The 57,671-nt window shown below is 45.7% G+C and carries 53 protein-coding genes (1 of these 53 running past the window's edge); 24 read left to right on the forward strand and 29 right to left on the reverse strand.

The annotated features are described in order from the left end of the window. The first annotated feature begins 295 nt into the window (after positions 1-295). A complete protein-coding gene (locus tag ACFPIB_RS07555; RefSeq protein ID WP_378016830.1) occupies positions 296-850 on the forward strand; it encodes a YceI family protein in 555 nt (184 codons plus the stop codon). 47 nt (positions 851-897) lie between these two features. On the opposite strand, the gene ACFPIB_RS07560 is transcribed toward ACFPIB_RS07555, so the two are convergent. Beyond that, positions 898-1,659, reverse strand: a complete 762-nt coding sequence (locus ACFPIB_RS07560; RefSeq protein ID WP_378016831.1) for a biotin--[acetyl-CoA-carboxylase] ligase — start codon at positions 1,657-1,659, stop codon at positions 898-900. A 40-nt stretch (positions 1,660-1,699) separates the two neighbouring features. Between ACFPIB_RS07560 and rsfS the strand changes: the two genes are divergently transcribed. The 11 genes from rsfS to ACFPIB_RS07615 all read left to right on the forward strand — a co-directional run bounded on the left by rsfS (position 1,700) and on the right by ACFPIB_RS07615 (position 12,441). Then, complete coding sequence (gene rsfS / locus ACFPIB_RS07565; RefSeq protein WP_378016832.1) at positions 1,700-2,074, forward strand: ribosome silencing factor; 375 nt, start codon at positions 1,700-1,702, stop codon at positions 2,072-2,074. A gap of 81 nt (positions 2,075-2,155) precedes the next feature. Then, positions 2,156-4,339 (forward strand): ATP-dependent zinc metalloprotease FtsH, encoded by a 2,184-nt coding sequence (gene ftsH, locus ACFPIB_RS07570; protein ID WP_378016833.1) that lies wholly within the window; start codon positions 2,156-2,158, stop codon positions 4,337-4,339. Positions 4,340-4,372: 33 nt separating this feature from the next. After that, on the forward strand, positions 4,373-5,029 hold the full coding sequence (locus ACFPIB_RS07575; protein ID WP_378016834.1) for a LutC/YkgG family protein: 657 nt from the start codon (positions 4,373-4,375) through the stop codon (positions 5,027-5,029). Next, the gene (locus ACFPIB_RS07580) at positions 5,010-5,795 is read left to right on the forward strand and encodes a UDP-2,3-diacylglucosamine diphosphatase (RefSeq protein WP_378016835.1); all 786 of its coding nucleotides are present in this window, start codon (positions 5,010-5,012) and stop codon (positions 5,793-5,795) included. Before ACFPIB_RS07575 ends, ACFPIB_RS07580 begins: the two co-directional genes overlap by 20 nt. Beyond that, entirely contained in the window at positions 5,743-6,606 is an 864-nt protein-coding gene (locus ACFPIB_RS07585; RefSeq protein WP_378016836.1) for a hypothetical protein, read from the forward strand. Before ACFPIB_RS07580 ends, ACFPIB_RS07585 begins: the two co-directional genes overlap by 53 nt. 105 nt (positions 6,607-6,711) lie before the next feature. After that, positions 6,712-7,155: a toxin-antitoxin system YwqK family antitoxin gene (locus tag ACFPIB_RS07590; RefSeq protein WP_378016837.1), complete on the forward strand. Its 444-nt coding sequence runs from the start codon at positions 6,712-6,714 to the stop codon at positions 7,153-7,155. A 111-nt stretch (positions 7,156-7,266) separates the two neighbouring features. Continuing rightward, a complete protein-coding gene (locus ACFPIB_RS07595; protein WP_378016838.1) occupies positions 7,267-7,710 on the forward strand; it encodes a lysozyme inhibitor LprI family protein in 444 nt (147 codons plus the stop codon). A 100-nt stretch (positions 7,711-7,810) separates the two neighbouring features. Continuing rightward, the gene (locus tag ACFPIB_RS07600) at positions 7,811-8,668 is read left to right on the forward strand and encodes a hypothetical protein (RefSeq protein WP_378016839.1); all 858 of its coding nucleotides are present in this window, start codon (positions 7,811-7,813) and stop codon (positions 8,666-8,668) included. A 518-nt stretch (positions 8,669-9,186) separates the two neighbouring features. Next, on the forward strand, positions 9,187-10,701 hold the full coding sequence (locus ACFPIB_RS07605; RefSeq protein WP_378016840.1) for a regulatory iron-sulfur-containing complex subunit RicT: 1,515 nt from the start codon (positions 9,187-9,189) through the stop codon (positions 10,699-10,701). A 3-nt stretch (positions 10,702-10,704) separates the two neighbouring features. Next, positions 10,705-11,178, forward strand: a complete 474-nt coding sequence (locus ACFPIB_RS07610) for a gliding motility lipoprotein GldH (RefSeq protein ID WP_378016841.1) — start codon at positions 10,705-10,707, stop codon at positions 11,176-11,178. A gap of 165 nt (positions 11,179-11,343) precedes the next feature. Further along, positions 11,344-12,441, forward strand: coding sequence for an endonuclease/exonuclease/phosphatase family protein (locus tag ACFPIB_RS07615; RefSeq protein WP_378016842.1), 1,098 nt, complete (start codon positions 11,344-11,346; stop codon positions 12,439-12,441). 73 nt (positions 12,442-12,514) lie between these two features. Here ACFPIB_RS07615 and ACFPIB_RS07620 read toward each other — a convergent pair whose 3' ends face one another. Further along, a complete protein-coding gene (locus tag ACFPIB_RS07620) occupies positions 12,515-12,706 on the reverse strand; it encodes a cold-shock protein (protein WP_200507379.1) in 192 nt (63 codons plus the stop codon). A 617-nt stretch (positions 12,707-13,323) separates the two neighbouring features. Between ACFPIB_RS07620 and ACFPIB_RS07625 the strand changes: the two genes are divergently transcribed. Then, the gene (locus ACFPIB_RS07625) at positions 13,324-14,946 is read left to right on the forward strand and encodes a hypothetical protein (RefSeq protein WP_378016843.1); all 1,623 of its coding nucleotides are present in this window, start codon (positions 13,324-13,326) and stop codon (positions 14,944-14,946) included. Between the two features lie 344 nt (positions 14,947-15,290). Here the strand turns inward: ACFPIB_RS07625 and ACFPIB_RS07630 are convergent, their stop codons facing one another. The 6 genes from ACFPIB_RS07630 to ACFPIB_RS07655 form a co-directional block, all read right to left on the reverse strand. Then, the gene (locus ACFPIB_RS07630) at positions 15,291-16,154 is read right to left on the reverse strand and encodes an SDR family oxidoreductase (RefSeq protein ID WP_378016844.1); all 864 of its coding nucleotides are present in this window, start codon (positions 16,152-16,154) and stop codon (positions 15,291-15,293) included. 274 nt (positions 16,155-16,428) lie between these two features. Then, a complete protein-coding gene (locus ACFPIB_RS07635; protein ID WP_378016845.1) occupies positions 16,429-17,280 on the reverse strand; it encodes an SdiA-regulated domain-containing protein in 852 nt (283 codons plus the stop codon). Continuing rightward, on the reverse strand, positions 17,274-21,203 hold the full coding sequence (locus ACFPIB_RS07640) for an AAA domain-containing protein (protein WP_378016846.1): 3,930 nt from the start codon (positions 21,201-21,203) through the stop codon (positions 17,274-17,276). Before ACFPIB_RS07640 ends, ACFPIB_RS07635 begins: the two co-directional genes overlap by 7 nt. A gap of 26 nt (positions 21,204-21,229) precedes the next feature. Then, entirely contained in the window at positions 21,230-22,156 is a 927-nt protein-coding gene (locus tag ACFPIB_RS07645) for a ComEA family DNA-binding protein (protein ID WP_378016847.1), read from the reverse strand. Positions 22,157-22,232: 76 nt separating this feature from the next. Beyond that, positions 22,233-23,696 carry an APC family permease gene (locus tag ACFPIB_RS07650; protein ID WP_378016848.1) on the reverse strand — a complete coding sequence of 488 codons (1,464 nt, stop codon included), beginning with the start codon at positions 23,694-23,696 and terminating at the stop codon, positions 22,233-22,235. A gap of 280 nt (positions 23,697-23,976) precedes the next feature. Then, on the reverse strand, positions 23,977-24,396 hold the full coding sequence (locus ACFPIB_RS07655; protein WP_378016849.1) for a nucleoside-diphosphate kinase: 420 nt from the start codon (positions 24,394-24,396) through the stop codon (positions 23,977-23,979). Between the two features lie 466 nt (positions 24,397-24,862). On the opposite strand from ACFPIB_RS07655, the gene ACFPIB_RS07660 reads away from it, so the two are divergent. The 4 genes from ACFPIB_RS07660 (at position 24,863) to ACFPIB_RS07675 (ending at position 27,949) form a co-directional block, all read left to right on the forward strand. Beyond that, entirely contained in the window at positions 24,863-25,879 is a 1,017-nt protein-coding gene (locus tag ACFPIB_RS07660) for a DHH family phosphoesterase (protein WP_378017207.1), read from the forward strand. A gap of 24 nt (positions 25,880-25,903) precedes the next feature. Continuing rightward, positions 25,904-26,842, forward strand: coding sequence for an FKBP-type peptidyl-prolyl cis-trans isomerase (locus tag ACFPIB_RS07665; protein WP_378016850.1), 939 nt, complete (start codon positions 25,904-25,906; stop codon positions 26,840-26,842). Between the two features lie 167 nt (positions 26,843-27,009). Then, positions 27,010-27,504, forward strand: coding sequence for an FKBP-type peptidyl-prolyl cis-trans isomerase (locus tag ACFPIB_RS07670; RefSeq protein ID WP_378016851.1), 495 nt, complete (start codon positions 27,010-27,012; stop codon positions 27,502-27,504). A 19-nt stretch (positions 27,505-27,523) separates the two neighbouring features. Then, on the forward strand, positions 27,524-27,949 hold the full coding sequence (locus ACFPIB_RS07675) for an FKBP-type peptidyl-prolyl cis-trans isomerase (protein WP_378016852.1): 426 nt from the start codon (positions 27,524-27,526) through the stop codon (positions 27,947-27,949). An 84-nt stretch (positions 27,950-28,033) separates the two neighbouring features. Here the strand turns inward: ACFPIB_RS07675 and recO are convergent, their stop codons facing one another. Then, on the reverse strand, positions 28,034-28,744 hold the full coding sequence (gene recO, locus ACFPIB_RS07680) for a DNA repair protein RecO (RefSeq protein WP_378016853.1): 711 nt from the start codon (positions 28,742-28,744) through the stop codon (positions 28,034-28,036). Beyond that, positions 28,745-31,090 (reverse strand): type IX secretion system anionic LPS delivery protein PorZ, encoded by a 2,346-nt coding sequence (gene porZ, locus ACFPIB_RS07685; RefSeq protein WP_378016854.1) that lies wholly within the window; start codon positions 31,088-31,090, stop codon positions 28,745-28,747. A gap of 325 nt (positions 31,091-31,415) precedes the next feature. On the opposite strand from porZ, the gene ACFPIB_RS07690 reads away from it, so the two are divergent. Beyond that, positions 31,416-31,562 (forward strand): hypothetical protein, encoded by a 147-nt coding sequence (locus ACFPIB_RS07690; RefSeq protein WP_378016855.1) that lies wholly within the window; start codon positions 31,416-31,418, stop codon positions 31,560-31,562. Between the two features lie 342 nt (positions 31,563-31,904). On the opposite strand, the gene ACFPIB_RS07695 is transcribed toward ACFPIB_RS07690, so the two are convergent. The 3 genes from ACFPIB_RS07695 to ACFPIB_RS07705 all read right to left on the reverse strand — a co-directional run bounded on the left by ACFPIB_RS07695 (position 31,905) and on the right by ACFPIB_RS07705 (position 35,201). Further along, positions 31,905-33,869 (reverse strand): T9SS type B sorting domain-containing protein, encoded by a 1,965-nt coding sequence (locus ACFPIB_RS07695; RefSeq protein WP_378016856.1) that lies wholly within the window; start codon positions 33,867-33,869, stop codon positions 31,905-31,907. Positions 33,870-34,086: 217 nt separating this feature from the next. Further along, positions 34,087-34,680 (reverse strand): thymidine kinase, encoded by a 594-nt coding sequence (locus ACFPIB_RS07700; RefSeq protein ID WP_378016857.1) that lies wholly within the window; start codon positions 34,678-34,680, stop codon positions 34,087-34,089. 197 nt (positions 34,681-34,877) lie between these two features. Beyond that, a complete protein-coding gene (locus tag ACFPIB_RS07705) occupies positions 34,878-35,201 on the reverse strand; it encodes a 2Fe-2S iron-sulfur cluster-binding protein (RefSeq protein WP_378016858.1) in 324 nt (107 codons plus the stop codon). A 33-nt stretch (positions 35,202-35,234) separates the two neighbouring features. Here ACFPIB_RS07705 and ACFPIB_RS07710 point away from each other — a divergent pair, with 33 nt between their 5' ends. Together ACFPIB_RS07710 and ACFPIB_RS07715 are read left to right on the forward strand one after the other, a co-directional pair. After that, positions 35,235-36,464 carry a hypothetical protein gene (locus ACFPIB_RS07710; RefSeq protein WP_378016859.1) on the forward strand — a complete coding sequence of 410 codons (1,230 nt, stop codon included), beginning with the start codon at positions 35,235-35,237 and terminating at the stop codon, positions 36,462-36,464. A 249-nt stretch (positions 36,465-36,713) separates the two neighbouring features. Next, the gene (locus tag ACFPIB_RS07715) at positions 36,714-36,956 is read left to right on the forward strand and encodes a hypothetical protein (protein ID WP_378016860.1); all 243 of its coding nucleotides are present in this window, start codon (positions 36,714-36,716) and stop codon (positions 36,954-36,956) included. Positions 36,957-37,771: 815 nt separating this feature from the next. Here ACFPIB_RS07715 and ACFPIB_RS07720 read toward each other — a convergent pair. From ACFPIB_RS07720 to ACFPIB_RS07790, 15 genes are all read right to left on the reverse strand, one after another. Then, on the reverse strand, positions 37,772-37,972 hold the full coding sequence (locus ACFPIB_RS07720; protein ID WP_378016861.1) for a hypothetical protein: 201 nt from the start codon (positions 37,970-37,972) through the stop codon (positions 37,772-37,774). Positions 37,973-37,976: 4 nt separating this feature from the next. Continuing rightward, positions 37,977-39,248, reverse strand: coding sequence for a rod shape-determining protein RodA (gene rodA, locus ACFPIB_RS07725; RefSeq protein WP_417281657.1), 1,272 nt, complete (start codon positions 39,246-39,248; stop codon positions 37,977-37,979). Positions 39,249-39,253: 5 nt separating this feature from the next. Beyond that, a complete protein-coding gene (gene mrdA / locus ACFPIB_RS07730) occupies positions 39,254-41,089 on the reverse strand; it encodes a penicillin-binding protein 2 (RefSeq protein WP_378016863.1) in 1,836 nt (611 codons plus the stop codon). After that, positions 41,086-41,607 (reverse strand): hypothetical protein, encoded by a 522-nt coding sequence (locus ACFPIB_RS07735; protein WP_378016864.1) that lies wholly within the window; start codon positions 41,605-41,607, stop codon positions 41,086-41,088. The genes mrdA and ACFPIB_RS07735 overlap by 4 nt, the downstream gene beginning before the upstream one ends. Then, positions 41,600-42,478 carry a rod shape-determining protein MreC gene (gene mreC / locus ACFPIB_RS07740; protein ID WP_378016865.1) on the reverse strand — a complete coding sequence of 293 codons (879 nt, stop codon included), beginning with the start codon at positions 42,476-42,478 and terminating at the stop codon, positions 41,600-41,602. The genes ACFPIB_RS07735 and mreC overlap by 8 nt, the downstream gene beginning before the upstream one ends. 10 nt (positions 42,479-42,488) lie before the next feature. Continuing rightward, positions 42,489-43,514: a rod shape-determining protein gene (locus ACFPIB_RS07745; protein WP_378016866.1), complete on the reverse strand. Its 1,026-nt coding sequence runs from the start codon at positions 43,512-43,514 to the stop codon at positions 42,489-42,491. A 396-nt stretch (positions 43,515-43,910) separates the two neighbouring features. After that, positions 43,911-45,443, reverse strand: coding sequence for a bifunctional phosphoribosylaminoimidazolecarboxamide formyltransferase/IMP cyclohydrolase (purH, locus tag ACFPIB_RS07750; RefSeq protein WP_378016867.1), 1,533 nt, complete (start codon positions 45,441-45,443; stop codon positions 43,911-43,913). A 308-nt stretch (positions 45,444-45,751) separates the two neighbouring features. After that, complete coding sequence (purN, locus tag ACFPIB_RS07755) at positions 45,752-46,330, reverse strand: phosphoribosylglycinamide formyltransferase (protein WP_378016868.1); 579 nt, start codon at positions 46,328-46,330, stop codon at positions 45,752-45,754. A 97-nt stretch (positions 46,331-46,427) separates the two neighbouring features. Further along, the gene (locus ACFPIB_RS07760) at positions 46,428-47,558 is read right to left on the reverse strand and encodes a BamA/TamA family outer membrane protein (protein WP_378016869.1); all 1,131 of its coding nucleotides are present in this window, start codon (positions 47,556-47,558) and stop codon (positions 46,428-46,430) included. Between the two features lie 237 nt (positions 47,559-47,795). Next, complete coding sequence (locus ACFPIB_RS07765; protein WP_378016870.1) at positions 47,796-48,644, reverse strand: geranylgeranylglycerol-phosphate geranylgeranyltransferase; 849 nt, start codon at positions 48,642-48,644, stop codon at positions 47,796-47,798. Positions 48,645-48,867: 223 nt separating this feature from the next. Next, a complete protein-coding gene (locus ACFPIB_RS07770) occupies positions 48,868-49,062 on the reverse strand; it encodes a cold-shock protein (protein WP_378016871.1) in 195 nt (64 codons plus the stop codon). 169 nt (positions 49,063-49,231) lie between these two features. Beyond that, positions 49,232-49,735, reverse strand: a complete 504-nt coding sequence (locus ACFPIB_RS07775; RefSeq protein ID WP_378016872.1) for a KdsC family phosphatase — start codon at positions 49,733-49,735, stop codon at positions 49,232-49,234. 140 nt (positions 49,736-49,875) lie between these two features. Next, positions 49,876-50,118 carry a Fe-S cluster assembly protein IscX gene (iscX, locus tag ACFPIB_RS07780; RefSeq protein ID WP_378016873.1) on the reverse strand — a complete coding sequence of 81 codons (243 nt, stop codon included), beginning with the start codon at positions 50,116-50,118 and terminating at the stop codon, positions 49,876-49,878. Between the two features lie 96 nt (positions 50,119-50,214). Continuing rightward, a complete protein-coding gene (locus ACFPIB_RS07785; protein WP_378016874.1) occupies positions 50,215-50,544 on the reverse strand; it encodes a 2Fe-2S iron-sulfur cluster-binding protein in 330 nt (109 codons plus the stop codon). A 110-nt stretch (positions 50,545-50,654) separates the two neighbouring features. Next, positions 50,655-51,440, reverse strand: a complete 786-nt coding sequence (locus ACFPIB_RS07790; protein ID WP_378016875.1) for a Rossmann-like and DUF2520 domain-containing protein — start codon at positions 51,438-51,440, stop codon at positions 50,655-50,657. 149 nt (positions 51,441-51,589) lie between these two features. On the opposite strand from ACFPIB_RS07790, the gene ACFPIB_RS07795 reads away from it, so the two are divergent. The 4 genes from ACFPIB_RS07795 (at position 51,590) to ACFPIB_RS07810 (ending at position 55,459) form a co-directional block, all read left to right on the forward strand. After that, positions 51,590-52,240: a T9SS type A sorting domain-containing protein gene (locus tag ACFPIB_RS07795; RefSeq protein WP_378016876.1), complete on the forward strand. Its 651-nt coding sequence runs from the start codon at positions 51,590-51,592 to the stop codon at positions 52,238-52,240. A gap of 202 nt (positions 52,241-52,442) precedes the next feature. Beyond that, positions 52,443-52,898 carry a cold-shock protein gene (locus tag ACFPIB_RS07800; RefSeq protein WP_378016877.1) on the forward strand — a complete coding sequence of 152 codons (456 nt, stop codon included), beginning with the start codon at positions 52,443-52,445 and terminating at the stop codon, positions 52,896-52,898. 144 nt (positions 52,899-53,042) lie between these two features. Beyond that, a complete protein-coding gene (locus tag ACFPIB_RS07805) occupies positions 53,043-54,641 on the forward strand; it encodes a MutS-related protein (RefSeq protein WP_378016878.1) in 1,599 nt (532 codons plus the stop codon). Between the two features lie 176 nt (positions 54,642-54,817). After that, complete coding sequence (locus ACFPIB_RS07810) at positions 54,818-55,459, forward strand: T9SS type A sorting domain-containing protein (RefSeq protein WP_378016879.1); 642 nt, start codon at positions 54,818-54,820, stop codon at positions 55,457-55,459. Between the two features lie 73 nt (positions 55,460-55,532). Here the strand turns inward: ACFPIB_RS07810 and ccsA are convergent, their stop codons facing one another. Beyond that, positions 55,533-57,671, reverse strand: partial view of a cytochrome c biogenesis protein CcsA gene (gene ccsA / locus ACFPIB_RS07815; RefSeq protein WP_378016880.1) — the 3' portion only. The gene runs 471 nt beyond the window's last position; only the last 2,139 of its 2,610 coding nucleotides appear in the window; its start codon lies off the right edge, out of view — the gene reads right to left on this strand; it ends in the stop codon at positions 55,533-55,535.

Raw genomic sequence — 57,671 nt, forward strand, 5'->3', positions numbered from 1 at the left:
ACCTGAAACAGCATAACTTAAAGCCAGGCATTTACCTGATCTCCCTGCAAAACGGCGCTGCCACTACCCACCAGAAAATTGTGGTGCAGTAAGCTTGAATAGCCTAGTAATTAAAACAACCCCTTAACAGTATCATCTTCCGGGTTATTAACTGCGGACTGGATTAAACCAGCCCGCAGTTTTTTTTATTGCCAGACAGTTCAATAAAGTGCTTTCACCAAGTGGTTTAGGTTATCCGTAGTAATTCTTCTATAATTGTAGTATCTACAACCCGAAAGCCTGGCCACTAACTTATATGCATACTTTTTGGCGTATTTTCTATACCGTTTTCTTATTGATAATAACTTTTCAGGCAGCGGCGCAGACTTATACTGCCAATAACGGGCACGTTTATTTTCTTTCCGAAGCACCTATCCAGAATATAGAAGCGCATTCAACCCAATTGGGCGGCGCTTTAAGATTGAATGATCGTTCTTTTGCGTTCAGTATTCCCATAGAAAGTTTTGAATTTGAACGCTCACTCATGCAGCAGCATTTCAACGAAAGTTACCTGGAAAGTGAAAAATACCCGCGCGCTACTTTTGTAGGCAAATTACTGGATAGCACCAATTTTGCAATTCCCGGAACGTACGCCGTAACGGCCGTTGGCAAACTTACCATACACGGCATAACCCAGGAAAGAACCATTGGGGGCGTAATTATTTCCGACAAAAACCGACTAACGCTGGAAGCTATTTTTCCGGTAAAGATCTCCGACCACAACATTAAAATTCCGCGCCTGCTTTTCGAAACCATTGCCGAAACTGTGAACGTGAAAGTAAATATGGTCTTGCGGCCGGTGAAAACATAAAGCTTTGCCAGACTTTTTGCCGGCAAAACCATAGCGTTTTATAAACTTTAGGAAAACAGGAATTTAATTTCTTTCAGATCGAAAGTCTGCATTCCTTTTTCGGTTTCCAGCTGCAGTCTTCCATATTCATCGGTACCTACAATTTTGCCCTGCATAATTTTATCGCCGGCTTCAAACAACCGAAATTCACCGAAGCCTAAAAGCTGCCCCCAGTATTCCTGCTGCATTTGGAGCCGTGAGTTTTTCTGCAATTCCAGATACCGTTTTTCCAGGCATTCGAGCAATATTGCGGTCAGTTTTTTCAGATCGAAAGTTTGCCCGGAGATCTGCTTTAAGGAAACCGCATTCGGATTTTCAAAAGTTGCCTGGTTTACATTCAGGCCGATGCCAATCACAGAACTTTGCAAAGTTGAACCACTTATGCTATTTTCGATGAGAATGCCGCCAAGCTTTTTTTCAAGAAAATAAAGATCGTTGGGCCATTTTAACAGAACCCCGGCGGGCAAAAAACGTTTCAGAAAATCGGCTACTCCCAACGAAACGGCAATATTCAAAAAGAACTGATCGGAAGCGGCTAAAAAAACGGGTTTGTAAATTACCGAAAGCGTCAGGTTTTGTCCGGCGCCGGCTTCCCAGTTGTTTCCGCGCTGTCCGCGGCCGGCCGTCTGGTTTTCCGTAAGGATGACACAACCCTCCGTGGCTTCATTTTTGATTAATAATTGTTGTGCTACCGTATTGGTAGAGGTACATTCGGGCAGAAAAACGAATTGATGGCCCGTAAAGCGCGTTTGAGGCGAAATATTCTCCAAAGAATTTGCTAATTTTACAGAACAAATTTAATAACCAGAAATGACACAACCGAAAGTTAAGGATGAATCGGACATCTTGGCAGACCTTATTGTAAAAGGTATGCAGGAAAAAAAAGCTACTGACATAACAGTACTGAATCTGAAATCCTTAAAAAACGCCGTTTCCGATTACTTCGTGATCTGTTCGGCCAACTCCGATAGCCAACTCGATGCCATTGCCAAATCAGTGGAAGAAGAAGTTTATAAAATTGCCAAGGAAGATCCGTGGCAAAGTGAAGGTCGCCTGAACCGCGAATGGATCCTGCTCGATTACGTAAGTGTGGTAGCCCACATTTTCCTGAAAGACAAACGTCAGTTCTACGCACTGGAAGAACTCTGGGGCGACGCGCAGATCAAACAGATCGCAGACCAATAATCGGCGGCTTTTTGCGTTATTAGCTGAATAAAACGCAACCATACCTGTTACCATTTAGTTTTTAGAACTGATTTAATTCCAATGGCAGATAAAACCCCGAATAACAAAAAGAAAAAAATAAACCTTCCTACCACACCTCCAAAACCTACCATGCAAATGTGGGTTTTAGCGGCGTTAACCCTGCTCATATTCAGCATTCTATATTTTAACCGTAGCAACACCACCGTCGAGATCGATCAGCGCCGGTTCGAAGACATGGTTAAAAGTCGCGATGTGCAGCGAATTAACATCGTGAACGACAAAGTGGTGGAAGTTACGCTGAAAGATGAAGCGCTTAAAAACGAAAAGTATAAGAACGACCTGGCTAACCGCGGAGCTTTTGCTTTAGAGCAGGGTGCGCAGTTCCATTTCACCATTATTTCGCCGGAAATTTTTAAAGAAGACCTCGAGAAATTTCAGGAGAAAGAAAAGATACCGCGTGAAGAATGGCTCAGCTTGAACATGGAAAAACGGACCGGTTTTGGCGATTTCCTGACCAGCTGGGGCTTTTTGATCTTGCTTATGGTTGGTTTCTGGTTCATGATGCGTCGCGTTTCCAGCGGCGGACCGGGTGGCCAGATCTTCAACATCGGCAAATCTAAAGCCGCTTTATTCGATGCTGAAAACAAGGTTAAGATCACGTTTAAAGACGTAGCCGGCCTGGAAGAAGCGAAAGAAGAGATCCAGGAAATTGTAGAATTTCTGAAGAACCCGACCAAATTCACGATCTTGGGTGGTAAAATCCCTAAAGGTGCGTTACTGGTAGGTCCTCCGGGAACGGGTAAAACGTTATTAGCCAAAGCTGTAGCCGGTGAAGCTGATGTTCCGTTCTTCTCTTTATCCGGTTCCGACTTCGTGGAAATGTTCGTTGGGGTGGGTGCTGCCCGCGTACGCGACCTTTTCAAACAAGCCAAAGCCAAAGCACCGTGTATCATCTTTATCGATGAGATCGATGCTATTGGTCGTAGCCGTAGCCGCGGACAGGTTCCTGGTGGTAACGACGAACGTGAAAATACACTGAACTCCCTGCTGGTAGAAATGGACGGTTTCTCAACCGATTCCGGCGTAATTATTCTGGCTGCCACCAACCGACCAGATACCTTAGATTCAGCCTTGCTGCGTCCGGGACGTTTCGACCGCCAGATCTCGATTGATAAACCAGATATTGTAGGCCGTACGGAGATCTTCAATGTACACTTAAAGCCGATCACGTTAGCTTCGGATGTAGATGCTAAGAAACTGGCGGCGCAAACCCCAGGTTTTGCTGGTGCCGAAATTGCCAACGTTTGTAACGAAGCTGCTTTAATTGCTGCCCGCCGGAACAAAAAAGCGGTAGAAATGCAGGACTTCAACGATGCCATTGACCGCGTAATTGGTGGTCTGGAGAAAAAGAATAAGATCATTTCGCCGGAAGAAAAGCAGATCGTGGCGTACCACGAAGCGGGTCATGCCATTACCGGCTGGTTCCTGGAGCACTGCGATCCGTTGGTGAAAGTGAGCATTGTGCCTCGTGGTATTGCCGCTTTGGGTTATGCGCAATATTTACCAAAAGAGCAGTTCCTATACACTACCGAGCAATTAGTAGATGAAATGTGCATGGCTTTAGGTGGCCGCGCGGCGGAAGAAATTATCTTCGGAAAAATTTCTACCGGTGCTTTGAGCGATTTGGAGCGCATTACCAAAATGGCGTACAGCATTGTAACCATGTATGGTATGAACGATAAGATCGGCAACGTTTCTTTCTACGATTCGAAGCAGAGCGATATGGCTTTCAACAAACCATATTCCGAAGCAACCGCCGAAACTATTGACGAAGAAGTTCGCCTGATCATTAGTAATGCTTATGAGCACACCAAGCAATTATTACGCTCAAAAGGCCGCGAACTGGAACTGGTAGCGCAGGAGCTTTTGAAAAAAGAGATCCTGTTCCAGAATGACCTGGAGCGTTTGGTTGGTCCGCGTCCGTTTGCCAAATTAACGGCATACCAGGCGCACACGGCCGGTACAGATCGCAGCAAAACTGCCAGCGAAGTGCAACAGGAACAGGCGCACCCGCTTTCGAATAAGAATGAGCACGAAGATATAACCGAAGGTCCTTCCGATGGAAAATTGGATAACGGCCCGAAAGCAACGGAAACCGAAGCAAACGGACGATATAATCCTGCTTCAGAACCGGGGACTGATTCGAATATCAGACCGGGCCAGACGTATTCGTTCGATAAATAAAAACGCTATAATTTTATACTGAATAAGTAAACAATGTACGAAGCACGGTCTAAGGATATTGTATTACGGAAAGTACGGGAGGCGCTGGCTAAGTCAGCGCCTTTTGTGCCTCCTACCCCCGATTTTAATTCTACGGTTTATCCGCCGCTGGCCGACGAAGACCTTTCGATCGTGTTTGCGCAGAATTTCCTGAATACCGGCGGCAAATTCATTTACTGCGATTCGGAAGAGAATTTCTACGACCAGCTTTTCGAGTTCAAGCAGGAAAACAATATTCAGCACATTTTTGTCTGGGAATCGAGCCTGAAGAAGCAGCTTTTTGGCGCGGGCATTAACTTCAGCGGCGACGAAAAAGACTTTCTGAAACATGCCGAAGCCGGTTTAACGACTTGTGAAGCTTTGCTGGCTCGTACCGGCAGCATTCTGGTAAGTTCGGCCAATTCCGGGGGCCGGCGCTTAACTATTTACCCGGAAAAACATTTGGTGGTGGCTTATACCAGCCAGTTGGTGCCCGATATTAAAGAAGGTTTGCAATTGGTACGCGAAAAATATGCCCCGAAACTGCCTTCTATGCTGAGCATGGTTAGCGGCCCGAGCCGCACGGCCGATATTGAAAAAACGTTGGTTCTGGGTGCGCACGGCCCGAAACAACTCGTATTATTTTTGATCGATGACCTTATCGAAGATTAAGCTGGAGCCCGGCAAAAAGATCTTTTTCGCTTCCGATTTCCATTTGGGGGTACCCGATGCAGCCAGCAGTTTAGCGCGGGAAAAAAAGATCGTGCGGTGGCTGGATGCAATTAAAGACGAAGCGCAGGCCATCTTTTTGTTAGGCGATATTTTTGATTTCTGGTTTGAATACCGCCACGCCATTCCGAAAGGTTTTATCCGGATACAGGGAAAATTAGCGGAACTGACCGACCGCGGCATTCCGGTTTATTTCTTTACCGGCAACCACGACATGTGGATGTTCGATTATTTTACCCAGGAGTTGAATATTCCGGTGCTGCGCAAACCAATTTCGGTAATGCTCGGCGATCAGAAATTCCATATTGGTCACGGCGATGGTTTAGGCCCTAAAGATTACACGTATAAAGTGCTGAAGAAAGTTTTCAGCAGTCCGCTTTCGCAGTGGTTATTCGCCCGCATTCACCCGAATACGGGCATTGGAGTGGCCAATTACTGGAGCCGCCGCAGCCGCATCAGCAACACCCAGGAAGATGAATATTTCCACGGCGAAGATGCAGAATGGCTCGTAATTTACTGCAAAGAAACTGAAGCCCGCGAACACCACGATTATTACGTTTTCGGCCACCGGCATTTGCCGCTTGATATAAAGATCGGGGAACGCAGCCGCTATTTAAACCTGGGAGAATGGGTCAATTATTGCTCTTACGCCGTTTATGATGGAAAGAACCTGGAACTTAAACATTTCGAGAACGAAGAAAAAAAGTAAAGCCGCGCTGGTTTTACTTTTTTGCGTTTTTACCCTATCGTTTTTCCTCGCTCCGGAAAGCCGCGGCCAGGCTATTTCCATTCGTCAGCACCTGGATGTTTCGCAACCGGCCGCGATGAGCATAGATCGGCTGAATAATATTTACCTGACTGACCGCAAAAATAACGTACATCAGTTTAACGGCGCCGGGCGATTGATCAATACATACTCACCGCCGCGCACCGGCAATATTGGCAACGTTGAAGCCTGGAACGCGATGAAAGTGCTGCTTTTCTACGACGACCAGCAGCAAATTACCCTCCTGGACCGTTTCCTGAACAACATTGCTAATATTCGGCTGCGTGACATTACCGATGGCCTGATAAAAGTAGCAACCACGGCCGCCGATGAACGCATCTGGCTTTTTAACGAAAGTGAATTTTCGCTTTTGAAATACGATCCGCGCACTTCGGAAATTGTCAGCACCACGCCGCTTAACTTAACTTTCGACCGCAAAAAAGCCGATATCCGATACATTAGAGAATACCAGAATATGGTGTATATGGTAGATAAAACCACCGGCATTTACGTGTTCGATAACCTGGGCAATTACAAGAAAACGCTGCCGTTTCCGGAGCTTTCGTACATTGGTTTCCGGGGCGATGAGCTGTATTATCTGGCCGGCGGCAAGCTGCGATTTTTCAACCTCTATTCTTTTGCCGAACGCGCTTTTGACGTGCCGCCGGTGCAAAATTACAAGCAAGCTTTGGTGGGCGAAGATCTGGTTTATCTGCTTTCGGAAAGCGGTTTGGACCTTTATGAGTTTGAATAGTTTAAACATTTCCTGCCCTCTAACTTTTGCTTTTGCTTTGTTAATTTAATTTCTTCTTGTTAATTTTAGAAAGGAGGTGTAGTTCAATTCGAAACCCTGTTTTCTATGAAATTCCTAAGCTTTGTTCTGCTTTTCATTTTAATACTAAGCTTCTCCTCCTGCAAAACAAACCAGTTCAACAAAGCCTGCCAAAGGCACGGGCGCTGGGAGTTTGCCGATACGCTGGGAACGCAGGTTTATAAATATGGCGGGCGGTATAAAGACGGCATTGAATGCGGGAAATGGAAATATTACTTAGGTGGCAAAATTGCACGCAAAGAGAAATACCGCAAGAATATCAGCTACAACCAGTTCTTTCACGAAAACGGCAAAGTAAGTTCGCAGGGTAAAAGTCAGCTCGATGTTTCGGCGGCGGAAATTCATTGGTTCTACTTCGGCGATTGGGAATATTTCGATGAAAACGGTAGGCCTACGATGGTAAAAACATTCGAGAACGGGAAACAGGTTAACCTTCGTAAAATTCAGCTGGCTGAAGATAAGAAGAATTAGCGGTGCATTTTTCCCCTAAAAAACGCTATGGTTTTGAAGCTAAAAACAAGTGCCTTTCTGTAAATTTCATGAACACGTATATTAAGGATATGTAAGCTAAACCGTTTTTCAATGGCAGTAATTATTCTGAAGTTTCTCCTGAAAATAGTAGCAGGTTTATGCTTCGTGCTCATTTTTAGCTACTCCGTTTTTGCCCAAACCGATTCTGTGCACATCAGAACCACACCGGAGATGCGCGCGGAAATCTATAATGTTTTTGAGCAAAGCAGCAAAAAAATAACCGAACTGGATAAAACCATTCTGAAATACCTGAACAGCGTTAAAAAACCCAAAGCGGCGGCTTATAAAAAATCGTACGTCGATTCTCAGAATGGCTGGCTGAATTACCGCGACGGACATTGCCAGATCATTTCCGATGAATCGGCAGATGCGCCTACCGGCCCGGACCAGTTCTTTTACCAATGCATTGCCGACATCAATGCGCGGCGGATCGAAGAATTGAACGAACTGCTCATAAATTTCAAGCTCGAATTTGGTGCTTTAAAAATGGAATAACTTTCAGGATCAACGTCTTCCCTACTTTTTCTTACCCAAACCCAAGCGCTTTTGCGTATAAAACCTGCCGGCTTTCTGTACCAAACTTCCGGTCTGCGCTATGGACAACAAAACGTTAAAAATCGAGGATCTCTTTCTCAAAATGCCCCTCTACGATAAACTGGAGCTCAATTCTGCTTTGGAGTACAAACTGGTAGATATCCTGCGGTTCAGCGGAAAAATTGATATGTTTTGCGTGGGTTGCAACAAGGAAAGCACTTTTACCGGTTTCGATAACCTGACCGATTACGTGCCGGGTGTGGCTTACACCTCCAATTCCTCGAAACTAATGGAGCGGGTTTTTACTTTACCCAAATATTTTTCGCACAAGAAGGTTTTTACCGTGAAGCTGAAATGCTCGCGCAACGAGAACCATTTAATGCTTTTCAATTTCTACATCAAAGACAATATCCTGATCAAGATCGGGCAATATCCGAGTTTGATGGACCTGGCTCACCATTCGCTCAAAAAATACAAACGCATTCTGGGAACCGATCTTTACAATGAATTTAACCGGGCCGTAGGTCTGGCAACGCTGAATATTGGTCTGGGTTCGTTCATTTACCTGAAACGCATTTTCGACCACTTGCTGGAAGACGCTCACAAACAGATATTCGCCGATGAAAAGTGGAACGAACTTGAGTACCTTGCATCGCCGATGCACAAACGTATTGCCTTGCTAAAACACCATTTGCCGCCATATCTGGTTGAAAAACGCGATATGTTCCAGATCCTGAGCAAAGATGTACATGAACTAAGCGAAGAAGAATGTCTGAAGTTTTTCCCGCTGCTGCAAAACGCCATTGAGTGCATTCTGGACGAAAAACTGATCGAAATTACCCGTGACCTGAAGCGGCAGGAACTCGATAAATCCATCGATCAGCTTACGGCAAAGAAAAATCCGGCGAAGAAAAAATAGATGGGCACTTTTTCGGGCTTAAACCATACCGTTTTAAACCGACGATTTTTCTGGCGTTAGATATTTAAGCCTTTGTCATAAGTACCTTTGCCTTTACATGGGACCTGGCTTTAAAATATACCGACAACTGCGTGAAAGTAATTTTAAAACTTTAAGCTATAGCGTTCGTATAAGAATATTGTAAGCAAGATGTTCAAATTCGTCATTGTTTATTAAAAGAGGAAGCCCCAAAGCTTCCTCTTTTTGTTTTTAAGCCCGGCAGTTTTTCAGCCTCAAAACCTACCGTTTTTTAATGGTTAAACCGCTGAAAATTATCTTGTAACTGAAACGAAAACCCGGCATTTTTTTGTTGGTTATAAACAGTTTTTAACCGGAAAACGCTACCGTTTTGGAGCAAAAAAGTGAGAATTTCCGGTTAAGTTACTTCAGTAAAATGTTCGGGCAGGCAATATATTTAACTATATTTGTTAATTGCTAAAAATGTATACAACCCTAAACGATATAAAGGAGACTTAAAAGTGGGATGTGGTTCTTGTTCGAGCGGGGGCGGCTGCGGCACGAAAGTGGGCGGCTGTAAAAGCAACGGCGGGTGTAGTACCGGCGGTTGTAACCGGCTCAATGTTTATGATTGGCTCAGCGACATGGAAATGCCTACGTCGTTTGAAGAATTTGATATAGTAGAAGTTCGTTTTAAAGGCGGACGCAAAGATTTTTACCGGAATACCAATAAAATAGCACTTATTACCGGCGAACCGGTGGTAGTAGAAGTTCCGAATGGCCAGCACGTAGGGTACGTTTCGCTGAAAGGCGAGCTCGTGCGCCTGCAAATGCTGAAAAAGAAAGTTGACAACAACGAAGAAATAAAAAGCATTTACCGCATTGCCACCGAAAAAGACCTGGAAAAACTGGAAGCGGTAAAGTTGCAGGAAAACGGCACCATGTACCGTGCGCGCCAGATCATTCAGGAACTCAGCTTAAAAATGAAGCTCTCGGATGTGGAATACCAGGCCGATAAAACCAAAGCTACTTTTTATTATTCGGCTGAAGACCGCGTAGATTTCCGGGATCTGATCAAGAAACTGGCCGATGAATTTAAAATTCGCGTGGAAATGCGCCAGATCAGTCTGCGCCACGAAGCCGGCCGTTTAGGCGGAATTGGTTCCTGCGGCCGCGAACTTTGCTGCTCTACCTGGCTTACCGATTTTAAAAGTGTTTCTACCACGGCAGCGCGTTACCAGAATTTATCGCTGAACCCGAGCAAACTTTCGGGTCAGTGCGGGCGCTTAAAATGCTGCCTGAACTATGAGCTGGAAACGTATATGGACGCCCTGAAGGATATTCCGACGGTGAACCGCCCGCTGCAAACCCAGAAAGGCGAAGCTTTCCTGCAAAAAACCGACATCTTTAAAAAGATCATGTGGTTTGGTTTCCGCGGCGATAATAATTGGCATCCGGTGCCGGTGGCTCGCGTGAAGGAAATTCAGAAAATAAACAGCGATGGGCAGCAGCCGGAGAACCTGGTAGAAGCCATAAAAGAGCCAAGCCATAAAGAATTGCTGGCGGCACAGCTGGAAGGTAGTCTGGAACGTTTGGACGATAAATTTAAATCGAAAGGTAAAAAGAAGAAGAAAAAGAAACCGGCCGGTTTGCAAAGTCTGGTTGAAGGGGTGCAACGTGCGGCAGAAATCAAGCAGCAAAATCGCCCGAAAGTAGCCCGCTCCGAAAGACCGGAAAGACCGCAGAAACAGACCTCCGGCGAAACCAGACCAGAACGTAGCGAAAGACCGGAAAGAGCCGAAGGCACAGAAAATCGCCGCCCAAACCGGGAAAACCGCGGACCCCGACCGGAAAGAACGCCGCGGCCGGAACGCCCTGAAAGAGCTGAAAGAAGCGAACGCCCAGAACAGAAACGCGAAAATACGGCTGAAGGAGCAACGGCAGGCGATAACCGCCCTGACCGCGCCAACCAGAACCGTAACCGCAACCGGAACCGCAACTTTAATAAACCACGGCCGCCAAAACCTACCGAATAACCTATGAAAAAATACCTGCTTCCGGCATTTGTAATGCTCACTTTTTTACTGAGCAGCTGCGATAAGAACCGGATCTTCGAGCAAAACCAGGACCTGGAAAACAATTCCTGGCCCATTGCTGCGATCCGGGAATATAAATTCGAGGTAAAAGATACTTCTAAAAAATACGCGATCTACTTTAATGTGCGGAACGCGATCTTTTATGAATACTATAATCTTTACATGAAGCACACGCTAATTGGCCCCGACGGAAAAACGATTTCTACCAATCTGCACGAGTTATACCTGATGGATAAAAAATCGGGCAAACCACTTGGCGATGGAGCCGGCGACATTTTCGACCACCAGGTGCTGGCTATTAAAGACCAGACTTTTGATCAGCCTGGTACTTATACCATAAAACTGCAGCAATACATGCGCCGCGATCCGCTACCTGGCATTATGTCGGTAGGCGTTCGGGTAGAAACGCAGGAATAAAACGCTATGGTTTGAGATTAAAAAAACCGGTTTGCAGCAGCAGGCCGGTTTTCTTTTTTTAAGACACTTTTTCCGGTTAAATTAATAGCGTTTTCTTGGAAATAAACAGCAACCACAAACCGGTTTCTATGGTATTCCATAAACACTATATTCCGGACGAGAAAGATGAAAATTGCTTTAGAAGTGGTAGGCGCTATAATGATCCTGCTTTCGTTTCTGCCGCTTATTAAAACGCATTACTGGTGGATCCGGGTACTCGATTTTCCGCGCATGCAGGTGGCTTTCGTTTCGGCGGTGGTACTGGTTCTATACCTTATTTTTTTCGAGATCAGGCACCGGGCGGAAATTCTTTTTGGGGTGTTGCTGGCAGTGGCTTTTATTAACGAAATGCTGCACGTGTACCGCTACACTTGGCTGGCTCCGGTACAGGCGCTTCGGAGTAAAATTAAAGCTCCGAAAAATTCCTTCAGCTTTATGATCTCAAACGTGCGGATGAGCAATAAACGCTATGATAAATTCCTGAAAATCGTACACGAAAACGACCCGGATATTCTGCTGATAAACGAGCCGAACCAGCGCTGGGCGGATGCCATTTCACGCCTGAACCGGGTATATGCTTACTCCATAAAAAAACCGCTGGAAAACACATACGGCATGATTCTGTATTCCAAATTCAAAATCACAGAATATGAAATACGCTATTTAATAGAAGACGAAATTCCGTCGTTCTATTGCATTATAGAACTGCCGACGGGCAAGAAATTCGATCTTTTTACGGTGCATCCGCAGCCGCCTAATTTTGATAAACACACCGATAAACGCGAGGCTGAACTTTTAATTGTAGCTAAGAAAGCCAAGGAAACACCTTATGCCAGTATAGTTGCCGGCGACCTGAACGATGTGGCCTGGAGTTACACCACAAGGCTTTTCCGTAGGATCAGTGGTTTATTAGATCCGCGAATAGGCCGTGGTTTTTATAATACCTATAACGCGTTTGTGCCGTTTTTCCGCTATTCTTTAGACCATATTTTCTACGATCCGGCCTTCCGGCTTATAAGAATGAAGCGTCTTCCCTTTTTTGGTTCCGACCATTTTCCTATTCTGGTGCGCTTAAATTACGAACCGCTGGAAGCCGATGAACATGATGTTCCGGAGCCGGAACACGAAGAAGTGCAGGAAGCTGAGGAAATGATAGATCTGGGTACTGAAGGCAAAAAGCCGGAAGAAGTAGCACAGGTATTGAAACGCAGAAAACGGTTATAAAAAAAAACAGCCGGCTCTTGGGGAGCCGGCTGAATCTTTCACTTTAGGGATATATCCTCAAACGAGGGCGTAATTAGATACGCTCAACGTTAACCGCATTCAAACCTTTTTTACCTTCAGTTACTTCGAAAGAAACGCGATCGTTCTCGCGAATCTCGTGGATAAGTCCGCTCTGGTGAACGAAGATATCCTGGTTGTTCTCATCAGAAACGATGAAACCGAAACCTTTTGACTCATTAAAGAATTTTACTTTACCAGTTTTCATAAAAAAAATAATTATTAATAATACATCAAAGGTACGGATTTATTTCAAATAAAAACAGCGTTGTTACAAATACTTCTCAAAATTAAACTGTTTTCTGCCTCCCGGCTTTTACTATTACCTGATCCGGCACTTTTTACCCCTGAAACCATAGCGTTTTACTGCCAATTTTCCTTTTTAGATGAAGCTGCTAAAGTCTTATTTTTCAACTGCTTTAATTTAAATTCTGCTGAAGCATAATAAATAAGGTAGCACGTTTTTCAGCACGCTAAAAATCAAATCCTTATCTCTTTATTTTCGGACGAAGCCTTGTTTTTTTCGACCTGTTGCTGCAATAACCAATTTCCCAAAAACAGATGATAACCTGGTAAGGGCCGCGCGGCGTTTCCTCTTAAATTCGCTTTATTTCCTGACATCTTTTTAGCAAACATTTTACTTTAAAGTGTGAACCCGACTGAGGATTAAGCGTATAGCTAATTCGCTGCGCAAATTTTAAGCCTTGTGATTCACAAGCCGGCTTAAAATTTGGGGCGGTTTCCGGCAGGGCAATACTGCTTTACCGGCTTTACTGTTCATTTATTCATCATCATTCATCATCATTTAAAAGGAGAAAAATCAGTATGGCAGAAAATCAAAAAAACTCAGGTCAGTCTTCTATGTCAGGCAGTGGCTCAGATTCTAAATCAATGTCGGGTACAAGCCAAACCGGCATGAGCAGCTCCTCTTCTTCTATGATGTCGGGCGGTACGCAGAGCACTAACAGCGGTAACACCGGCGCTTCTGGCAGCACGTCATCGGGTAGCACTACCAACAGCAAAACCGGTTCAAAAACTACCTCCTCAGACAGCAGCCGTACTGCTTCAACTGGCTCAAAGTCAAAATCTGGTTCAACTTCTTCTTCCCCAACTTCAAAAACCAGCCGCCAGACCACCGGAAAATCTTCCGGCAGATCTGCTACCGCAGGTACTTCCGGCGGTTCTGCTAAATCAGGTACCAGATCATCCCGTTCTTCATCGTCTTCCTCATCAGATAATACTGATATGGGCTCACAAAACGAAGGTAACTATGGCAGCATGAGCCAGGGCGGCTATGGCAGCTACAACCAGAACTGGGGTTCGCAAGGCAACGTGGGCAATTATAGCTCCGGCATGGAAAACGATGAAAATTATGATTCATATTCATCTGGCAGTGGTTATGGTCAGCAAGGCCAGAGAGATAACTGGGGTGCTTACCAAGATCAAAATCAGAACCAACGCAACTATGGTGGCTATGGCAATGAATCTGGCAGCTACGGTAACCAGATGAGCTATGGCGGTTCTACCCAAAGCGGTTACGGCTCGCAAGGCAACCGCGAAAACTGGGGCGAACAAAACCGCAACCAAGGTAACTGGGGCGGTACTTCCGGCGGACAGGGCAATTATAGCCGTGGCATGAGCGGTAGCTCACAAGGCGGCGGCAGCCAATACGGTTATGGTTCTTCACAAGGCCAGGGCGGTTACGGCTCGCAAAGCGGCTATGGTTCTTCTAACTATGGCAACATGAGCAATTATAACCAGGAAAATTATAACCAACAGCAGCGCGGTGGTATGGGCCGCCAAGGCAACTGGGAAAACCAGCAACGCGGTGGCATGAGCAACTACGACCAGGATAATTATGGTACACGTGGCGGTTACGGCCAATCTTCGCAAGGCGGTTATGGCTCGCAAGGCTATCAGGGCGGCGGCTACAGTGGCCAGTATGGCAACCAGGGTGGCTGGGGATCTAACCGCGGCCAGCAAAGTGGTTATGACCAGGATAATTATGGCACTTCGCAACGCGGAAGCTGGGGCAACCAGGGCGGAAATTTTGGTAACCAGCAAGGTGGCCAATACGGTCAGCAACGCGGCGGTTACAGCAGCTACCGCGATGAAAATGAATCGTATGGAAATCGTTCGCAAGGCGGTTATGGTTCGCAGGGCGGCCAAGGTGGTTATGGCCGGGGCATGAGCAACCAGGGTGGCTATGGCTCTTATGGCCAGGGCAACCGCGGCGGTTCTTACAACGAAGAAATGGGCTCCAGAAGAGGTTCACAAAGCGGTTTCGGGGGTTACGGCGGCAGCGCTTCTTATCGTTCTGATGAGAATTCGGGTCGTGGCAGCTACGGCAGAAGCGGTTCTTATGGCAGTTCATCGCATGGCGGTTACGATCAGGACGAAGATTATCGTTATACCCGCGGCAACCGCAACACCAGCGACGAATATTAATTTTCTGACTAGCTATAAATGAAAAATCCCCGGTAAATTGCCGGGGATTTTTTTTATGTACATTTTTACAGCCACTCTCTTTTTTCCGCAAACAATTCTTCCATTTACCCGTCAGTTTTTTGTTTTAAATCATAGCGTTTTTCCCTGCTTTTAATTCACAGAAACACCGAAAAACACTAACATTGCAGCAACCGTTTTCTACCCAGAACGCAGCAGAATTCCAAAGACAATTTCGATAAAAAAAACTCCAGCAAAATAGCGAAATTCTGCATTGTTGCTGAAGTTTTATATTCGAGCCTTGACTTTTTCAGCCAAAACTCCTACCGTTTTTCAAGCTTTCTTGGCTAAAAGCAATCGGCATATTGGTGGCAAAAATCGCGAAAGGTGTGCCCTTTATGGCCAGTAACTTTTTCGGTGGTATCGGTTACGGTAGCGGCGTGGCCGGCTTTACAGATCTGATGCAATTCCATCATGGCATTCACCATCCAGTCGGGCATGTTCATTTGCTTCATTCCCTCCCGGGCGGCGTCTTCGGGTACATCTACAAACTCGATCTGGCGGCCGGTGGCTTCAGAAATAGCTTGGGCAACTTCCTCTCCTGTAAGCGCTTCCGGACCAGTAATGTATAAGGCTTGGTTGTAAAATTTATCGCTGGTAAGCACGCAATCGGCCACATCGGCAATATCGCGGGCATCAATAAAACTTACTTTGCCATGGCCCAACGGAAGGTATATTTTATTATCGGTCCGGATGCTGTTTCCGTAGTAATTCACAAAATTCTGCATGAAAGAAGCCGGCCGCAAAATGGTATAGGTCAAGCCCGAATCTTCCAGATATTTTTCCACTTCGCGGTGCCAGCGGCCCAACTGAATGCCATTCTCCGCTTCAGCGCCCGCTGCCGAAAGTCTTACTACGTGTTTCACCCCGGCTTCTTTGGCGGCATCTATCAGCAATTTGCCAATTTCCACCTGGTCTTCAGACATGGGCGTGATCATGAAAATGCGGTCAACGCCCGTAAAAGCCGCTTTCAGCGATTCCGGTTTATGGTATTCGATCTCGCAAAGTTCCACGTTCGGGTATTTCAGATTTTCGCCTTTAATAATGGAATGCACGCCGGCCCGCACTTTTACATTTAAGTTCGAAAGTTTTTTTACCACCTGGTTGCCAACCGTGCCGGTAGCACCGGTAATTAAGATAGTTTCCTGCATAGCTGCTGTTGCGTGAAGAATAAATGAGTGAATGCGTAATTTCCTGAATATTTGTTTAAACTGAAATCGGGGAATTTGGTTGAGCAAAATTCCCGCATCCGCAAAAAACGGTATGCTTTTGCGTTAAAAAACCCGACAATAAAAACCTGCCGCAACAGAAAAAACGCTACGCTTTCAGCCGCTAAAACTACCGGAAAACAAACGCATGAATGAGGTAGAAAAACGGTAGGATTTCAGGCTAAAAAAGTGCTTAACGTACCGCCAAACCAACTTTTTATTTTTTCTTTACCCGGAAAATTTTCCCGTTCTCGTTACTGAAGATCAGATCTTTATTATTCTCAAAAACCAGCGCCTCGGCCTGCCCCGATTTGCCTACCGGAATGCAGTATTTTTTCCCGTCGAAAAGCTTGTTGCCGGTTAACTCAAAAAGATAGATTTTACCGTAACCAAGCAAGGCAAAATGTTTCCCATCCGGACTCACATCGGCGCCGGTGATCATGGAATTCATTTGCAGTTCATCTACTTTCTTAGCTACATAATTACCGGGCTGGTCAGGTAATTCATACACTTTTACCAGCTCTTCCCGACCGCGGTCTTTGCTGAATAAATAGAGTTTGCCGTTGTGCCAGAAAAAAGCCTCCGAATCGAAATTGCGGTCTTTCTTTTGGGGCGGAAATTCCTGCTGGTCTTCGTACCGGAACTGAATGGTATCGACGTGGGAAGTATCCTGAAAATTGATTTTGAAAATACGGAGGTTACGCCTTTTATTGTTGTTGTTCCCGAAATCGCCGATGTAAAGGTTGCCGCTTTTATCTTTCGTGATATCTTCCCAATCTTCGTTAATGGTGTTCGGAATGGTTTTAGCTTCGAGCAAATTACCTTTCAGATCTACTTTGTAAAGCGTGTTCGTTCCGCCACCGTCGCCATGCGTCCAGAGCGTGCCGGCATCGTCGGCCCAGGCAAAACCAGAACTTTCGGCCACTTCGGTTTTATTCATTTTTGCCAGCTGCGTTACCTGGTAAGCATTATCTACGGTTGCAAAATCTGCGCGGCTTTTATCTTGTTTACAGCCACATAAAGCCGTTTGTAAAAAAATGTAAATGGTAAAAAGTTTGTATTTCAGCATGTGGTTTTTTCTATTTCCTGCACCATTTTTTCCGGATTCTGCCAGTATTGGCGACTGTAAAACGTGCGGTAAGGCCAGTTACGTTTTTGCAGCCGGAAAGGTACATCGAAATGCGTTTGCCTTGTTGAAACCTGGCCGAAATACAGATCATCGTCGGTGCGGAAAAGCTGGCAGAATTTTTCATCTTTACTTAAAACCAAGTCGGCGAAGGGCAGTTTTTTGCTCAATTCTCCTACCGTTTTTGCTTCATTTAAAAGCTTATCTTTCAGGAAAAATTCGTGTTTCACGCTTTCGGTTTCCAAAGGCTTCCAGCTAAACTTTCCTTCTGAAACAGCCTGCGCAAAATGCAGAAACGCCTGCAGTAATTTTGGACCTTCGTGCTTCGCATTTTCAACTTTCAGATCCTGCGCAAACAAACTTGAAACCACGTAAAGCTTCGAAATTGCGCGTGTAATGGCCACATTCAGCCGGTTTTCTCCTTTGGCCTGGCTCAGGCTGCCAAACTGCGAAACCACTTTCCCGCTGGCATCGGCGGCGTAACCAACAGCTAAAATAATTACCTGTTTTTCGTCGCCTTGCATGTTCTCAATATTCTTGATCTGCAAGGTTTCCGGCAAGGCAATCTTTCTTTCTGCCGCTGTAAATTCTACCAGGTCCTGGAGCAAACTTTGTTGCGCGAAATTGAACGTGATGATGCCAATATCTTCCTGACCTGCCGCCAGCAATTTGAACAACAATTCCACTACTTTCTCCGCTTCCGGTCTATTCGTCTGCTTTTCCCAAAGCCCGTTCACTTTTAAAAATTCAATAGCCGGAATGCCTTTTTCAATATCCTGTTTATCAGGAATGAGTTGCAGTTTATTGCGGTAAAAATGTTGGTTGGAAAAATGAATAAGTTCCGGAAAGCGGCTGCGGTAATGCTGCGTGAGCCAGTGTTGCGGCAAATGCAAGCTACTCAGTTGCAGCAGAGATTCCACAAATAATTCTTCCGTTTCGTCGTCTTCCTCCTGCCAGCGCGTACGGTACAGGTCGGTTGGCGCCAGCTGGTTTTCGTCGCCGGCAATCACCACTTGTTTAGCCCGGAAAATGGCCGGCAAACCGGTCTCCGAAAACGCCTGCGAAGCCTCATCAAAGATCACCAGATCGGGTTGTTGCGAAAGGGGAAAAACGGCCGAAATTGTTTCCGGGGAAGCGAGCCAGCAAGGTACCAGATCGTTAATTTCATTACTAAAAGTTGCCTGTAGTTTGCGCAGTGAAAACAGGTTGCGTTTCTTGCTGACCTGGGCGTAAAGTTTGCGGTAAGATGTTACATTGCCAAGCCGGTTTTTCTCCAGGTTCCGGTACGTTCTTTCGCGAAGACCGGTAAGTACAATTTCGTGGCTGAGCTGTTGTTTCTGCAAGAGCAATTCCTGCAGTTCGCTTTCCAGATTTGCAATTTCTTCTCCTGCAATTTTCAGCACCGGATATTTATTTTCCAGTTCCAGAATCCAGTTCAGAAAAACCGAATTCTGAAACGTTTCCAGCTTTTCTGCTACCGTTCCCGGCAGTTTTTGCAGCGTTTTAGCTACCGTTTTTTCGGTTGTACTGAAGTTTCCAAAATGCGTATCGTGCGCAGCAATGGCTTCAAAATATTGTGCTAAACTTTCAAGGAAAACCTGCTGAAAGTTTGTGCTTTCTGCCAGCTTTTCGATCTGATTTTCAGTTAAAAACCCTCCCCAGTTTGCAGCTGAATTTTCTACAGTCTGAAGTGCTTTCAGGAGTTTTTTGACCTGAAACAATACCGTTTTCGCGTCGGAAGAAAGCAGTTTTTTGCACTGCAGTTTCCGGGCTAGTTGTGCCGCTCCCAAAGCTTTCTGCCACGTGCTAAGTTGGCTTTCGCGTTCAGTTATTTCCGAAGAAAAAATTACCGAATCGCCCATAATTTGACCGAGATAATGTTGCAGCTTTTGCCGTTCCTGTAATTTCTCCAGACGCTTCTTTAACGCAGAAATTCCGACCTCAGAAAACGATAGGTAAAACTGCTCTAAAAGTCCCAGAAAGTTAGTTTTGGAGCCAAGTTGCCATTTCGTTTTCAGCCAAAAACTAGCGCGACTTTGTTCGTAAACCGCAAGTTCATTTAACGCATTTTGTAGTTCATTTTCGTTTAAGAAAACTGGTTCTTCGGCAAAGCTTTTTTCCAGTTTTTTAAGCGTTTTGCCAACCTGCTCCAGTTGCGCCGCAGGTTGCTGAAACAAAACCGGAAAAAGCGATAAAACGGTTAGATCAGCTTGCAAAAGTTCGCACAATGCCTCTAAGTTCGCCGCTTCGTTTTGCAGCAATTTCCAAGTTTCTACAGCCGAACCTTTCTGCTGCATTACTTCGGGAAGTTCCTTGAAAAACGCAGCAAATTTCTCCGGAATTTCAGTGGCAAACTGTTCCAGTTTTTTCCGTTCCGGCCAGTTCCAGTTTGCAAAACTTTTTCGTTCGGTTAAAGCAAAATCCGGTGCATCTAAATCTTGAGTGGCGGTTAAATATTGCTCGAGTTGTGGCAGGAAAAATGGTAGCGTTTCGGCAGTAAAAACCCGGAATTCCGGCAGATTCAATGCTGCATTTTTAAGCGAACTTTTCAGGTATAATTCCTTAGCCGGCCAGCCGCAAACCGACGCATCGAAAAGAGCTGTTTTGAACTCGGTAAGCGTTTGTAGAATTTGGTTTATGCGGCGGCTGGTTTCCAAAAACTTCCGCTCGGCAAACACAATGGGCAGCTGATTATTCTGCTTTTTGTACGTTTCAACTTCCTCAATCTGGAGCTTTAGTTGCGCAAAAACTTTTCGGCGGTCGGCTTCAAAATCGTGTACTAAAGCTGCAAAATTCCCGAACCCTTTTGAGACTAAGCGGCTGTAAACCACATCCAGCGCGGCGCGTTTCTGACACACTACCCAAACCGTTTTTCCGCGCGCTACAAAATCAGTTACCAGGTTGCAGATCAGCTGCGATTTTCCGGTGCCCGGCGGCCCTTGTACCACCAAAGATCTTCCGCGTTTCACTTCCTGCAAAACCAATTCCTGCGGTGCATCCAGATCGAAAACGGCAAAGGTATTCTGCTCTAAATTTCCGGTTAAGTTCTTCGTTTCAACTTCGGTTTTAAAAAGCGCTTCAAAAGAATTCAGTTCCGGCTTTTGCAGCAATTCATCGTAATCGGCCATTAAATACGAACCAGCCTGCGGGAAAATTCCGAGTACCGCTTCGGGAAATAATTTCAGTTCGCCGGGCTTGTATTGCGCTTCCATTTCGGCTTTGGTTAAACTGCGAAACGGTAGCAATTTATCCTCGAAAAGTTGCTGATTGAAGTTCAGTTGCAGACTGCTGTTTTTAAGCACTTCATACAATTTTGTCCGGAACTCTAAGGCGTCTTTCGGGAAATCGGAGAAGTCGAAATCAAGTAAATTTTCGTCGGCGTGCAGTTGATTGTAATGCGCATAAGCCAGCAGAAAATTCTGGTTAAAGATCGGTTCGGAAGTTTTTTCCCGGCTTAAAATCCATTGCTGTTTTGCGTTCAGTTCCAGCTTAACGGGAAAGAATAAAAGCGGCGCGCGCAGCAAGGTTCCGTCGTTCAGTTTGCCGGTTACAAAAGGCCAGCCCACGAACAATTCTTCGGTTCCGCGTTCCTCTTTCAGCAAAGCTATGCGGCGCAAAATTTCCTTCAGTTTACTGCTTAGCGGCGCTACATCAGCTTGTCTCGGATCGGCAAATGGGGCCAGCGTAACGTGTTTTTTACCGGCAATAATTTCGCGGAGCAGTTCGAAAGCGGGTTGGGAATTTACAAAATCGAAGCTTTGCAGATCGAGGTGCAGACCGGCGCTTAAACGACGCAAAACCAAAGACCGGTTATTGCCCGAAAGATTGATTAGCCTGCGCTGATACGACTTTAAAATTTGCTCCATTGTACAGCGAAGTTCCGAAAAAGTGATCAAAGCGCAAGGTACGGCCGCAGTTTTGCAAACGTAGCTTCGTCCATGAGCTTGATCTTTTTAATATCTTCTATTTTCTGATACGGTCCGTGCTGGTCGCGGTAGGCAATTATGGCGCGGCTCTGGTTGAATTTCAGGTACGGGTGCGTTTTCAATTCTTCGAAAGTAACGCTGTTCAGGTTTATCTTCTTTGGGTTGAAATCGTTTTCCACGTAGGTGTATTTGCGCAAGCTATCGAGCGTTTCCGGTTGCAGCCCGAACACTTCTTTTATCTGTTCTTCGGAAGTAAAACCACCCAGCCGATCTCGATATTTCAGAATTCTGGCAGAAAGTTTAGAACCAATACCGCGGATGCGTTTCAGTTCGGTAGTATCGGCGAGGTTTATATCGAATGCTTGTAGTTTAAAAGGCTTTTTCGTGCTTTCAAATTTGCGGTCTTCGTAAGTACCGCCACTTTTTCCGGCAAAATCCCTACCGTTTCTAGCAGTTTCAGGCAACAATAAATAAGGCGCAAACTTTTGGTAAACTGAATCGGGCAGACCATAGATTTTCTGCACTTCGGCTTTGCTTTTAAAATCGCCGACTTTGTTCCGGTAATTCAGAATGCGTTTGGCCAGCCAGGGTTTCATGCCGAAAGCGATCCACTCTTGTTCGGTAAGCGCGTTCGGGTTGAAAGGCTTTAAAGAAACGGTAGGCTTTTTGGCGTAAAAAGTCTTCTTCCTTACTTCTTCGCGGGCATCTAAAATTACGGCCAGACTGTCTAAAATTTCCCGGTCTTGGGTTGGGTCGTAGGTTTCAGATTTCGGTCTGGTGAAAAACGGGAGGATCAGAAACAAAACCATTAGAACCAGCAACACCAGGAAACCGGAAGTTTCGCGCTGCGAAAAGCCGAAATATTGCCTGATCCAGAACCGGAGTTTATTCAATTGCAGGGAGCGTTAAACCGTAGCGCAGGGTTTAAACCCTGCGCTACGGTGGTTGAGAAATCAACTAAAACAACCCTTATACTTTACTTGCGCGAATTGTGTTCCGGAATAAATAATAAACCGGAATTCCAATGGCTACAATAATAAGGCCCGGCCAGGAATAATACGGTTTATAAAGCAGCAAAATGAAACATACCATGCCCGCCAGGAAAATATACATGGCCGGTAAAACCGGGTAACCCCAGGCTTTGTAAGGGCGCGGCGCATCGGGCCGTTTTTTGCGCAGAATATATACGCCGGCAATGGTGAGAATGTAGAAAAGTAGCACCGCAAAAATTACGTAATCGAGCAGGTTGCTATAGGTGCCGGAAAGACAAAGCAAAGAAGCCCACAAACCTTGCAACCAAAGTGCATTGGCAGGCACGCCTTTTTTGTTCAGCTTCGCCATAGACCGGAAAAACAGCCCGTCTTTCGCAATGGCGTAATACACCCGTGCGCCCGATAAAATACAGCCGTTCGCACAGCCAAAAGTCGAGATCATAATAAGCAAGGCAATAGCAATGGTGGCTTTGCTGCTGCCCACGGCTTCGGCCACGGCAGTTGCTACACGGTCGTTGCTGGCAAACTGAATACCGCGGCTTAAAATATCAGTTCCTTCAGGAATTCCTTTTAACGGCAGCACCAATAAATAAACCACATTCACCAACAGATAAATGCCGGTTACGAGCATCGTTCCAATAACCATACTGCGCACAATATTTTTTTCCGGATTTACTACTTCGTCGCCGGAAAAGCTGATGTTGTTCCAGGCATCGGAAGAAAATAAAGAACCTACCATGGCCATGCCAATAGCCGCAATTAAACCCCAGCCCGCCAGCGAAGAAATGGAGGAAACCGCGCCGCTTTCAACTACGGTAGCTTTGGCGTGCCACATATCCGAGAAATTCTGCTGCACCACGCCTTCATTAATGCCGAAGATGAGGCCAATGGCGATTAGCCCAAACAAAGCAATAATCTTGGTACTGCCGAAAACATTCTGGATCAGCTTGCCGTTTTTCACGCCCCTGGAATTCAGGTACGTTAAAAACGCAATACAACAAATTGCTAAAAGCTGCACAGTGGTAAATTTGAACCGGCCAACTTCCAGCAACACGTTCGTTTCGGAAAACCAGGGAATAAGCACACCAGTGAAACGCGCAAACGCCACACCAACCGCCGCAATGGTGCCCGTCTGAATAACCAGGAAAAGCGTCCAGCCATACAAAAAGGAAACCATGGAATTATAAGCTTCGCGCAGGTACACGTACTGGCCGCCGGCTTTAGGCATCATACCCGATAATTCGCCGTAGCTCAGCGCGGCAACTACGGTCATAAAACCGGTAAGTAACCAAACCAGCAGCAAATAACCGGAACTGCCCACGTTGCGGGCAATATCGGAACTTACAATAAAAATTCCGGAGCCGATCATTGTTCCGGCTACCATCATTACAGCATCAAAAAGTTTCAGTTCGCGCTTAAAATGCCCTTGTTCCTCGGCCATGGGTTTCGTTTGGTTAATTGTAGCTTGAAAGATAGTTATTTTTTAGATGCCAGATATTAGACACTGGTTTTTGCTCTTTTGTCTTGAACAGGATTTATTTGATTTACTTGATTTCCGGCAATAAAAAAACCTCACAGGTTTTAAAAATCTGTGAGGTTTGATCTGAAAACGGTATGGTTTCCTGATAAAAAACGTAGAGACGCCCAAATTGGGCGTCTCTACAGGAATTTCAAAAAAATTAACGCCTAAAATCCAGCGTCCAATATCTAGTGTCTAAAAATTAAAACTGCTCGTCAGCGCCGAAGAAGAAATCGCCTTCAATTTTAGCGTTCTCGTCAGAATCAGAACCGTGAACGGCGTTTGACTCGATCGATTTTGCGAAACGCTTCCGGATCGTACCTTCTGCAGCCTGCTCAGGGTTAGTAGCGCCGATCAGCGTACGGAAATCTTCTACCGCGTTGTCTTTCTCCAGGATCATGGCTACGATCGGGCCTTTGCTCATGTAAGAAACCAGGTCGTTGTAGAACGGACGCTCTTTGTGCACCGCGTAAAATTCACCAGCACGCTCCGGCGTTAAACGCGTTTTTTTCATGGCTACAATGCGGAAACCGCCTTCTTCCATCATTTGAGTAATTGCGCCAATGTGGTTGTCCTGAACCGCATCTGGCTTGATCATGGTAAACGTTCTGTTAGTTGCCATCTTTTTTATATCAATTAGAAATTAAAAATTAGGAATTAGAAATGAATGATCTGAAAACGTGCCACCAAATAATAATAATCCGTTTTTAAATCAGCCTGCAAAAGTAATACAGAAATCCGGAAATCTGCTTATCTGCCCGGAATTCTCTTGCCTCAAAAGCCCGGAAAAACAAAACGCTATGCTTTTGAGCTCAAAAAGCCAAACTTGCGAATTTCAAACTTTCAAACAATCGAAACGAGTTCTTTACATTCCAGAAAACCGTCAGCTAAAGCAGACGGCAATGCATTTCCAAAAATCCTGTAAATCAAATAAATCCTGAAAATCCTGTTCAGACAAAAACGCTATGCTTTCGGGCTAAAAAAGTCTTAAGTCTTGCATCCTGATACTTATCTCTAATTATTTGTTTTCCATTTTATTTATGCAGAATTTTGCGGTTTATTTTGGCCTGAAAGGCTTTATGAAGGAAATGCAAGAAATAACGGCGCTCCGCGAACTGCTGGCCACCCCAAAGAATATTCTGATCACCACGCACCACAAACCCGATGCCGATGCACTGGGTTCGAGCCTGGGTCTGGCGGGCTATTTAAAAAAGAAGGGCCACCACGTAATAGTAGTTACCCCTTCCGATTACCCCGCTTTCCTGAACTGGATGCCCGGCAACGACGAAGTGCTGGTGTACGACGAAAAAACCGATGCCCGCGTGCGTCATCTGATCAACGAAACCGAAGTCCTTTTCTGCCTCGATTTTTCGGCCCTTAGCCGCATAAACGAAATGGGCGAAATGGTACGCAATTCACCGGCGGTAAAAGTGATGATCGACCACCACATGCACCCGGAAGATTTCGCGCAGATCACCATCTCCGATACCCGCGCTGCCGCCACTGCCGAATTAATTTTCGAAGTTATCCGGAATCTGGGCGACGAAGCCTTGATAGATGCCGGAATTGGTGAATGTCTGTATGCCGGCATCATGACCGATACCGGTTCGTTCCGCCACCCGAGCACGTCACGTAATGTGCATTTAATTATTGCCGAACTGATTGCAGCCGGCGCGAATACCGCCCGCGTGCACCGCTTAATTTACGATAATCACACCCTTACCCGGCTGCGCTTTTTAGGTTACGCCCTGAAAGACAAGCTGGTAGTACACCCCGAATACAATACCGCCTACATTGCCATCAGCCAGGAAGAACTAAAAGAATACGATTCCCGGACCGGCGATACCGAAGGACTGGTAAATTTTGCGCTTTCTATTGAAGGCATTGTGTTTGCAGCTTTATTAATAGACCGCGGCCAGGCCGTAAAAATTTCGTTCCGCAGCGTAGGCGATTTTTCGGTAAACGAATTTTCGAGAGCGCATTTTAACGGTGGCGGTCACCACAACGCAGCCGGCGGCATTTCTCACGATAGCCTGGAAGCAACCGTGGCCAAATTCGAAAGCCTGTTGCCGCAATACCGCGAACAACTCATTCATTCTGCATAAAAGATTTCAAACTATAACCCAATCATGCTAAACAAAGCTAAATTTTTAGTGCCGGTATTAGCCGGTATGTTCCTGATGCAATCTTGCCAGGATAAAGTTAAAAAAGGTGAATTCACGCAAGGTGAAGGCAGCCTGGAATATATGATCTTCTCTAAAGGCAAAGACGGTAAATATGAGCCGAAAGAGAACCCTGCTTTAGATACTACCATTATTGGCCAGGTACTTACCATGCAGCAAGTGGTGAAGAACGATAAAGATTCGGTATTGTTCAGCACCTATACTTCTAAGCAACCTGCAATGGCTCTGATGAATGCTGCGCCATACAAAGGTAGCCTGGAAGGTGCTTTATTAATGTTGAAGCCTGGCGACAGCGCCGTTTTCAAGATCAGCGCCGATACGTTGTTTACAAAATCTTACCAGCAGCCGCTGCCTCCGTTCATTAAAAAAGGCAGCAAACTTACTTTCCATATTGTAGCCGAAAAACTACAGAGCAAAGAGCAGGCAATGGCCGAGCAGCAGAAAATGCAGGAAGAAAAAATGAAGGAAATGCAGGCGCACGCTGAAAAGCAAATTGCCGTTGACGACGAGAACATTCAGAAATACCTGAAAGAGCAAAACCTGACCGCGCAGAAAACGCCATCAGGCTTGTATTACATTATCACGCAGAAAGGCACTGGCCCAACGCCAAAACCAGGTCAGATCGTAGCGGTAAACTACCGTGGCACTACCTTCGATGGCAAAGAGTTCGATTCTTCGGCTAAAACCGGTGTTCCTTTCGAATTCCAGATCGGCCAGGGTATGGTTATCCGCGGTTGGGATGAAGGCATTGCGTTACTGAACAAAGGCGCTAAAGCTACACTGCTTATTCCTTCTACGTTGGCTTACGGCCAGCAAGGTGCTGGCGCTAATATTCCAGCCGATGCATCGCTGCGTTTCGAGGTAGAACTGGTAGATATTAAATAGTTTTTTAGGGAAATTCCCTGACATTTGTTAAATTTAAAACAGCAACTTTCAGATCGGGAGTTGCTGTTTTTTTATTCATGCATTTGCAACTTTGGTTGCTTTAATTTTTAGTTTCGTTATTCTTTATGTTTGTTACATTTTTAAACAAAACCATAACTTTTAAAACCGTGTTAAGCAGAACTTTCCTGCTTGTAGCGCTTATTTGGTCAGTATCGGCCTGCCAGAAAGAAGTGCTGAACGTGCACGACCCGGTAAAACAAGCCGCCGATGATGAAGCGCTGATAAAGGAATGGCTCGCCAAAGACAGCTCCATGCGCCAGGCCCAACGCACCGAATCGGGCATTTACTACGCCAGCCAGAAACCAGGAACCGGCGCGCAGGTAAAATATGGCAATACCGTAAAAGTGCATTACATCGGTCGTTTCCTGAACGGCAGCAAATTTGATAGCTCTTACGATAAAAATTCGCCTTTTACGCTAACCATTGGCAAAACCGGCGTAATTAAAGGCTGGACCGAAGGCCTGCAACTCATGACCGAAGGCGAAACGATGCGCTTTTATATTCCTTCGGGCTTGGCTTATGGCCCTGGCGGCAGCAGCGGTTCCATTCCTCCCAATGCTGTACTGGTTTTTGATGTAACGGTATTGCAGATCATCAACTAATTTTTCAGAACAAACTTATATGAAATACTTCGGCTGGTTAATCTGCTTCCTTTTTAGCGCCACGCTTGCTTCTGCCAAACCCGACACACTCCAAACAGCTTCGGGTTTGCGTTACACAGTTTTGCAAAAGGGCAAAGGTCCGCAAGTAAGCCAAGGCGCCAAAGTAACGGTGCATTACACCGGCCGGTTTGCAAACGGAAACGTTTTTGACACTTCCGAAGGCCAGAAACCCATTAAAATTAAAGCTGGAACCGGCGAAGTAATTGCCGGTTGGGACGAAATGCTGCTTCTAATGCGCGCCGGCGAAGAAGTGGAAGTTATGATCCCGGCGCGTTTAGCTTACGGTGCACACGGCGTACCAGATCCGTTTTCTGCAAATAACGGCTACCGCATTCCGCCCAACACCGATCTTATTTTCCGGATGAGAATAGAAGAAGTTAAGTAACCTAAAACGCTATCCTAAAACACCAAAAAAGTCGGTCCGCAACATGCAGACCGACTTTTTTGGCTTAAAACCATACCGTTTTTCTTAATCTGAAAGCACATCCGAAAGTACGTGAAGCGATTTAATTTCACCTAACCGGTCTACATGCAACTGGTAAAACCGGATCAGAATATTCAGAAGCTCTTTCCGCACTCTTCCGTTTGGCACCAGAGCTTCCTGCGGATTTTCCATCAATTCATCCAGCATGCCTTCAAACATCTGAAAATGCATAACCGATGGCTGCGAAACATGGCCGGTAGGAGGAGCAAAAGCAACCTGATTGGTAATTTCGGTGGCGTTATGCGCTCCAAACCCTAAATAATGCGCCAATTGCATTAAAAACGCGAGGTGAAAATTCTCAAAACCAGTTTCCAGGTTATCGAATGCAACAATAGATTGGTACAGAAATTTGAACAACGGCGGATTTTCTTCCTCCTCTTTTACCGAAGCTGAAATAATTTCGGAAAGGAACAAAGCCACGCTGCTTTTGCGGATATCGTAATGCAAGCTGTGGAACGGATGCGCACATTTGTATTCTGAAATGCGCGTAATGCCTCCACTTCCCGACTTGTAAACCACCATTTCGAGCAAAGTTAGCGGCTGAAAAAGCGCAATGCGGGTACCTGGACCTTTTTTACGGACGCTGTTCACAATGTAGGTTTGCAAACCCAACTGCTCGGTGTAAATGCGCGCAATAATAGACGTTTCCCGGTAACGGATAAAATTCAGGACAATGCCGCGGGTCTTTACTAACATCTATTCCAGTACGGCTACTTTGCTCACGCAGGTTTCACCGCCTTCGGGGTTACTGCTTAAAACCATGTAAACGCCCGAACGTACGTGCTGCCCGTTAATATCGCGCCCGTTCCAGATAGCCGTTCCACCCAGCGCTTTGGTCTCGAAAACCAGGTTGCCGGTTACATCGGTAATTTTTACAATGGCATTATTGGCAATACCCGAAATAGCAATTTGTCCGGCAAAACCGGGCCGTACCGGGTTTGGGAAAACGTTGGCACAATTCAGGGCTTCGGTAGTAATGGTAGCGCCGGCCCGGTAAGAAACCAAGCCAGCTTCCGTACCAATAAAAACGTCGCCGGTGGCATGGTTTACGGCAATATCGGTTATTTTATTTGAAGGAAGCGGGCTGTTGTTCGTCGTGAAATTCAGAATAACTTTATCGCCGTCTTCGTTGAAAAGCCATACCCCATTTTCGGTACCAACCCATTTGCGGTTCGCACCATCTACAGTAATTACCGTTACAATTTGTTCTTCCAGCAAAGCCCGGTTACCGAAAACGGGCACCGAAGCCGAAATATTTTTAGTAGAAGCAAAAGCGAGTTCCGGATCGTAAAAAATCCCGATACCGTTTTCCGTTCCTATCCAGATATCGCCGTCCATGTCTTTCGCAATGCTATGCACTTCGTTACCCGGAAGATTCCCGCCCGTTGCACTTTTGTTCAGAAACCGGAAACGATTATTCACATCATCATAAACCACCAACCCGTTGCCGTTTCGCGGCCGGATCGTGATCCATTTATACCCGCTATCGTCTATCACGATCTTTTCGAAAGTATTGGATGTGCTGAAACTGGTACCTTCGGAGGTATTCTGCAGATTAAATGTTCGCCAGGTTCCGTCGGGGCGCAGCATGTGCAAACCCGGCAAACCCGAAAAATCGGAAGGATTGATTACCCACATATTGCCTTCCGGATCGGCAGCAATATCTGTAACGCGCAGGTATGTGTTATAAGCCGGATTACCAGCCGCTACTGAACTGCTCAACACATCAGCGCCCAGCACTTTAAAATCGCCGGGACCATTCCATTCCAGCACCCCATAACCAAAACTACCCATATATAATTTACCGTTTACCGGGTTGCGTGCCACGGCGCTCAGGTCCAGAATGTCAGGATATTTGGCGGGATCTTTAAAGCGGTTGAAATTATAATTTTCCCAGGTTCCGTTCTTAAACTCGTAAAAACCCAAACCGGAACTAAGCTGGCCCGGCCCACGGTAACCACCCGCAAGCACCACTACCGATTGCGCATCGGCCAGAATTTTGAACGTACTGATATCGGCGGGACCGGAAGGAAAAAGATTTGAATACGACTGGTGAATGGTTCGTACCAAACCATTGTTGAAATCAGCCACCCAGAATTCACCGGTGCGGTCCTGGGCTACGGCTTGTGGTTTATTCATAAGCCCATCGGCCAGGTAGCCTACAATTTCGTTGTTTTCACTTAAGAAGCGCACGTTATAATCGGTGCAGACCAGCAACACACTTTTACGCGGAACCAACTGTTTTATCAACGAACCTAACCAGGTATCGGCTTTGGTTTTATTCCAGGTTCCGTTCTCTAATTTATAAACCCCATAACTGTTAACGCCGGCGTAAACGGCATTTTTAAAAGTTGCCAGCGTCCGAATATTATCGGGGCTTATAGCAGGCAGGTTATCGGCAGTGCCGTAGGTTTTCCAGTTCTTCAGGTCGTTGAGGTTTACGGTCCGGTAATTATCGGCCCGCATAATACCGCCGGAAGTGGCAATAAAAAGCTGGTTATTCAGAATGGTGCTGGCGTAAACCTTCAGCGTAACGCCGGCCTGGTTGCGCAGCATATAGCTGTCTTTTATTTCCAGTTTCTGTAGATCGAGCACCACCAAACCGAACGCACAGGATAAATAAGCCAGTTTGTCTTTGAAGTAGATGTTATAGATGAGCTTTTCGCCGGGCAGCGATTTGCGCAGAATATCGTTGATGTTGATTATTTCTTCCCCGCGGATCAGGTCTAGGTTGGTGTTTTCGTAAGCAATTACCAGCGTATTGGTTACACTGTCGAAATTCATGGTGCTTACGCCCATATCGTGCAGGCCGTTCACTTTAGAAAGCACTTCCAGGCTGTTGAATTCCTTATCGAAATAGAAAAGGCCTTTTTCGGTGGCGCAGTAAATTTTAGGGCCGGCCGCAACTACCGTTTTAGCGTTATGGTTCGGCACATAAACGCGCCAATCGCCAATACCCGTACCGGACGATTGCGCCCGCACGGGGAAAACAATAAACTGCAGGAAGAGACCTAAGAATAAAAAACGTACGAAGTGCTTCATATTAAAATCCGGGCTTTCGTTTTGTTAACGGTGCCGGGCTGCATTTAGTGCCTGCCACCGCCAGTATTCTAAAAACGCCCTAAAACGGTATCGAAATTACGGAAAAAAGTCGAGGGTTGATCAAGGCTCCGGGCAAAGAATCTAAATCTCACCCTTCCGGGTTATGCATTATCAACAGCAGGTCTATTAATGGAAATAAAACCAGAGAGCCAACCGGCAAACAGCAAAACTAGGGTACGCTACTCCGCATAATAAATAAATTCATTTAATATTAAAACATAAAACAACAAAATGCGTTTCGCTACCAAAACAAACTTAAAATAATATGGCAACCGTAAAAAAGAACATTATTACCCAGGGGCTGAGCGGTACGCTTGGCGGGGCGATCGTATTCCGGCAGGTAGGCGACAAAATTACGGTGCAGGCGCTGGATATGCCGGGCAACAGGAGCAAAGAAACCCGAACGCTATAAACTATGTTTTGTACAATTATTCAAAAGGGCAGCAATGCCCTTTTTTTATGCTCGGAGCACCCAACAACACCCAAGGAGCACCGAACCTACCCCGAAGGGAATGCGAAGGCAATTCCTTTTCAACTTTAGCGGAATATTACAATTTTTAAAATATGGGGATTGGGTTTTTATTCTGAAAACGCTACCGTTTTAGGATGAAAAATCAAGGTGAATTTTTGTCCCCCTTTGGAGGGGGCTGGGGGGAGGATTTTTACATTACCTGATTTTACAATAGTTGATCAGAAATGTGTATTCCTCCCCCCTACCCCCTCCAAAGGGGGACTTTTTTTTATTTACTAACAACTACTTCGCTACTTCTACCCAGCCCTTCCAGGTTTGCTTGCCGGATTGAAAACGGTAATAGTAAACACCACTGCTTAGGTTTTCAGCTTTCCAATCGTTTTTATAATCGCGGCTCCGGAAAACTTCCACACCCCAGCGGTTGTAGATAACCAGTTCATTTTCCGGGTATCCTTTCAGGTTCCCGATCACAAAAGCATCGTTTTTATGGTCTGCGTTGGGCGTGATGATGTTGTAGAAAACCGGCGGCAGCGAACCGGCAATTTCTACTTTTAAAGTTGCTCCATAATCACAGGTTTCCTTATTAGTTTCTAATACCGTTACGGTTGCTTCAGCAGTTTCGCCCCAGTTTACCCGGATGCGGTTGGTGCCTTGCCCAGAAACGATCTCACCACCGGAAACCTGCCAGTGCAAATCATTGCCGGTAGTTTGCCCGGAAACCCGGTATTCCTGATCTTCAGCAAACCTGTAAACCTGCTCCGGGCCGCTTACCTTCAGTTCAGCATTAGACCGCACCACCACTTTTACAAAAGCCGTATCGGTGCGAAAAGGCGAAGAAGCTATAACCCGGTACGTGGTAGTAGCTGTTGGCCAGACTACCGGATTAGCCAGCGTATCGTTGGGCGCAGTTAAACCGTTGGCAGGCTCCCAGCGGAAACGCTCTGCTCCGGCGCCATAAGCCGAAAGCTGCACCGAATCGCCGTAGCAAATGGTATCACGGCTGGCCTGTGCCTGCAAGATTCCCGCGTTACGGAAGAGCGTTTGGTTTAAGGCTGGAAGGCTTGTTACAATACTAGTGATAGGAATGGTATTCAGCTTAAAACCGCAAGCTATCCCTTTTTGATCCGGGTAGCTGATCTGGCTCAGATAATATGGTGGTGGCGTATTGGTGGAATCCTCTCTTACCGCGTAGATTTTCCCATCCATGGCAAGTTGCATGTCCCATATTTGTATTTGACCAAAGCCAATGAATGAAGGATGATAAATAGTGGTTACAGATTGTTGGATTTGCGGACTATTTCCGGCTGCCAAGTCATATTGCAAAAGCGCGTATGAAGCATTTGAACTAACCTTACTCATCGTTCCGACATATAATTTAGTACTATTCGGGGAAAAGGAAAAGGAAAAAGCTTGTTGTTTAGCTGAATCAGGTATAATTAAACTGTGAAGCGCCGATACGTTGCCCGTTTGCCGGTTAAAGCCAAATATTTCTACGCTTTGCTTGCCCGATACTACCAGCATTTCGCTGTTGGGGGAGCTTTTAAGCCTGCCGCCCGCCCATAGCTTTTTATTGATTGCCGAAACTATTGGTGCCCCGATGCCGTTAGCATTGACCGGGAATGCCAGCAAACTATCCCCGCTAAAATTCATTGATAATAGCCAGTAATCGCGGTTGTTTTGGTGCAACATAGCAGCCATGCCTCTGCCAACCTGCGTGCTCAGTAACTTTAAGGAATTCGGCACTACATCGCCAAAGCTGTTGTTCAGCCGCATGTCTATTTCAGCCACCTGTAATTCATCGAAAAAGGTATTAAGAAATATATAATAGCGCTGCCTGTCCTGCGGGTTTTGCATGATTAATTCTGCATAAGTACCCATATATGAAATTCCTGCTTTAAAAATATCACCATTGGGCATTTGCTGATATTTATTGTTTACTTTTTGTCGGGTTGCTACATTTCCAATACTGCTGAAAAAAAGCAATTCGCCATTTTTATCGCTTATGGTGGCAACCCCTACTGTACCAGGATGGTTATTTATAAAAGGCTGGGGTTGTAACTTAGAAGCACTAAAATCAAGATGAACTCCTGGGACTCCAGAACTACCTTGGCCACCCCCAAACAACCAGTTGGCGCCTTGCTTCTCTTGGGCATAAAGAGGCACGCAGAATAAAAATAACACGATTCTTAATATTTGCTTGCCGGTTTTAGGAAAGCAAATATTAAAAGGAATAAAGTATGAAGCCATTATTAAAAGTGTTTAGCCAACATAAATATAGTCGGATTAAAACCTGAAACCGTTGCCTGAGCTATAACATAAAAGATTGGCTTCATTTTTTCTCTGCATAAAACTATATCCTTTTCGCCCTGAAAACTAAAAAAGCCGCCCGGAAATTTTCCAGAGCGGCTTTTCTTATTCCTTCGGGTTTTCCCCCTCAAAACGGTAGCGTTTTACACGCCAAAACTCACGACTTCCCTTTCATGCCTTCCAGAAAACAATGGCGGCAGCGGGCTTCGTAACTATCGGTTTCACCTAACAAAATTTTCTGCGCCGAAGCCGCGTTCCGGAACGAATAAGAAGCAATATCGCCACACTGCATGCAAACCGCGTGCACTTTGGTAACGTATTCGGCCACGCCCATTAAAGCCGGCATCGGCCCGAACGGTTTGCCCAGATAATCCATATCAAGACCTGCCGCAATAACCCTTATGCCGCTGTTGGCCAGCTGCACGCACACGTCTACCAGGCCTTCGTCAAAAAACTGGGCTTCATCTATGCCTACCACATCGCAGCTAGAGCCTAAAAGCAACATATCGTGCGCAAAACTTACCGGCGTAGAACGAATAGCATTGGCATTATGCGAAACCACATCTTCCACATGGTAACGCGTATCGATGGCCGGTTTAAAGATCTCTACTTTCTGTTTCGCAATCTTCGCGCGGTTCAATCTTCGGATCAGTTCTTCGGTTTTGCCCGAAAACATGGAGCCGCAGATCACTTCTATCCAGCCGCGGCGGTGTATGTGCGTGGAGTTTCCAACGCGGGGTTCTATGAACATTTTTTAATGTGCTAATTTTTTAATGTGCTAATGTGCTGTCCCCCTTTGGAGGGGGTTGGGGGGAGGATTTTCACGTTATCAGAAAAATAAATCAGAAATGCGTAAAAATCCTCCCCCTACCCCCTCCAAAGGGGGACTTTTCTTCTGCACTGAAAGCGCTACGCAGCGACCTCCAACCTTTCTGATCTCTCAATCAATTAACCCGTGTATTTTTGGTGCGGCAATTGCGTTGCTTTCGGCACCCGAACCGAAACTTCGCCCTGCAGCACCGTACACTGGCAAGTCAGGCGTTCGGTGGGTTTCAGGCGGCCGGCTTCGCGGTATTTTAATTCGGCGGCGGTTTCGGGGCTCAGGTTTTGCATGCCACTTAAAACCTGCATGCGGCAGGTGGTGCAACGGCCTTTGGCTCCGCAGGCGTGCATCCAGTCGGTGCCGGTAGCCTGAATGGCGCTTAAAACCGTTTGCGGCGGGCTTACGTTAACCCGGAGGTTAGCCAGGTTTTGCACCGTGAAATTTGCCATATTTTTTTATCTTTACCCGCAGAAGCTATCGTAATGGAAGACAAATATAATACATTAAGCCTGGAACAGTACAGCCGCAACCTCGCAAAACTTCTTTGCGACCGGTATTTCGCAAACCACGAAACCATCAACGGCCAGCAACTCATCACGTTTTCGCCGGTTAAGCAAATTAACCTTTTCGTGATAAAAGAGCTGCTCATTAGCTGGAATCGCGAAATGGCTAACCTGAAAAGTCCGTATTTCGATTTCGAAGACGAAGAAGTAAAAACGAGCCTGAAGCAATTCATGAACGTGCTTTCGCGCAAGATCCTCATTCGTCGCCCGCACTTTGAGCCGCTTTTGCAGAAAGCCATCCTGGATACTTTTACCCTGGTGCTGCACCCGGGCACAAGCTTCGACGAGAAGTTTTTGCAGGTGCAGGAAGAAGTTACGCCGGCTAAATTGCAGGACCACATAAAATACCTCGACCTGAACAAAACGCATTTCAGCGAATTCCTGCAAACGCTGCCACCACAAACATTAGATAAAGCCGCGGTGCTTCAGAAATTCCGGCTTTATACGCAGGCGCATTACCGCGACCTCACTCCTGCCGATGCCTTGCTGGAACAACTCAACACGCTGCTTCCCATCTCGAAACAGGATATTCTGGAGAAAGCTGTTGCGCCGGCATTTACCTCAACCAGCCCTGCTCCGGAAAAAACAGCTTTCACTGCCGCTCCGGAACCGGCTTCCGGCCCGATGCATAATATTCCGGCGGCCGATACCAATGCGGTTTTTGAGAAAGCAACAGTTCCGGCTTCCGGCCCGACCGGACCGGCTTCTTTTCCAAAGTCAGAGCCAATACAACCGCTTGCCCAACCTATTCCGGCGCCGGCAGCAACCATGCCGCCGGTTACCACAGCCACTCCTTCGCCAGCCAGCCAGCCAGACGTAAAGCTTTACGAGAAATTCAAAACCGAAAAGCCTAACCTGAACGAAACGCTGAAGAAACCGGAAACGCCGAACTTAGCCGACAAAGACACCCGTAAAATTGAAAGCCTGAAAGAATCTATTTCTATTAATCAGCGCTTTTCTTTCATAAACGAACTTTTTAACGGCGAAAACCTGGAATACTACGAAGCCATCCAGATCCTGGACGCAAAACCAGATGCCGAATCGGCGAAGCATTTTTTACTGGAAGAGCTGGCGGCCAAACACAACTGGGTGAAAAAAGAAGAACACCTGAACAAACTGCTGCGCCTGATAGAACGCAAATTCGCGTAGTTCAAAGTTTGCTAAAACGCTATGCTTTTAAGCTTAAAAACCCGGTTCAGGATTAGAACCGGGTTTTCTTTTGCCCGCATATTTACATTTAAGAAACGCTATCTTTTCCAGGCACAAAACTCTTATCGCAAAAGTACAACTCCGTTTTTCAGAAGCTCCCGTAAAATTAAAAGTGTCAGGCTGCTCTATTTACAGTTCATTCTCAGCAGCTTAACCTTTAAATATTCACTAAACGAAAGGAGTAATAAAATGAAACGCTGGATAATTTACATGTTAATTATTGTAGTTAACGCCGCCGGCCTTACCGCCACTGCCAACATTGCTGACCGCGACCGCGATGGAAATTCAAAGAATGCCACTACCCTGAAAATGAAGCCCCGCAAACTGAGCAAACAAACCGCCAAACTCAGACAAAGCCGCAACAAAGACCGCAAAAAGCACATGGCCTACATCAAAAAATCGAATCAGCAACGAAATAAACATAAGAAATAACGAATAACATAAAAAGAAACGGCTTTCTAAAACAGGAAGCCGTTTCTTTTTATGGATAGGTTTGTTTGTCTGAATTGGGATTTGTCAGATTTAAGGATTAATGGATTTTGGTGCTCCACGCCTTAAAAGGCGTGGCAATTCAATTTATCTGCTCCTGCAAACGGCAATGAATTTTGCCTTTGAACACGATTTTTAGGATTTTGGGGATGGTCAGGATTTGGTTTGAATCAGGCTTCCACCTCAAAAGTAAGTAGCAGAGCAAATCAACCACCCAAACCCCTCCTATCCAGGCGGGGAGCATTAAATCCGTCAGCTAAAGCAGGCGACAATGAATTTAGAACCATTTACATTTCAATCTCACAATATCGCCAGTGCAGCGTCGCGCGAAAATCACGTTAATTAAGAAAGCTAAAATAAAAGAAGCTAACTACGAAGGGGAATGATACCAGTTTCTGTGAGAGCGGCCTCCAAGCTTACCGGTGGCTTTAGCCAGCCCGGAAGGGCAGGTAAGGTTGCAGCCGCGAACGCAGAAACGAAGCCCGCCCGGCTTGAGGGAATAAATTGCCGATGAAAGTGAGAAGTCAGATGTTTAGCAGAAAAGGTATTTCAAAAGCGCTATCCTTTGTAGCCCAAAAACTGCAGCCCGCCGATGAGGTCCTTCGCTAGCGTTCAGGATGACAAAAATGGTATGCTTTCAAGCCTAAAAACACAATAGCAAACAATACTCCAACCCGAAGAGATTTCTCCTCACGTCGAGATGACGGGAAAGACAAAAAAACGCTATACTTTTCAGCCTAAAAACTATTAAAACCCCATTACTTTAATCTCCGCAACAACCTCCCCACAACCACCATCTTCCTCCCATTAGCAAACTCCACCAGCATACTGCCATTCTTACCCCTTATACATTTCCCATCGGGTCTGCGCACGGCGCGGCATTTTGCCTGGCGCAAAGCTTCATCGGTGTGGCGGTCGCCGAGGTAATAATATTCGAAAATGGTAGGCAAAACGAGCAAAAAACTAACGGGTTAAGTCTTGCTTGCGGTTCGCGTCTATAGCCAGCAAAATGAACAGCAAAGTTGTGAATGACCACAGCGAAGAGCCGCCATAGCTGAAGAACGGCAACGGAATACCCACAACCGGCGCCAAACCAATGGTCATACCCACATTTACTAGGAAGTGAAAGAAAATGATAGAAGCCACGCAGTAACCGTAAGTCCTTCCGAAAACCGATTTCTGACGCTCCGCAATTTTCACAATACGGGTTAGCAGCAGCATAAACAAACCAATTACCACCACACTTCCTACCCAGCCATGCTCCTCGCCGATGGTGCAGAAAATGAAGTCGGTGCTTTGCTCCGGCACAAAATCGAATTTGGTTTGTGTACCTTCCAGAAAACCTTTGCCTGTGAAACCACCCGAGCCGATAGCGATTTTACTTTGCGTTACATTCCAGCCAAAGCCCCGCGGGTCCGCTTCCGGACTGATAAGCGCTTTGATCCGGTTCTGCTGGTGCTCCTGCAACACATTATTCACAAAAAAGTCTACGCTGAAGATCATCCCGATAGCCGCGCCATAGATCATCAGAATCATCGGCCACTTCCGCATCAGGATTCGTTGATTCGCCCAAAGCCATAAACCAAGCCCCACCGTTATTACCAGGATCAGATAAAGTTTGGGAAAAAGCAGCGTAGAAATAAACAGCGCAACCGCTACGGTACCCACGATCAGGATCAGCGGCGACATGCCTTCGCGGAAATAAGCTAACAGGAAAGCCCCGAAAACCAGCGCCGACCCCGTTTCGTTCTGCAACAAAATAATGAAAGGCGGAAGCAAAGTCAGGAAAACAAGTTTGGCGTGATCCTGCCAGTTTTGCTGCCGTAAGTTTACGCTACTCAGGAATTTGGAAACCGCCAGTGCAGTAGCAAACTTCGCAAATTCAGCGGGTTGTAAACGCACCGCTCCCAATTCCAGCCAACTTCGGGAACCTTTGATCGGGTTAGCCAGAATAAGAGTTGCCAGCAAAAGCAATATCATGCCGCCGTAAATAATATAAGCCAGCGAATCGTAAGCCTTGTAATCTATTACCAGAATTACAATTATGAGAAGTACCGAAGTACCGATCCAAGCCAGCTGCTTGCCGGAATTTATATCCCAGCTGAAAATATTGATCACGTTGTCGGGGCTGTAAACGGCCGCGTACACGTTTAGCCAGCCTAAGCCAACCATTAAAAAATATAAGAACACCGTTGGCCAGTCAAGGCTCTGCCGGAGTTTCGAAGATCGGGTCAGGGCCATTAGTGTTTCTTTTTAGGTTTGAATTTTCCGGCCAACACCCAGTCTTCCCAGCCTTGCCGCGGCTTGGAAATGGTATCGGTCAGGTATTTTTCGATCATTAAGCCGGCCAGCGGTGCAGAGGAGATCGCGCCGAAACCAGCATTCTCAATATAAACTGCAATGGCAATTTTCGGATTTTCGCGCGGCGCAAAAGCTACGAAAACGGCGTGGTCATCGCCGTGCGGGTTTTCGGCCGTTCCGGTTTTACCTAAAACAGTTATCCCAACGTGCGCTAATTTTGCATAAATACCAGTTCCGCGGGCTACCACATCTTCCATGCCATCCAGCACCGGTTCAAAATATTTCTGATCTACGGAAGTATAATGCTTCTGCGAATATTTAGGCAACGGCTTCCCTTTTTCACCAACCGAACGAATGATGTGCGGGGTATAATAAAAGCCACGATTCGCCATAATAGCCATTAAATTAGCCATTTGCAGCGGCGTAACCCCCATTTCCCCTTGCCCGATACTTACCGAATAGAAGTTCGAGAATTTCCAGCGGTTTTCGCCGTAATATTTATTATAAAGTTTGGAAGAAGCTACAATTCCTTTCTTCTCATTTGGCAGATCGATCCCCAGCTTATCGCCGAAACCAAACGTTAAAACCTGCTCCCGCCAATGATCCAACCCAATCCGGCTATCCACAAAAATATTCCGCGATTTGCCCTGGTTAATTTCGTTGCGGAAAACCTGGTAAAAATAGGGGTTGCAGGAATGTTTAATGGCAATTCTTAAATTAGTGGGCGCTTCGTGGCCGTGCGAACATTTTACCAGGTTCTGGTTACACGGAAAACCGGTATTGGGCGTAATGATACCATCCTGCATGGCTACCAAAGCCTGCACCAGTTTAAAGATCGAACCCGGCGGGTACGTTGCCATGATCGGCCGGTTGAAAAGCGTTTTTAAGGAATCGCGCTGTAATTTGGTATAATTTCTCCCGAATTCCTTACCGGTCAGTAAACTTGGATCGTAGCCAGGCGCTGAAACGTAAGCCAGAATTTCGCCGGTAGCGGGTTCAATAGCCACCACCGAACCTACTTTGCCTTTCATCAGCTTTTCGCCGTACTGTTGCAATTCAAGGTCTATGGTGCTCACCAGGTTTTCGCCGGCTACCGAGAGCGTATCGTATTCGCCATCGCGGAAAGGGCCTTTGTCGATGCCGCGCACGTTTACCATTTTGTATTTCACGCCGCGCTTGCCCATCAGGTATTTTTCATACTCCGATTCTATGCCGCTAATACCCAGATAATCGCCGGGCAAATAACCGGCATATTCCGGTTTCTCCAGTTTGGCCGGACTAATTTCCCCAATGTAACCCAAGGCATGTGCCAGACTTTGATGGGTATAGCCCCGAACGGTACGCGCATTAATGAAAAAACCCGGAAAATCGGGGAGATATTCCTGAATGGAAGCAAATTCCTGCGGCGAAAGGCGGGTTAAAAACGGCGATGGCTTTACGTAAGAATAGGTTTTGGCAGTCTTGATCTTTTCGCGAAATTCTTCTACCGTTATGCCAAAAGTCTTGCAGAAATGTAAGGTATCGGGATTTTTAGCTTCTTTGGGCACCACCATCAGGTCGTAAACCGGCATGTTCTGTACCAGCAGTCGGCCATCACGGTCGTAGATCAGCCCCCGGAACGGGTACTGGATATTTTTCTGAATAGCATTGTTCTCGGCAGCAAGTTTATACTTATTGTCGATAACCTGAATGTAAAAAAGCTTCAGCGCATAGATGGCGGCCACAACAATAAAAATGGCCTGTATAACGTATTTCCGGTCTTCTAAGTACTTCATCGGGCCACGCGGCGCGCAGAGAAAAACAATAATTGCAAAATTACTACAACCATAAATGTATACAAAGTACTAGCCACGACTTTTAAGAGCGTAAACCCTACTACTTTCAAGCCGCCCAGTTCTAAAAAGAAGAGCAGCAAATGGTGCAGGAAGATCAGAATGAGGCTATAAGTAATAAACCAGCCCCAGCCCATTAGTCTTACATTCACCGAGTCGTTGGCATCGTATTCGTCGCGCGGCGTTAAAAACCGCAGCACATATGGCCGTACATAAGCCAATAACACACAAGACCCCGCATGAATTCCCGCGGTATCGTAAAAAGTATCTACCGTAATGCCGGTGGTAAAACCCATGAGCAGCAAAATAACCGGCGACAGCTGAATGGGCAGAAATAGCAAAAACGCTATATAAATATAGCAAAAACCCGTATCGAACAGCACCAGGTATTTTACCAGGAAAACCTGCAAGGCAATAAAAATAAAGAATTGCAGCAAATGGCTTAACCCAAGCTTATTCATCTTCTTCTCCTTTCTTCCGCAATGGCATTTCCAGGGAATCGCGTTCAGCCTGACTCACATTCTTCACCACGTACACAAAACCAAGCTTGGTAAAATCTACCGCCAGCCTCACTTTAATGGTAAAGAAACTTTTATCGGCTTCTTTCTTCACCGAAACCACCTTCCCGATCATGATGCCCTCCGGAAACAATGCATTGTAGCCTGAAGAAACAACGGTATCGCCTCTAAATACTTTTACGTGCAGCGGAATATAATTTAAGGTTGCAGTATGGGCATCGTCGCCGGTTTCCCATTTTACGGTGCCAAAGGTGCCATCGCGGGTAAGCTTGCCCGAAATTAAAGTTTGCGAATGCAGCAGTGAGGTTACCGTGGCATAATTAGCAGAAACCGCTTTTACCCGCCCCGCAATACCTTCCGGGGCTACCACACCCATGCCCGGCTGCACGCCCTGCAAACTACCAATGTTCAGCGTAAAGTAATTATTGGTACGCCGCACTGAATTGTTGATCACCTTCGCACCCGTAAATTTGAAAGGTACCGGCAACGGACGGTTCAGCGTATCGCGCAGCGTCATAACGCTATCGATTCGGGTCAGTAAAGTATCGCCGGCAATTTTGCGTTCACGGAAAAGTGCTTCTTTCAAATGCGCATTTTCCTTCACCAGACTTTCGTTTACTGTAACTAAGTGGAAATAATCGGTTACGTTGCTTTGCATTTCCAGCACTTTGCCCACGTAGGTATTCGCTGAATTGTAAAAAGCTGCGTTCTGGTACGAATTATTCTGCACCAAAAGGTAAATACTTACAGCTTCAAGGATCAGGAATACCAGAAAAGCCCGGAAACGGTATATAAACTGGATTAAATTCCGCATTTAAAGCTGCTTAATTCAGCAGTACGTTTCTGAAACCTTCTATATTTTTAATGGCTGCACCGGTACCGCGCACAACCGCACGCAACGGATCTTCCGCAATGTGGATCGGCAGTTTGGTTTTAGCTGAAAGACGACGATCGAAACCGCGCAGCAACGCGCCACCACCCGTTAAGTGAATACCGTTATCGTAAATATCCGCCGAAAGTTCTGGTGGGGCAATTTCCAGGGCTTTCAGCACGGCTTCCTCAATTTTAGAAACTGATTTATCTAAAGCAATGGCAATTTCCTGGTACGTAACTTTAATAACTTTCGGAATACCCGTCATTAAGTCGCGGCCACGAATTTCGTAGTCAGCCGGTGGATTTTCTAAGTCAGTAATAGCCGCACCAACTTCAATCTTGATTTTTTCTGCTGAACGCTCTCCGATAAGCAGATTATGCTGGCGGCGCATGTGGTCCAGAATATCTTTGTTGAAAACATCGCCGGCCACGCGGATAGACTGGTCGCAAACAATACCCGAAAGCGCAATAACCGCAATTTCAGTAGTACCACCTCCGATATCCACGATCATGGAACCGATCGGTTGCTCAACGTCAATGCCAATACCAATAGCTGCGGCCATCGGTTCCTGGATCATCCAAACTTCCTTGGCGCCGGCGTGCTCTGCCGAGTCACGAACCGCCCGTTTTTCCACCTCGGTAATGCCACTCGGAATGCAAATAACCATGCGGTGCGAAGGCTGGAACAAACGACTACCCGTATCGATCATCTTGATCATGCCGCGGATCATGTGCTCCGCCGCGTGAAAATCGGCAATTACCCCGTCTTTTAAAGGACGAATGGTTTTGATATTGTCGTGGGTTTTTTCGTGCATCTGCATAGCCTGACGACCGATGGCAAGCACTTTATTAGTGGTGCGGTCTACGGCAATAATAGAAGGCTCGTCGACTACAATTTTATCGTTATGAATGATGAGGGTATTGGCCGTACCCAAATCTATTGCTATATCGCTGGTAAGAAAATTAAATAATCCCATTTACAGTGGTTTTTTAAAAGTGTCCGCTCCGGCTCAAAACCGTATTCCCGCACTTATCCGAACGCGAAATTAAACAATTTAAAGGAAATATCGCAGGGCTAATTTTTGAGCGCAACGCACTATCTCTTGTTAACTTAATCCTGGATTTTACGGTGCAATTTCACGGCGCAGTCGGGCGCAACAAATTCAGTGCCGGAAACTGAAAATCAACGAAATAGCGGATATTGGTGCTTGAGTCAGATCTAAAACGCTATGGTTTCGGGCTGAAAAACTCACAGGTAAAAACTTAAGACTTGGCTTCGACTTTTTATGGTAAAAACCATAGCGTTTTGAATGCAAAAAAACCTCACAAGTCTTGAAGACCTGTGAGGTTTGAACAATGGAAATTCAGCAATATTAGTGTTTGAAGTGGCGCACGCCAGTCATTACCATAGCCATGTTGTGTGCGTTGCAGTAGTCTATACTATCCTGGTCTTTGATGGAACCGCCTGGCTGAACTACGGCTACAATGCCGGCCTGGTCTGCAATTTCCACGCAGTCCGGGAACGGGAAGAACGCATCGGAAGCCATAACGGCGCCATTCAGATCGAAGCCGAAGCTTTTTGCTTTTTCGATGGCCTGGCGAAGCGCATCTACGCGGGAAGTCTGGCCTACGCCACTGGCTAGAAGCTGGTTTTCTTTCGCTAAAACGATGGTATTGCTTTTGGTGTGCTTGCAAACTTTGGCAGCGAAAACCAAAGCACGTTTTTCTTCATCTGTAGCAACGCGGTTCGTTACTGGTTTGAAATCAGCTTCGGTTTCGGTTTGCAGGTCTTTGTCTTGCTCAATTACGCCGTTCAGCAGGGTTTTAAATTGCTTTTTGGAAAGTTCAACCTCGTTCTGTTTCAGCAAGATGCGGTTCTTTTTAGACTTCAATAATTCCAAAGCATCGGCCGCAAATTCCGGCGCGATTAAAACTTCAAAGAAAAGTTTGTTCAGTTCTTCCGCAGTTTCCAGATCGATGGCTTTGTTCGAAATGATCACCCCGCCAAACGCTGAAACCGGATCGCAGGAAAGGGCATTCAGGTACGCTTGTTTCGGCGAATCGGCTACGGCCACGCCGCAGGCATTGGTGTGTTTCAGAATGGCAAAAGCCGGTTTATCGTTAAATTCCGCCATAATGGCAACGGCAGCATCTACGTCTACCAGGTTGTTGTAAGACAATTGCTTGCCGTTCAGTTGCTCGAAAAGTGCTTCCAGATCGCCGAAGAACGTAGCCGATTGGTGAGGATTTTCGCCGTAACGCAGCGGCGTAGCCTGCTTGATGCTTTGTTTGAAAGCCGGTTCGTTGGCCGCCGCGCCGTTCAGGTAATTGAAAATGTGCGTATCGTAGTGCGAAGAAGTATTGAACGCTTTGGCCGCGAATTTCTTACGATCTTCCAAAGAAGTTTCGCCGTTCTGTTTTTCCAGGATCTCCAGCAATTCGGTGTACTGGTCTTTGGAAGAAAGAATTACCACATCGTTAAAATTCTTGGCTGCTGCGCGGATCAACGAAATTCCGCCGATGTCGATCTTCTCGATAATATCCTGCTCAGCCGCGCCAGACGCTACGGTTTCTTCGAACGGATACAGGTCTACAATTACCAGATCGAAGGTTGGAATCTCGTACTTCGCCACTTCGTCTTTATCCGAATCGTTATCGCGGCGGTGCAGAATGCCACCAAAAACTTTCGGGTGCAGCGTTTTCACGCGACCGCCAAAAATAGCCGGATAATCGGTGAGGTTTTCTACGGCCGTAACGCTGGCGCCCTGCTCTTCCAGGAAAGTCTGGGTGCCGCCGGTAGAGTAAAACTGCACGCCCTGCGCTTTCAGAAAATGAACAAGCGGCTCGAGTTTGTCTTTGTAATAAACCGAAACCAGCGCAGATTTAATTTTAACAGGATGATTCATTGGTATAATGTGCTAATTGTTTAATGGGCTAATGTGCTATTTCTTATATTCCGTAGCATAGAGTTTAAACCCTACGCTACAGAATTTTTCTTTAAGTTTCCGCTCTTTTCCGCTCTTCCGGATGTTTTCATCCGGAAGCAACCTGCCACGGGTTTATCAATCCCCGTAGCTGTGATTCGATCTCGCGGATCAATAGACCAGCTACAGGTAAGATACAGATTTATAAATCCGGATCAGCGCGCTTTATTTCAATACTTTTAAAATCAAAAATGGCCGAAGGTTTTTCAACCGTTCAGCCATTCAACAATTTAACCATTCAGGAGTTTTTCAATGGTGGGCGCAAAATGTTTGTGTTCTAACTCCAATACGCGCGCAGCCACTTCTTCCGGCGTATCTCCCGGCCTCACCGCGCAGCGTTCCTGCAAAATAGCTTCGCCTTCGTCGAAATTCTCGTTTACGTAATGAATTGTGATTCCAGATTCGGCCTCCTGGGCGGCTACTACGGCGGCGTGTACGTGATGACCGTACATACCTTTGCCGCCAAACTTCGGAAGCAAAGCCGGATGAATGTTAATGATCTTATTGTGAAACTCCTTTACGAAACCTTCCGGCATGAGCCACAGGAAACCGGCCAGCACGATTAATTCCGGGTTAAAGCTTTTTACTTTTTCCAGCACCGTTCCGTCTTTGAATTCAGCGCGGGTAAACGTAAAGGCTGGCACGTTAAAATTCTCGGCACGTTTTAAAGCGTAAGCTTCCGGATTGTTGGAAAAAAGGGCCGCGACGCGGATATTTGGGTGATCCTGGAAGTATTCTAAAATGCGCTGGGCATTGCTTCCGGAACCGGAGGCGAAAAGGACAATGTTCTTGATTTGCGTGTCTGCCATAGCATGAAAAGACAAGCACAAATATAGCGGTTTAATTGCGATTTATGATTCTGTCTGGCAAAAACGCTATGCTTTTAACCCGAAAAAGTCGGTAACATCAAAATGTCTCCCCAATCGCAAAATACAAACCACCCATGCCGCCGGCAAACGCTTCATAACTACCTTTAATAGCATAATCGATCCGGATATTCACTTTGTCTTTGGTATTCAGCATGAAACGGTAACCAATGCCGTAGCCAAATTTACTGTTCGCCAGTTCAAAATCGTTTAGCTTCTCTCCTACTTCGCCAAGGCCGGCAAATAAAACCGCGCCGTGGCGTTTGGCAAAATGCAGGCGGTATTCGGCCTGGGTTTGCAGGAGTTGCTTGTCGCGGTAGCGGCCTTCGTAAAAACCGCGCAGGTTGCGGTGGCCGCCGAAATAGGCCAGTTCGCGGTAAGGCACGTCGCCGGTTTCAAAAATTCCTTTGGCCTGAATCGCAAAAACCTGTTTATCGGAAAGCGGAAAATATTTGCGCACATCTACGGTATTGCGGGTGAAATTGAATTCGCTGCCCAGACTTTTTCCGTTCAGAAAGCTACCGATTTCCACGTAACTTCCATGGTATGCATTTATGGAATTATCGCGGCTGTCGAACAAAAAAGCTGGACCCAAACCAACGGCCGTATAACCATTCAATTCTTCCGCCGGACGTTCGTCAAGCAAACTTTCTTCGGCGTTAAATTCGGCTTTACCAACACTAATGATCTGAAACTGCCCGCCCAGGAAAACATTTCGCTTCAGCTGTTTTAAAATGCGGTTTTGCGTGAGCAGCAACTTATAGGATATCAGACTTTTATCGGCTTCAGAATTGCGGTTGCCGGTGCCGTAATAGAAAATGGGCGCATCGAAATAATTGGTTTCGCCCAGAATTGCAAAACGCTCATGATTGGTATAAATGGTATAGGAAAGCTGCGCCGACGTTTGTTTTTTGGTGGTGTAATAAACCAGGAATTGCCCCGTAGAGCTGCGTGTAAGCGAATCGTGGCCGAAATTATAGACCGGAACGAGCAATGCGCCAAAGCCAAAACCGGTTTCGGGCGAAGAAAACAAGGCCGGGAATGGCGTTAAGCTGAGTTTCTTTTTGGGCTTTATTGTTTGCAAAGTATCTTCTGCCGCAGCCTGGCTTTTCAGTCCGAAACAGCAACACAAAACCAAAGCAAGCAAAGCAGTTTTCAGGGTAAAAAGCATAGCGTTTCAGCGAAATTCAGGTATGACAATAATAGTTATGCGCCGGTTTTCCTTTTTTTGGAAGGCTTCTGAAAGGTAAGGTTTATTACGTGGGCGGTGAAATAACTACTATTAATCTCCAAAACTTTAAATATCTGATTTTAAAACCACCAATACCTTTAAAATCAACAACTTGCCACACACAAAACAAAATTACTTCAGTCTGAAAAGGAGAAAATTAAACTTAGAAAACGGCTTCTAAAACCGAAAGAAAAGCATGGAAAGTGTGCCCGTAAGCATCATAAATTTGCAAAGCAGGCTGATGCGGGCAAAATGGCGTTTGCGGTCGGAGCGGCGCAGTTGCACTCCGATCATGAGGCCGGGTGCTAAAACTGCCAGACCGAGATACACACCAAAAAAGGTATCGTTTTGCCGATAAAAACTCGCGGCTAAAACCAAGGAATAAAACAAAATGAGCAAGGCGTATAAAACGATCCTGGTTTTCTGAATGCCGGCTACAATGGGCAACGTACGGCAACCGTGCGCGGCATCGCCTTTCATGTCTTCCAGGTCTTTAATTATTTCCCGGATCAGGGTGCTAACAAACGCAAATGCCGCATACGCCCACACACCCAGGTTATCGATTTCGGCGAGCACCGCAACCACCAGCACCATACTGGCCGCCAGAAATGCGATGGTGATGTTGCCGGAAAGCGGTCGTTTTTTTAGATCGGCAGAATAGCCCCAAAGCAACAAAACGGCTCCCAGATTCACCAAACCTACTTTTAACGAAAGCATAGCGCCAAGAATTACCCCGGCCGCCGATAAAGCCAGGTGCCCGAACATGGCTTTCCGACGGCTAAGTTCACGGCCTACAATAATTTTATCGGGTTTGTTTATGGCATCTATTTTAATGTCGTAATAATCGTTAATAATATAGCCGGCAGCGCCAATAAAGGCGGTAGAAAGCGTAAGAAGCCAGAATTTCAGGTGCAAGGCTTCACTTAAAGGCAATTCCGGAAATAGTAAGCAAGCCTGCACCAAAACCTGGCTTAGCACCATAATGAGCAGATTCGGAAAGCGGATGAGCGAGAGCAGGTTTTGCAATTTTTAATTGTTTAATGGCTTAATGGTTGAATTGCTGAATGGTGAAAGGGTTTATGAACTTGCGAATATTACGCTGATGAATTTGACTGAGCCATTTAGCCATTAAACAATTGAACCATTTAGTTGGCAAACCTACAAAAATACGTCGGGTTTAAAATACAGAAAGCCACTCTTTTGAGCGGCTTTCTGCAGTAGTGATGATGAATTATATATTCTGGAGTAATTAAACGCGTTTCACGTTAATTGCATTGATGCCTTTTTTGCCTTCCTGCGTATCGAATTCAACTTTATCGTTCTGCTGAATCTGTGCGCCATTTAAACCCGTTACGTGCACGAAGAAATCTTCTTTGGTGTTGTCGTCTGTAATGAAGCCGTAACCTTTTGACTCATTAAAGAATTTTACTGTTCCTGTTTTCATAAAAAATAAACTTAAAAAAAATGAATGATGAATAAAAAAAGTGAATGATGAATTGTTATGATTGTAAATTTATAGACTTTTTCTAAAAATGCAACAATTCCCCCTTTTAATTACTCATTATTTTAGGTAAACAGTAAAATAATACGGGTAATCCGTTCGTTTTAGCGGGTTACCATTCCTGGTGCTGTTTCAAAACCAGCTCAATTATCTCCCGAACTGCCCCATTTCCACCGCCGGCATTTGTTACATAGTCAGAAACGGCCAGAATATCGGTTGCGGCATCAGCAGGGCAAACAGCAATGCCGCAATGCTGCATCACTTCCAGGTCCGGCATATCGTCGCCCATGTAGATCACATTTTCAGGGTCCACTTCCTGCATGTACAGGTAATTTTCGAAAACATCGATCTTGTTGTCTACGCCCAGAAATATATCTTCCACGTCTAACGATTCGAGGCGGCGGCGCACGCCTACTTCGTTCCGCCCGGAAATAATGGCCACTTTGTAGCCGCGTTTCAGGGCATGTTTTATGGCGTAACCGTCTTTAATATTAAAAGCGCGCACCTGTTCGCCATCGGCAAAAGCCAGCATGGTTCCATCGGTCAGCACGCCGTCCACATCAAAAACGAACGTAGTAATAGCGCTGAAATCGGGGAAAGCTTTGCGGGAAGACATAGTTTATTTACGATTGACGAATGACGATTTACGATTGATTTAATTATTGATTGACATGATTATTCAATTTAGGAAAAGCTCAACTTCGAAAAAAGAGCTTCTTTCTAAAATTATAAATCCAAAATCGTAAACCAAAAAGTTTACTGATTATCGCGCCATTCGTAAACCCACGCCGACTGGATCTGCTCCAGGTGACCTTCGTTGGCTTGTTCGCGGGTGCCGGCAAAATTCGGTAGGCTTAAAACCCACTCTAAAAGATCGGTAAAGCGAATGCGGTAGATCTTCGATTCGGTAAAATCGTCGCCAAACTTTTCGTAAAGGCCCAGCGCTATATCTTCGTAATCGTTCCAGTTAATTGGTGGTTCGAAATTCTTATTATCCATTTTTTTGAATTGTTGATTGTTGGTTGTTAATTGTTGATTGACCCATATTGTAAATTCAATTAACAATCGGCAAACAACAATTAAACAATTTAAATTTTAGTGTCCCAGAAAATCCTGATCCGGAATGGTTACTACCAGATCTTCGTTACCCTGGATTACGCACTGACAAGCCAGGCGGGAATTAAGGCGCGGATCGATGGCGCGGTCTATAAAATCTTCTTCTTTATCGGAAATTTCCGGAAGATCGTCCATGCCGGCTTCTACGTAAATGTGGCAAGTGCTGCAACCGCAAACACCCCCGCAGTTATGTTGCAATTCTATATTATTATCGAGGGCCACATCCAGCACCGATTCGCCTTCCACGCCGGTAAGCGTCTGGTCGGGTTTGCCGTCGGAAAATTTAAACGTAATATTTACTGCTTTCATTTTACAGGTTAAAATGCTGCTGCAAAGGTAGGCAACATGCAGCCCTAATCAAAACCACTTTTGCTTTGCAGTTTTGCGGGCCTAAACCGTACCGTTTTTCAGGTAAAAACTCAGGATTTTTGCTGAATGCTGCGCGTAAGCAGTTCGTAAATTTGCTGGTAGCCGGGGTTGTTTTGCAGGAATTGCAGCTGCGTTTGAATGGTATTTTCGTCGTGGCGGATGGCGGGGCCGGTTTGTACCGAGAACGGATTTTGCGCAAAGGCTTTCTGCACGGTTTGCTCCACCAAAGGCTGCAGCATTTCGAAATGGAGCTGGTTCTGCTGCAGAATTTCTGCACTTATTCCGAATAAATGATTGGTAAAATTGCAGGCGAAAACCGCAGCCAGGTGCAATATTTTCCGGTCTTCCGAATTAACCTGGTAAACTTTTTCGCTCAGGCTTTCGGCAGTTTTTTGCAGCAAAACCATAGCGTTTTTATGGGCAGTTTCGAGGCAGAACGGAATATTACGGAAACTGACCGGCGTATTTTTACTGAAGGTTTGCAAAGGATAAAAAACTGCTCCCTGGATATTTTTATTCGTTTCGAAAACGCTCAGCGGCTGCGTGCCCGATGTATGCGCCACCAAACTACCCGCCGGAAAAACGGCTTCGCGCAGCAATTCCGGCAACACCGAATCTTTTACGGCTATTATATACAGGTCGGCTGGGAAATCAGTAAAATCGGTGAAATCGGTTGCGCGGGCAGTTTTCAGGTTTTGCGCTAAGGCTTCGGCATTTTCTAAGTTTCGGCTGTAAACGCAGATAATTTCATGTCCGGCTTCTTCCAAAGCTGGTGCCAAATGCCAGGCTACGTTTCCGGCGCCCAGCATCGCAATTTTATAGGCCGGTTTTTTCATGCGGAAAGATAGCGTTTTTTAGGAAAGTTTGCTGACGAGGAAATTTTGACAATGACCAAAACAAAATTTCAAACAACGGGCAACGTTTCAGCTTTTTCCTGCGACCTGTATATAGAAATTCGCTTCTGGTGATTCTTTAAAATACTTGCATGATGAAAAAAAATCTACTCCTTAGTTTATTACTTACACTGGCAACTTGTTTTACGGCTTCTTCGCAAGCCCTGGATAGCGTTTTTGTACAGTACAGCAACCCCGGCGTTAATCAGGTTTCGGAAGTAGTGGCCAATATTTACCTTCCTACACAGGGCGCCATACGGTTTGGATATACCGCCATACAACAAACCGATACACTTTTTGTAACGGCCTGCTATTCTTCCGGCCCGATGACGGCGCCAATGCTGTTGCGCGACACGATGCAACTCGGAACGGTTCCTTCCAATATTCAGAAACTTCGGTTCAGAGCTTATTATTCCAGTAACCCCATGCAATGCGATTCAACGCGCTTTTTCGAAAAAACGATAGCGTTTTCAGTAAAAAATCCGACAGGCATTAGCGAATTCAGCCCGGCACCGGTAATCCAATTTTACCCGAACCCGGTACGGGAAACGCTTACCATTGCCCGCGGCGCATTTAGGCAGATCAATATCCGGGAAATTACCGGCAAATTGCTTTTCAGCCAACCTGCCCGCTCCGGAACCGATACGCATTTGCAAATGAGCTGGCTGCCGCCGGGCTTATACCTGCTGGAAACGGTTTCTGAAAATGGCGTTTTGAGCCGCGCCCGCCTGGTAAAAAAATGATCGGTTCTAAAGCGTTTGTTGTTTAATTGCGCATGGTTGGAGGCTGAATAATGCTTTTGAAGACTATTTTTCGCTTGTTTGAAATATTTTTTAATGCATTCTTATAAAAAAACCTTAAATTTATATAGCGTTACCCGAATCAGAACGTAAATAAGAAAAATCGGCACGTAGCCGTAAACGGGTAATCAATTTTATATAATATATGGGCAGATCGCAGGAAACATTTAATAAGAAAGAGCAAGAGAAGAAACGGGCTAAGAAAAAGCAGGACAAAGAGGCGAAAAAGGAAGAACGCAGAGCCAATTCCGATAAAGGCAAGAGCCTGGACGACATGATGGCGTACCTGGACGAGGATGGCAACATTGTGTCTACGCCGCCGGATCCGACGAAGAAAAAGAAGGAAATTAAGCAGGAAGATATCCGGATCAGCGTTTCGAAACAGGAAGACCTGGAACCGGTAGATACGCTTCGGAAAGGCACGGTTACGTTCTTTAACGATTCTAAAGGTTACGGTTTTATTAAAGACCATGATACGCAGGAAAGCATTTTTGTGCACGTGAACGCGTTAACCAGCCCGATAAAAGAGAACGACAAAGTTTCTTTTGAGGTGGAAATGGGTCAGAAAGGTCCTACTGCCGTAAAAGTAAAACTTATATAAATTAGCAGTTTTGCTAAAGCATAGTAAGGTGTAGCAGGTTTGCTACACCTTTTTTGTTTACTTTACTTTTTAAGAAGCTACGTCTAACAACTGTTTTGATCGCTGACAATTGGAAAGCAAAACAGAAATTTTATTCCCAACCAAATGTTCGGATCGAAAGAGAAAGCCCGATTCCTGGAAAACTGCCACAAACCCAAAACCGAAAGCTTTAACTTCGGAAAAATAGAACGCTATTTTTTAAAAAGCGATAAGAAAAATGCCTCGCAGGTAATTTCCGATAAAACCTGCCACGATCTGGACCTTGACGAGATTTTCATGCTTGTTGATCGTACGGTTTCCAAAGTCGGGCAGCAATACCTGTACAAGACTTTGCGCACTATTCCGGCAAACGAAACCCGAAGCAACAGATTTGAAGCACTGATCAAAATTTTCAGGGAAAATGCGGCGCTGAGAAAGCTGGTTTTAAACGAGCTTTACCGGCTACGCAAACCCGAAGCGTATTACATTGCTGCTTTATTTCAGGAAGAGCACATACAGAAACCGAAATGGTTCTGGTTGGTGCCGGTGCTTTCGGGCCTGAGTTTTTCAAGCATTTTGCTTACCGTTTTCTTTCCGAAATTCATTCTTTTACCACTCATTTTGCTGGCTGGCAATTTCATTATTCATTACTGGAACAAGAGCAACCTTTTTCAATATACTGCCTCCATTCCGCAGTTACTTATTCTTTATCAGGTTACCAAAAAACTTCTGAAAACCAATGCTTTCAGCCCAACCGATGAACTTAAAGAAGCAGTGCTCTGCGTGGAAAAGCTTGGCAAAAGCATGCGTTTTTTTAAGTTCGAAGCTAGCATGCAAAGCGATATCGGGCAGGCCTTTGAATTTATTTTTGAACTGGTAAAAGCCTTGTTCCTCTTCGAGCCGATTCTTTTATTTCATGTGTTGAAGAAATTGGAGAACCACCGGGCGCAACTGCAGGAGCTTTTTACTTTTGTAGGCGAAATCGATACCGTTTTATCAATCGATGCGTTCTGCAACAGCCTGCCATATTTCTGCCACCCGCAATTTTCTAATGATCAGGAAAAACGCCTGCAGGCAACAGAAATGTTTCACCCGTTAATTCCCGAAGCAGTTACAAATTCCATAGAGCTGGAAAACCGGTCGGCTTTGCTTACCGGCTCCAACATGTCGGGCAAAACTACTTTTATCCGGACCGTGGGCATAAACGCTATTCTGGGGCAAACAATAAATATTTGTTGTGCCCGCAGTTTCAAAATTCCGCGCTTAAATATTCATTCCGCCATCCGGATCTCCGATGATCTGCTAAGTGAAAAAAGCTATTATTTTGAAGAAGTTACGTCCATTAAGCAAATGCTCGATGCCAGCCAAACAGGTTTTCCGAACCTGTTTCTGCTCGACGAGTTATTTAAAGGCACTAATACCGTGGAACGCGTTGCAGCCGGCAAAGCCGTTCTCCGCTACCTGAACCAGAAAGCCAACCTGGTTTTTATTGCCACCCACGACCTGGAACTGACCGATTATTTACAAGAAAGCTACAACCTCTATCATTTCACCGAAACGGTAGAGAACGGCAATATTCAGTTCGATTATAAACTCAAAGCCGGCAACCTGAAAACCACCAACGCCATCCGGATTCTGGAGCTGAATAATTACCCGGCGGAAGTTATTGAGGAGGCAAAAACGCTATCGGAATCATTCAGGAAAGTGCAGGCAGACATAGCTTAACTTCTGCGAATTTCGCGGCAAAAAAGGCAGTTTTTGAGGCAAAAAGCATAGCGTTTTAAAGCTGCCAATACTATTTGAAAGTTGAAGCCGAATTAAATAACAACAACAGGCAACCCTTCGGCTTTTTCCTGCGACCTCTATTTAGTTACTTTCTATAGATAAACACAAACTGTCGTATGAAAAAGGCTTTACTCTTTCTGCTTTTATTCGGTTTGCTAAGTCCGGTAACCAGTTTTGCGATGCAAATTGATACCGTTTTTGTGCGGCAAAGCAAGCTGGGCGGGAATAATATGGAAGTTATTACGCACATCATTGCGCATTATCAACCCGCTTATAGAATTAATTACACCTCTACCTTTATAAACGACACGCTCTTTATAAATGCCTGCTATTACGAAGGACCGGCTTCGACCATGGGCCATGTGCGTGACACGTTGCAGGTAGGCGTTATACCGTCCGGAAACTACACCCTGCATTATAGAGCAGTCTTATCATCCGACCGGAACCAATGCATTCAGGCTTACGCTGATATTATGACTACAACTTTCCTGGTAAATGAACTACTGGGAGTAAAAACCAATGTCGAAGATGCGGAACCACTATTTTATCCAAACCCGGTTACCGATATGCTTCATCTTTCAGGAAATCCTGGACAACTAAACCTTTACGACTTGCGTGGGCAACTGATAAAACGCTATGATTTTAGCACTCAAAACCCTGCACCCGTTTCAGTAAGTGAGCTACCGCCAGCCATTTATGTAGCTGAACAGTTAAGCCGGACCGGAAAGATTTTCAGGAGAAGATTAGTAAAGAATTAACGTTTCCATATTTAATAAAAAAGCCGCCCGAATTGCTTCCGGGCGGCTTTTTTTATGAATTCAGATCAGCACTTTAGGCAACGATCTTTTTGCGTTGTTTTGCCATTACTTTCGGACGGTCGTTACCATCGGAAGAATCTGCTTTGCTTTCTTTGTTTCTACGTACAATGGCCATAATAAAACCACCCGTCATTACAAACACCCCGATCCACATAATGCTGATGAACGGTTTTTCCATGGCTTTCATAATGATGTAATCTTTCTGGGTAGTTTCTACACCAAAGCTGAATTTGTTCATTACCGGATCAATATTGTTGAACGTGATCCGGATTCCCAGGTCATCTACTTCGTCCGGAATGCGGCCTACCAGTTTGTCTTTGATCACGAAAACCGGGTGAATGTGGTATTCTTTATCTTCGCCGAAAACTTTCATATCGGCCTGCACCGCTACGTCGCCGGCGGCTAAGTTCAGATCGATGCCTTGTACAGCATTGGTTTTCTCCAGACCGTAAAGCACCGCCACATAATCGTTAATAAAGATGGTATCTTTAATTCCGATCAGGTGTTCCTTACTTTCACTCCACTCCCTTTCCTCATCGGGCTGCGGAATGGAAGAAACGTGGGTATAAAGGTCGCGGTTGGCAAACGATTTAATATCCGGCGAAGCGAGCAAGCCCATTTCTTCGTTTACCTGCGCGCGCGGCCACAAGGTAAAGGTTTTACCGTCCTTTTGTTTGTATTCAACCTGGTAATAGGTGTTTTCCGGATAAACCTCTACGGTATCGCCGGTCTTAAAATACACTTTACCGTTCTGTTTGATATTAGCCCGGGCCAGCGATTTGTAAGGATCGGCGGTTGGGAAAAGGATCTGTTTGTTTACGTACTCCGGCACATCTTTTACTTCAATGAACTGGCCTTTGTAAGTAACCTTGTAGCCACTCATTTCTGTTGGCTGATTGCGCCATAAAAGCACGTTGTCGCGGTTCATTTCATCCGGGAATTCGCGCGAATAAAGCAGGCCCGACATATTTTCGGAAACTACTTTGGAATAACCTGCTGAATACAAGATACCAAAAAGGATCATGGCCATACCAATGTGCGCAATAGCGCCGCCGGAAAGCGATATCTTTTTTTGCATCAGCGTAAGCATCATGCTCAGGTTCGCAAAAATGGCAAACAATGAAGTCAGCAATAGAATAACGCAGATCCACTCTTTCGTAATATCAACCGTTGGCATCCAGCCGATCTTTCCTAATAACAGGAATAAAGCACTGAAAAGGAAGGTTAAAATCAGCGGAATGGCTAACGCATTCGAGATATTCTCTTTGTCGTTTTTACGGTACCACATTACCTGGGCAAAGCCCGAAAGCACTGCAATAGCAACCCCAACCCAAAGCTGGAATTTTGTATAATGCGCAATCTGGTCGGCAGGTAAAGCGGCATTGGTTTTCAGGCCGATAAAGCCCATAAATGAGTTGTAAACCGGAATGGAAGTTGTAGCCAATACCTGGAAAGCACCTAAGCAAAGCACCGCCGCACCAATGAAAACCCAAAGTTCAGCACTGTAAGTAGTAAGTTCTTTCTGCGTAGCCGGAATGTTTTTCCAACGGTAAATAATTAATCCAACGGCCAGCACTACGAAAGCCGCCATATACGTAAACAGCTGCCCAGATAAACCTAAGTCGGTGAAAGAGTGAACGGAAGCGTTACCTAAAATACCGCTGCGGGTTAAGAACGTAGCATAAAGCACCAGCAGGAATGAAACAATAACCAGCAGATAGGTGGTGCGTAAAGCTGACTTGCTACGCTTGTAGATCACCATGGTATGCGCTGCCGCAATCAAAGTCAGCCACGGAATATATACGGCATTTTCTACCGGGTCCCAATTCCAGTAACCGCCAAAGTTCAGGGTTTCGTAAGCCCAGTAAGCTCCCATGATAATACCTACGCCCATGATCATGGCCGCAAATAAGGTCCACGGGAAAGCGGGTTTCAGCCATTCTTTATATTCACCTTTCCAGAGGGCCGCAATAGCAAATGCAAACGGCACCAAAGCGGCGGCAAAACCTAAAAACAAAGTTGGCGGGTGAATAACCATCCAGTAGTTTTGTAAGAGCGGGTTCAGGCCGGTACCATCTTTCGGTACAAAGTTCGGATCAAGCTTGAAAACCGGTGCATCGGTCATGAAGTCGCGCATGAGAATGAACGGCGA

Origin of the sequence: Adhaeribacter terreus (genome assembly GCF_042657365.1) — a bacterium.
GTDB lineage: Bacteria > Bacteroidota > Bacteroidia > Cytophagales > Hymenobacteraceae > Adhaeribacter_A > Adhaeribacter_A terreus.

What these genes read in the sequence shown, in the direction of transcription:
- ACFPIB_RS07555 (WP_378016830.1), top strand. Translation starts at nt 296, where the DNA reads ATGCATACTTTTTGGCGTATTTTCTATACCGTTTTCTTATTGATAATA.
- rsfS (WP_378016832.1), top strand. Translation starts at nt 1,700, where the DNA reads ATGACACAACCGAAAGTTAAGGATGAATCGGACATCTTGGCAGACCTT.
- ftsH (WP_378016833.1), top strand. Translation starts at nt 2,156, where the DNA reads ATGGCAGATAAAACCCCGAATAACAAAAAGAAAAAAATAAACCTTCCT.
- ACFPIB_RS07575 (WP_378016834.1), top strand. Translation starts at nt 4,373, where the DNA reads ATGTACGAAGCACGGTCTAAGGATATTGTATTACGGAAAGTACGGGAG.
- ACFPIB_RS07580 (WP_378016835.1), top strand. Translation starts at nt 5,010, where the DNA reads ATGACCTTATCGAAGATTAAGCTGGAGCCCGGCAAAAAGATCTTTTTC.
- ACFPIB_RS07585 (WP_378016836.1), top strand. Translation starts at nt 5,743, where the DNA reads ATGATGGAAAGAACCTGGAACTTAAACATTTCGAGAACGAAGAAAAAA.
- ACFPIB_RS07590 (WP_378016837.1), top strand. Translation starts at nt 6,712, where the DNA reads ATGAAATTCCTAAGCTTTGTTCTGCTTTTCATTTTAATACTAAGCTTC.
- ACFPIB_RS07595 (WP_378016838.1), top strand. Translation starts at nt 7,267, where the DNA reads ATGGCAGTAATTATTCTGAAGTTTCTCCTGAAAATAGTAGCAGGTTTA.
- ACFPIB_RS07600 (WP_378016839.1), top strand. Translation starts at nt 7,811, where the DNA reads ATGGACAACAAAACGTTAAAAATCGAGGATCTCTTTCTCAAAATGCCC.
- ACFPIB_RS07610 (WP_378016841.1), top strand. Translation starts at nt 10,705, where the DNA reads ATGAAAAAATACCTGCTTCCGGCATTTGTAATGCTCACTTTTTTACTG.
- ACFPIB_RS07615 (WP_378016842.1), top strand. Translation starts at nt 11,344, where the DNA reads ATGAAAATTGCTTTAGAAGTGGTAGGCGCTATAATGATCCTGCTTTCG.
- ACFPIB_RS07620 (WP_200507379.1), bottom strand. Translation starts at nt 12,706, where the DNA reads ATGAAAACTGGTAAAGTAAAATTCTTTAATGAGTCAAAAGGTTTCGGT.
- ACFPIB_RS07625 (WP_378016843.1), top strand. Translation starts at nt 13,324, where the DNA reads ATGGCAGAAAATCAAAAAAACTCAGGTCAGTCTTCTATGTCAGGCAGT.
- ACFPIB_RS07630 (WP_378016844.1), bottom strand. Translation starts at nt 16,154, where the DNA reads ATGCAGGAAACTATCTTAATTACCGGTGCTACCGGCACGGTTGGCAAC.
- ACFPIB_RS07635 (WP_378016845.1), bottom strand. Translation starts at nt 17,280, where the DNA reads ATGCTGAAATACAAACTTTTTACCATTTACATTTTTTTACAAACGGCT.
- ACFPIB_RS07640 (WP_378016846.1), bottom strand. Translation starts at nt 21,203, where the DNA reads ATGGAGCAAATTTTAAAGTCGTATCAGCGCAGGCTAATCAATCTTTCG.
- ACFPIB_RS07650 (WP_378016848.1), bottom strand. Translation starts at nt 23,696, where the DNA reads ATGGCCGAGGAACAAGGGCATTTTAAGCGCGAACTGAAACTTTTTGAT.
- ACFPIB_RS07655 (WP_378016849.1), bottom strand. Translation starts at nt 24,396, where the DNA reads ATGGCAACTAACAGAACGTTTACCATGATCAAGCCAGATGCGGTTCAG.
- ACFPIB_RS07660 (WP_378017207.1), top strand. Translation starts at nt 24,863, where the DNA reads ATGCAAGAAATAACGGCGCTCCGCGAACTGCTGGCCACCCCAAAGAAT.
- ACFPIB_RS07665 (WP_378016850.1), top strand. Translation starts at nt 25,904, where the DNA reads ATGCTAAACAAAGCTAAATTTTTAGTGCCGGTATTAGCCGGTATGTTC.
- ACFPIB_RS07675 (WP_378016852.1), top strand. Translation starts at nt 27,524, where the DNA reads ATGAAATACTTCGGCTGGTTAATCTGCTTCCTTTTTAGCGCCACGCTT.
- recO (WP_378016853.1), bottom strand. Translation starts at nt 28,744, where the DNA reads ATGTTAGTAAAGACCCGCGGCATTGTCCTGAATTTTATCCGTTACCGG.
- porZ (WP_378016854.1), bottom strand. Translation starts at nt 31,090, where the DNA reads ATGAAGCACTTCGTACGTTTTTTATTCTTAGGTCTCTTCCTGCAGTTT.
- ACFPIB_RS07690 (WP_378016855.1), top strand. Translation starts at nt 31,416, where the DNA reads ATGGCAACCGTAAAAAAGAACATTATTACCCAGGGGCTGAGCGGTACG.
- ACFPIB_RS07695 (WP_378016856.1), bottom strand. Translation starts at nt 33,869, where the DNA reads ATGGCTTCATACTTTATTCCTTTTAATATTTGCTTTCCTAAAACCGGC.
- ACFPIB_RS07700 (WP_378016857.1), bottom strand. Translation starts at nt 34,680, where the DNA reads ATGTTCATAGAACCCCGCGTTGGAAACTCCACGCACATACACCGCCGC.
- ACFPIB_RS07705 (WP_378016858.1), bottom strand. Translation starts at nt 35,201, where the DNA reads ATGGCAAATTTCACGGTGCAAAACCTGGCTAACCTCCGGGTTAACGTA.
- ACFPIB_RS07710 (WP_378016859.1), top strand. Translation starts at nt 35,235, where the DNA reads ATGGAAGACAAATATAATACATTAAGCCTGGAACAGTACAGCCGCAAC.
- ACFPIB_RS07715 (WP_378016860.1), top strand. Translation starts at nt 36,714, where the DNA reads ATGAAACGCTGGATAATTTACATGTTAATTATTGTAGTTAACGCCGCC.
- mrdA (WP_378016863.1), bottom strand. Translation starts at nt 41,089, where the DNA reads ATGAAGTACTTAGAAGACCGGAAATACGTTATACAGGCCATTTTTATT.
- ACFPIB_RS07735 (WP_378016864.1), bottom strand. Translation starts at nt 41,607, where the DNA reads ATGAATAAGCTTGGGTTAAGCCATTTGCTGCAATTCTTTATTTTTATT.
- mreC (WP_378016865.1), bottom strand. Translation starts at nt 42,478, where the DNA reads ATGCGGAATTTAATCCAGTTTATATACCGTTTCCGGGCTTTTCTGGTA.
- ACFPIB_RS07745 (WP_378016866.1), bottom strand. Translation starts at nt 43,514, where the DNA reads ATGGGATTATTTAATTTTCTTACCAGCGATATAGCAATAGATTTGGGT.
- purH (WP_378016867.1), bottom strand. Translation starts at nt 45,443, where the DNA reads ATGAATCATCCTGTTAAAATTAAATCTGCGCTGGTTTCGGTTTATTAC.
- purN (WP_378016868.1), bottom strand. Translation starts at nt 46,330, where the DNA reads ATGGCAGACACGCAAATCAAGAACATTGTCCTTTTCGCCTCCGGTTCC.
- ACFPIB_RS07760 (WP_378016869.1), bottom strand. Translation starts at nt 47,558, where the DNA reads ATGCTTTTTACCCTGAAAACTGCTTTGCTTGCTTTGGTTTTGTGTTGC.
- ACFPIB_RS07770 (WP_378016871.1), bottom strand. Translation starts at nt 49,062, where the DNA reads ATGAAAACAGGAACAGTAAAATTCTTTAATGAGTCAAAAGGTTACGGC.
- ACFPIB_RS07775 (WP_378016872.1), bottom strand. Translation starts at nt 49,735, where the DNA reads ATGTCTTCCCGCAAAGCTTTCCCCGATTTCAGCGCTATTACTACGTTC.
- iscX (WP_378016873.1), bottom strand. Translation starts at nt 50,118, where the DNA reads ATGGATAATAAGAATTTCGAACCACCAATTAACTGGAACGATTACGAA.
- ACFPIB_RS07785 (WP_378016874.1), bottom strand. Translation starts at nt 50,544, where the DNA reads ATGAAAGCAGTAAATATTACGTTTAAATTTTCCGACGGCAAACCCGAC.
- ACFPIB_RS07790 (WP_378016875.1), bottom strand. Translation starts at nt 51,440, where the DNA reads ATGAAAAAACCGGCCTATAAAATTGCGATGCTGGGCGCCGGAAACGTA.
- ACFPIB_RS07795 (WP_378016876.1), top strand. Translation starts at nt 51,590, where the DNA reads ATGATGAAAAAAAATCTACTCCTTAGTTTATTACTTACACTGGCAACT.
- ACFPIB_RS07800 (WP_378016877.1), top strand. Translation starts at nt 52,443, where the DNA reads ATGGGCAGATCGCAGGAAACATTTAATAAGAAAGAGCAAGAGAAGAAA.
- ACFPIB_RS07805 (WP_378016878.1), top strand. Translation starts at nt 53,043, where the DNA reads ATGTTCGGATCGAAAGAGAAAGCCCGATTCCTGGAAAACTGCCACAAA.
- ACFPIB_RS07810 (WP_378016879.1), top strand. Translation starts at nt 54,818, where the DNA reads ATGAAAAAGGCTTTACTCTTTCTGCTTTTATTCGGTTTGCTAAGTCCG.